Below are 57,671 nucleotides of genomic sequence, written 5' to 3'. Positions count from 1 at the left end.
GACAGGCGGGGCGCGTCGGGAACTGCGCGGTGCGGACGTCGCGTCGCGGATACGGTGGATGTGTGCCGTTGTGGACAACCGCGGCGGGCGCCGACGGATTCGGTGGGCGCTTGTGGCGTTGGACGAGGAGGAAGCATGGAATCGCGAGTTTTGGGTCGGACCGGGCGCGAGGTGTCCGTCATTGGGCAGGGGTGCTGGCAGCTTGGGGCGGATTGGGGAGACGTCGATGAGAAGGATGCACTCGGAGTGCTGCGGGCGGCTGCGGCTGGTGGCGTGACGTTCTTTGATACGGCGGATGTCTATGGCGATGGGCGTAGCGAGCAGCTCGTCGGGCGGTTCGTTCGCGAGGGGGCCGGTGCTGACGAGGGAGATCGTGCGGGTGAGGGCGACCAGCCTGGTGCGGGCTCGTCGGTGATGGTGGCTACGAAAATGGGCAGGCGGGCCGATCCGCATGAGGCGTCGGCCTATACGGCCGCGAATTTTGCGGCGTGGAATGATCGCTCGCGACGCAATCTTGGGACCGAGCGGCTGGATCTCGTTCAGCTGCACTGCCCGCCGAGCGAGGTCTACCGCGACGATGCGGTCTTCGATGCGCTCGATGACATGGTGGCGCAGGGGCGGATGGCGGCCTATGGCGTGAGTGTGGAAACCGTCGATGAGGCTCTTGCGGCGATTGCACGGCCGAATGTCGCGAGCGTCCAGATCATCATCAACGTCTTCCGGCGAAAGCCACTTGAGGAGGTGTTGCCGGCGGCGGCGGAGGCGGGCGTCGGGATCATTGCGCGCGTGCCGCTGGCCTCGGGACTGCTATCCGGCAAGTACACCGAATCGACGACGTTTGCCGCCAGCGATCACCGCAACTACAACCGGCGCGGTGAGGCGTTTGACGTCGGGGAAACCTTCGCGGGCGTGCCCTTTGAGGTGGGGTTGGCTGCTGCGCGGGAGTTTTCCGGGATCGTCGGCGAGCTGAAGTCGTCGTACTCGGACTTCGAGCCGGCAACTCCGGCGCAGGTTGCACTGCGATGGATCGTCGACCAGCACGGGGTTTCGACTGTTATTCCGGGGGCGCGGAGCGCGCAGCAGGCGCAGGCAAATGCCGCGGCCGGTGAGTTGCCGCGGCTGCCTGCGGGCGTGGATGAGGAGTTGGCGTCGCTATATGCCAAGCACGTCAAGTCGCATGTCCACGATCGGTGGTAGTGCCGGTTAGGGTTCATCGGGGCTGAAGATGTCCTCGATCTGGCACTCGAAGATGCTCGCGAGACGGAAGGCCAGTGGCAGTGATGGGTCGAAGTGGCCTTTTTCGACCGAGACGATCGTTTGGCGGGTGCCGCAGGCTCGTACGTCCTGGGTGTCAAGCGTCCTTGACATTTTGTTGCCGGGAGTTCGTCGGAGGCGGGTATAACCGTCGTTTCCCGGTTTGCGACAAAGAATCGGCAAATGCTTCGTTTGTGGGGCTTGGGTCTTCTTAGTTCGGCACGTGTCGGCTAGGTTGACGGGGTGATCAGCAAGAATTCCCGCACTTTAGGCGTGCCCGAAACCGATCCCGAGGACTATCGCGAGGGGACAGCGCCCAACAGTGCCGTGAACTGGCCCGTCTTTATTGCCTCGGGCGGTGGCATCCTCGCGATCGCATTGTGGGCGATTATCGAGCCCGGACAGGCCGAAACCGTTTTGACGTCGGCCGTCGGCTGGATCAGCGAGAACCTTGGCTGGTGGTACATCGGGCTTGCGACCGCCGTCGTCGCCTTCGTCGTCATCGTTGCGGCGAGCCGGTTTGGGCGGGTGCGGCTCGGGCCGGATCATTCGCGCCCGCAATACCCGTGGTACTCCTGGGCGTCGATGCTTTTTGCCGCGGGTATCGGCGTCGATCTGCTGTTTTTTGCCGTCGCCGAGCCGGTGACGCAGTACTTCACGCCGCCGGCGGGCGGGGCCGAGACCGTCGCCGCGGCGCGGCAGGCCGTCGTCCTGACGATCTTCCACTACGGGATTACCGGGTGGGCGATGTATGCGCTGATGGGGATGTGCTTTGGGTATTTCGCCTATCGCAAGGGGATGCCGCTGACGATTCGGGCGGTGCTGTACCCGATCATCGGCAAGCGGGTGAACGGCGTGGCCGGGCATGGCGTCGAGGTGGCGGCGATGCTCGGGACCGTCTTTGGGGTGGCGACCTCGCTCGGCATTGGTGTGGTGCAGCTGAACTACGGGCTGAGCCTGCTCTTTGGGGTGCGCGAGGGGCTCGCCGCGCAGATTGCGCTCATCGCCGTGGCCGTCGGGGTGGCGACGTGGTCGGCCGTCTCCGGAGTCGATAAGGGGATTAAGCGGCTGAGCGAGTTCAATGTCGGGCTCGCGATCGTGCTGCTCGGCTACATCCTCATTACCGGCCGGACGGCGTTTTTGATGGATGCGCTCATCATGAACGTCGGGGAGTACGCGACGAGCTTCCTTGGGCTGTCGATGGATACCTATGCGTTCGACGGCGCGACCGAGTGGCTCGGGCTGTGGACGCTGTTCTTCTGGGCCTGGTGGGTGGCGTGGGCGCCGTTCGTCGGGCTGTTCCTCGCGCGGATTTCGCGCGGGCGCTCCATTCGGCAGTTCGTGCTCGGCACGCTGACCGTGCCGTTTATGTTCGTGGCGCTGTGGATCTCGATCTTTGGCAACTCCGCGCTGGAGATCGTCATGGGCGGCGACGCGGCCTTTGGTGAGGCTGCGATGAACACGCCGGAGCGCGCCTTCTACCAGCTCATCGAGCTCTACCCGGCGGCGCCGCTCGTGGCCGGGGTGGCCTCCGTCGTCGGGCTGCTGCTGTACATCACGTCGGCCGATTCCTCGGCCCTCGTCATGTCGACGTTCACCTCGAAGGTCGATGCAGCGCACCGCGATGGGCCGGCCTGGTCGCGCGTCTTTTGGGCGCTGACGACCGGCATCCTGACGATCGCGATGCTCGTCGTCGGCGGGATTCCGACGCTGCAGATGGCGACGGTCATCATCGGGTTGCCGTTCTCCGTCGTGCTCGTGCTGGCGATGGTGGGACTGTGGCGCTCGCTGCAGGATGAGAAGGCGCGGGCCTCCGCGCGCGAGGCCGGAGCGTCGGCGCTCGGCATCGACCGATCCTTCGCGCAGCGACTCAGCTACGCCGTCACCTACGCCGACGACGATGACGTGCGCGATTTCGTGATCGAGGTGGTCCAGCCGACCCTCGCGGACGTCGGGCAGATGCTCCACACCATGTCCGGCAATGGGGAGGGTTCGGATGGAGTGCTGCTCGAGGTGCGCGACGTCGACGTCGTCGATGCCGTCGACGATCAGCTCGTGCACGAGCTGCCGGAAGTTGAGCTCGTCGTGCCGCTGGCCGGGGGCGATTTCATCTACGGCGTGCAGCCGATCTCGCGGCCGATGCCCTCGTATGCGTTCTCGATGGAGCCGCTCTCGCACGTCTACTACCGGCTCGAGGTTTTCGGTCCGACGGGTTCGCTCGGGTACGACGTGCTCGGCGCGACGCGCGAGCAGCTGACCGATGATGTGCTCGCGCGCTTTGAAGAACACCTCGAATACCTCGAGCTTTCCGGAATGCAAGACGGCGCTGCGCGCAGTGGCAAGCTGCGCGAGTTCTCCAAAAACGTGAAAAACCGGCTCGTCGACGTACGCTCCCGCTCGACCCGCTAGGCCCGCGCGCCCGCTCGTCCCGGACCGTTAACGGCGGCGCAACGCGGCGGCCCTACGATCGCGGCATGGCTCTTGTGCGCGGAATTCAGTCAGTCCTTGTGGCGGTCATCGCCTTCGTTGTTGCCCTCGCGGCGCTCGCGGTGCCCGCGGGAGCCGCGCCGGCGCGCTCCATCGACGTCCTCGGTTTCCAGGACGCCCACGAGTTCGAACCGCAAACGTGGAAGGACGGCCACGAGTACGGCGGCATCGCGCGGCTCGCCACCGTCCTTGCCGCGGCCCGCGCCGAGGATCCCCACGCGATCACGGCCTTCGGCGGCGATCAGGTCGGCGGAACGCTGTTCGGCGCGGTCTACCGCGGCGAACCCTTCGTCAAGGCGTTCAATGAGCTCGGTGTCGATGTCGCCGGGTTCGGCCAGCACGACTTCGATTTTGGGCTCGAACACACCCGCCACCTCATGGGTCTGGCGCAGTTCACGTGGATCAGCTCGAACCTGACCGTGGACTCCCAGCCCGTCAGCCCCGATGGCCGCACGGCCATCATCGAGCGCGGCGGGGTGAAGGTCGGATTCCTGTCGCTCTCGGGCGATATGGACACGACGATCGTCGGCGACGAGGTCGACCAGGGAGATTTCGTCGCCTCCGCTCGTAGCGCGGCCGAAGAACTTCAGGCCGGTGGCACTGAGGTCATCATCGCGCTCACCCAGATCATGAACGGTGAGGCGCGCGACGTTCTCAACGCGGTGCCCGCAATCGATGCCGCCATGACCGAGGAAGCGAGCGGGAGCTCCCCGGTGCGCATCGAATATGCCAGCGGCGAGCGGCCAGTCGTCTCGCCGGCCGCGGACTACGGCACCGTCGTGCGATTCCGCGCGAGCCTCGATGAGGCGGGCGCGGTCAGCGTCGTGCCGACGATCCTGCCTGTGAGCGAAAACGTCGCCGCCGGTCCGGCGTGGAACGAAGTGCAGGCACGTTACGCCGCCGAGATGGATACGAAGCTCAGTGAAGAAGTCGGGGCCGCCGCGCAGGACCTGTCGCGCCCCGAGCTCGGACGGATCGTCGCCCAGGCCTACCGCGAATACGCGGGAACCGACTTCGGGTGGCAAAACGGCGGCGGAATCCGCGTCGAACTGCCGGCCGGAACGCTCACCAAACGCAGCCTCCTGTCGGTGTTGCCCTTTGGCAACGGCCTCATCATCATCACGACGACGGGCGCCCATATGAAGGATGCGCTGGAGCAGGCGATCGAATCCGATCCGAACGGCAATCGCGGCTTCCCGCGCACCGCCGGACTCTTCTACGACGTCGACCTCGACAAGCCTGCCGGCGAGCGCGTGAGCAACCTGCGCGACGAGGCGGGACGCCCGCTCGATCCCGCGACGAGCTACACGCTCGCGCTCACGCAGTACGTCAAGCGCGGCGGCGACGGAGTCGTCGCGTTCAAGGACGACCCGCTCATCAAGGACCAGGCAACGATCGACGCGGACGCGTTCGCCGACTACATCACGCGGCACGGCACGATCGACGTCCTGCCTGAGACCTCCGGCAGCGAGCCGACCCCCACGCCCACCCCGAGCGCAGAGCCCACGGGCGAGCCCACCACCCCCGCGCCGTCGGCCTCGCCGACGCCCGCGCCGAGCAGTGCAGTGCCTACGCCGGCGCCGACGAGCCCTGGCGAGGGTGCGCCCTCGGGCGATCCCCGGCCCGCGCCCGGGCTACCGGTGACGGGCGGCCAGCTGCTCGGTCTGCTCGGCGTCGCAGCCCTGCTCATCCTCGGCGGCGCGGCGGCGATCATCCTCGCGCGTCGGCGCTCGGGCAGCATCGGGCACGACAACTAGCCAGACCACTCACGGTTTTGTCGACACTGTGGGTCAACTCACCATTGATCGGGCCTATGGAATTGGAGATCGACCGTAGTTGGCGGCTATAGTGAAAGTGTCGTCGACGCCGGAAGAAAACCGGCGGAATCTGAGCTTTTTAGGAGCACACATGAACCTCATGAACACCAAGATCAAGCCCTTCAGCGCGACCGCATTCAAGGAAGGCGAGTTTGTCGACATCACGGAGGCAGACGTCCTTGGTAAGTGGGGCATCTTCTTCTTCTACCCGGCCGACTTCACCTTCGTCTGCCCGACGGAGCTGGGCGATATCGCGGACCACTACGAGGAGCTCCAGCGCCTCGGCGTCGAGGTCTTCTCCGTCTCGACCGACACGCACTTCACGCACAAGGCCTGGCACGAAACCTCCGAGACGATCGGCAAGATCAAGTTCTACATGATCGGCGACCCGAACGGCGTCGTCACCAACAACTTCCAGAACATGCGCGAGGGCGCGGGCCTGGCCGACCGCGCCACCTTCCTCATCGACCCGGACGGCGTCATCCAGTTCATGGAGGTCACCGCCGAGGGCATCGGGCGCAACGCCTCCGAGCTCATGCGCAAGGTCAAGGCCGCGCAGTACGTCGCCGCCCACCCCGGTGAGGTCTGCCCGGCCAAGTGGGAAGAGGGCGAAGAGACCCTCGCCCCCTCGCTGGATCTCGTCGGCAAGATCTAACCAGCTCATGGCGTGGGCCCTCGAAGCATCGGGGGCCCACCGCCGTGCTGCCCGCGCGCTTCCGCCCGCGGTGCCCAGCCGCCCCAGCCGCCTGAACTTTTCGTCCTGATAGCACAAAGGATTTCTCGTGCCCGTCCTCAACGACGCTCTGACCGCCCAACTTAAGCAGCTGCTCACCAACGTCTCGCAGCCGATCGAGCTCCTCGCGAGCCTCGATAACTCCCCTAAATCCGCCCAAACGCGCGACCTGCTCACCGAGATCGCGGCGCTGTCGGACAAGGTCAGCGTCGGCGAGCTTGCCGATCCGCGCACCCCGAGCTTCCTCATCCGCCGCGTCGGCACCGACATCGGCGTGCGCTTTGCGGGCCTGCCGCTCGGCCACGAATTCACCTCGCTCGTGCTCGCGCTGCTGCAGGTCGGCGGGCATCCGCCGAAGCTCGATGACAAGCAGGTGGCCGCGATTCAGGCGATCACGCAGCCGCGCGAGTTCGTCACCTACATGTCGCTCACGTGCACGAACTGCCCCGACGTCGTCCAGGCGCTGAATGCGATCAGCGTGCTCAACCCGAAGATCCGGCACACGACGGTTGAGGGCGGCACCTTCCAGGACGAGATCGACGCGAAGGGCGTCATGGCCGTGCCCGCCACCTACGAGGGCGATGAGCTCATCTCCTCGGGCCGCGCGGGCGTCGATGAATTCATCGCGCTGCTCGATACGGGCGCCGAGGCGCGCGCCGCCGCCGAGATGAGCGAGGCCGAACCGTACGACGTCCTCATCGTCGGGGGCGGGCCGGCCGCCTCGGCCGCCGCGATCTACGCCGCGCGCAAGGGCATCCGCACCGGCATGGTCACGGACCGGCGCGGCGGGCAGGTGCTCGACACGATGTCGATCGAAAACCACGTGTCGGTCACCTACACCGAAGGCCCGCGGCTGGCCGAAGACCTCAAGGCGCACGTCGACCAGTACGGCGTCGACGTCTACACCCCGCAGCTGGCCGATGCGCTCATCCCGGCAAGCACGCCCGGAGAATTGCACGAGATCTCCACGACCTCGGGCGGCCGCCTGCGCGCCAAGGCCATCATCCTTGCGACGGGCGCGTCCTGGCGCCTCATGGGCGTGCCCGGCGAGAACGAATACCGCAACAAGGGCGTCTCCTTCTGCCCGCACTGCGACGGCCCGCTGTTCAAGGGCAAGCGCATCGCCGTCGTCGGCGGCGGCAACTCCGGCATCGAAGCGGCGATCGACCTCGCGGGCGTGACCGCGCACGTCACCGTGCTCGAGTTCATGGACGAGCTGAAGGCCGACCAGGTGCTCATCGACAAACTCCACTCGCTGCCCAACACCACCGTCATCACCGGCGCGCGCACCACCGAGGTGCTCGGCGACGGCGATAAGGTCACGGGCCTGAGCTATGAGGATCGCGCCTCGGGCGAGATCCGGGGCTTGGATGTCGACGGCGTCTTCGTGCAGATCGGGCTCATGCCCAACACCGCGTGGCTTACCGACACCGTAACGCTGTCCGATCGCGGCGAGATCGTCATCGACGAGCGCGGGCACACCAACGTGCCCGGCGTCTTCGCGGCGGGTGACTGCACGACGGTGCCCTACAAGCAGATCGTCATCGCCTACGGCGCCGGCTCGACGGCTGCGCTCGCGGCCTTCGATCACCTCATCCGCTCCTAGCGGGCGCATCGAGCACGGGAGTTTCGATGAAGCTGCGGGATCTGGAATACCTCGTCGCGCTGGCCGAGGAAGGCAATTTTTCGCGCGCCGCCGTGCGCGCCGGGGTGTCCCAGCCGACGCTGTCGACTCAGATCAAAAAGCTCGAAACCGAGCTCGGCGTCCCGCTCGTGGAGCGCACGCCCGCCGGGCTGCTGTTCACCGAGGCGGGGCGCCAGGTGCTCGCGCGGGCCCGGCACGTCATGAGCGACCTCGCCGAGATCCGCATGCTCGCGCAGCAGGCGGCCGATCCCGCGAGCGCCACGCTCACCCTCGGCATGTTCCCCACCCTCGGGCCCTACCTGCTGCCGCGCCTCATGCCGCACCTGGCCGAGCGCCTGCCCGAGCTCAAGGTGCGCCTCGTCGAGGATAAGTCCGAGGCGCTGCTAGCTCAGCTGCTCGCCGGTGAGATCGACGCCGTCACGCTCGCCGAGCCGCCGGCGGCCGACGGGCTCGCCGCCGAGGACCTCTTCCGCGAGGAGTTCCTGCTCGCAGCTCCCCGCGGGCACGCGCTCGTCGAAGGGGAGCTGGAGCCGCTGCGGCTGTCGGCGCTGCGCGACGTCGACGTCCTGCTGCTCGACGACGGGCACTGCCTGCGCGATCACGCCCTGAGCCTGTGCCAGTCCGTCGGCGCCCGGCAGGCGAACTTCCGCGCGACCTCGCTCGAATCGCTGCGCTACATGGTCGCCGGGGGAGCGGGCGTCACGCTCATGCCGCGCCTGGCCGTCACCCCGCCCGTTGCCGCCGTCGACACCCTCGAGCTACGCGAATTTGCCGCGCCCGCCCCCTACCGCGACATCAGCCTGATCTGGCGGGAAACCTCCGCGCTCGCCCCGCTCATGGGCGAGCTCGCGGCAGCGCTGCGTGAGGCAGGCAGCACCGATCTTGGATCGTGAAAAGGTGAGCGCTCTGCGAGCGTCTCGCCCCTAGACTGGCTCGACGTGACTCGCTCCTTTTCCCGCACCTACCTCGTGACGGGCCTCGCCCTTTTTGCCATGTACTTCGGTGCGGGCAACCTCATCTTCCCGGTCATGATTGGCGCCGAATCGGCGGGCGCCCGCCCCGCCGTGCTCGCCGGATTCCTCCTCACCGGCGTCGCGCTGCCCATCCTCGGGATGCTCGCCGTCGCGACGGAACGGCCCGGGGAGTCCGGCGGGATCGCGAGCCGCATCGGCGCCGTGCCGGGCCTCGTCTTCACGCTCGTCATTTTCCTGTCGACGGGCATGCTCTACGCGATCCCGCGGGTCATCACCATCAGCTATGAAATGTCAGTGCGGCCCTTTCTCGCCGGGTCTGCCGCGGCCGGGCCGCTGCCGCTCGCGCTGTACGCCGCCGCCTTCGTCGCGATCGCCATCGCGCTGACGATCAACCCGCGCCGGCTCATCGACCACGTCGGCGGCTGGCTCACCCCCGCCCTGCTGGCCCTGCTCGTCATCCTCATTACCGCGGCGGCGTGGCGGCTGTCGGCGACGGGCGGCGCCCCGAGCGGCGAGTACGCCACCCACCCGCTGCCCGCCGGCCTGCTGCAGGGCTATTTCACGATGGACGCGCTCGCCTCCTTCGTCTTCGGCGTCGTCATCATCGCCCAGCTGCGCGACCGCGGCTTTACCGGGCGGCGACGCCTGCTGCCGGCCATGGCGATCGTCGGCGCGATCACGGGCATCGGGCTCGCGGCCGTTTACGTCGGGCTCGCACTGCTCGGCAATCGCGTCGCGGACGCGGGAGTGGACAATGGCGCCCAGGCGCTCGCCTTCGCCGCCGAGACGCTCTTCGGGCGGCCGGGCGTCGCCCTGTTCGGGGCGATCGCGATCCTCGCGTGCCTTACGACGGCCGTCGGCCTGTTCGGCGCCGCCGGCCAGTACTTCGCGCGCCTCATCCCCGGCGCGCGCTACCGCGCCGTCCTCGCCGTGCACGCCGTCGTCGCCTTCGTGCTGGCAAACCTCGGGCTGGACGCGATCCTCGCCGTCGTCGCGCCCATTAACCAGCTCATTTACCCCGTCGCGATCTGCATTATCGCCGTCGCGCTGATCGAGGCCGCCCTCGCGATTGTTCGCCCCCGCCAGCTGCGCTGGACCTACCGACTCGCGGCGTGGGTCGCGGCCACCGTCGCGCTGCCCGAGGCTCTCGCGACGACGGGCATCGCGGCCTTCGCGCCGTTGCGCGAGGTGCTCGCGGGCGTGCCGGGCGGCGCCTTCCAGATGGCGTGGGTGCTGCCCGCGCTCGTCGGCGCCCTCATCGGCGCTGTAATCGATGCGCGCATTGTCGCGCGGGAGCCGGAGATAACTAGCTAAGCTAGGTATGTGTCTGGCGCGTCGCGACTGTCCAAAAATGTCCTCGCTACGACGGGCGGCGTCGTCGCCGCCGCCGCTATCGGCTTTGCTGGGACGGACTCTGCTCTACGCGACGATCGCCGGCACCACCGCGTTGACGATCCGTGATCTCGAGGAGGCCGAAAGCACCGACGAGGCGAACAGCGACGAGATGAGCGAGCGCGATCAGTACGTCGCGCTGCTCGCCACGAACCTCGCCCTGAACGCCACGTGGCCGTGGAGCTTCCACCGCGCGAAGGCGCTGCGCACCGCGACGGTCGTCTCAACCGCGCTGACCGCGACCGCCGCCGAGCTCACCCGCCGCACCTGGCGCATGAACAAGACGCGCGGGGCCCTGCTCGCCGCCTATCCCGCCTGGGGTACGCTCGCGACGGCGCTGAATGTGTGGATCATGCGCGAAAACCGCAGCGGGTAGCGCGCCTCAGGGCGCGGGCGCGGCTAGGAAATCGATCGGCGCTGCGAGCAGATTCGTGAACGCCGCATAGGCCGCACCGAGGACCGCGGCGTCCTCGCCTGCCTCGGTCGCCGTGAGCTCGATCGGTACGCGCCGCGCCGCCATCGCGCGGCGTCGCAGCACCTGTTCGATGCGCTCGCGCTTGCGCTCCAGTAGTTCCGCGAGCTGACCGCCGAGCACGATGACGGGCACGTCGAGCAGGTTGACGAGCGCGGCGAGCGAGACTCCCAGGGCCTGAGCGCTGACGTCGAGCACATCGCCGGTTTCCGCGTGGCGGCCGAGCGCCTCGGTGAGCGCCTCGCGGCCAACATAGCGTTCGAGACAGCCCGTGGAACCGCAGCGACAGTCGGGCCCATTCGGGTCGACGGTGAGATGGCCGATTTCGCCGGCCCAGCCATGCTCGCCGGTCATGACCGTACCGCCCTCGACGATCGCGGCGCCGACGCCGATCCCGCCGGAGAGGTAGGCAAAATGTTGCCGGGGCCGAGGTGCGCCCGGGGCGCGGAAGGCCGCGGTGAGTGCTGCGAGGTTCGCCTCGTTCATCACCTGCGGGCGGGGGAGGTGCCCCGCGGCGGGTGTATCCGCGAGTGCTGCGGCCACGTCGTCGGCGATGGGCACATCGTGCCAGCCAAGGTTGGGCGCATCCAGCAAAACGCCCGCGGCGGAATCGACGAGGCCGGGCACAGCGATCGTCACCCCGCACAGCCGCGCATCGGCCTGCAGCTGACCGAAGACATCGGCGATCATGACGGCGACTTCGGGCAGGACGTCTGCGGGTCGCGAGCCGACGAGGTCCCCGATGCGTACTCGGCGCGCGACTTCCACGCCGCGCAGGTTGATCGCAATGACGCGCAGCGCGTCCACCCCGATGTCGACGCCGATGCCGATGACGCGGGCCGAGCCCACGAGCCCCAGCGCGGGCCTGCCGGGCCCCGTCGCGGGCGGCGGCGGTAGCTCGTCGAGCAACCCGCCTGCAACGAGCTCGTCGCCGAGGCGCGAACTCGTCGCTCGCGTGAGCCCCGCGTCCGACGCGATCTGCGCCCGGGAGGGCGGTTCTTCGGATGCGAGCGCGTGCGCCAGGACGAGCTGCATGTTCATTGCGCGCAGGTTTTCCGCGCGAACGGAGTGCTTCGGCATTTTTTCAATCTACTCAACAAATCCCCTTGACACACGCGCAACGCGGTATTAGTTTGAGGAGTAAACAAAAGCGCGTGTGGATCTCAAAGGAGCGAGCAATGCGGCACCCAGCAAAGAGCGACAAGTTTTCCTTCGGCCTGTGGACCGTCGGCTGGCAGGCGGTCGATCCGTTCGGCGACGCGACCCGCCCAGCCCTGGACCCGTGGGAATACGCCACCAAACTCGCCGAGCTCGGCGCCTATGGCATTACCTTCCACGACAACGACGTCTTCCCCTTTGATGCGAGCGATTCCGAGCGCGACGAGATCGTCGGCAAGCTGAAGGATGCCACCGAAGCCGCGGGCCTCGTCATTCCCATGGTCACAACCAATACGTTCACCCACCCGATCTTCAAAGACGGCGGACTGACGAACAACGACCGCGCGATTCGCCGCTTCGGCCTGAAGAAGATCCTGCGCAACGTCGATCTCGCCGCCTCGCTCGGCGCGGAAGTCTTCGTCATGTGGGGCGGTCGCGAGGGCGCAGAATACGACTCCTCCAAGGACCTGAATGCCGCCTTCGAGCGCTACAAGGAGGGTCTGGACGCCGTCGCCGGCTACATCAAGGAGCAGGGCTACGATCTGCGCATCGGCCTGGAGCCGAAGCCGAACGAGCCCCGCGGCGACATCTTCCTGCCGACGGTTGGCCACGCCCTGGGCCTCATCGCTGAACTCGAACACGGCGATATCGTCGGCCTCAACCCGGAAACGGGCCACGAACAGATGGCGGGCCTGAACTACACGCACGGCATCGCCCAGGCGCTGAACGCCGGCAAGCTCTTCCACATCGACCTCAACGGCCAGTCGGGCATCAAGTACGACCAGGACAAGAGCTTCGGCCACGGCGACCTGTCCAGCGCATTCTTTACCGTCGACCTGCTGGAAAACGGCTTCCCGGGTGGCGGTCCGCGCTACACCGGACCGCGCCACTTCGACTTCAAGCCGACCCGCACCGAAGGCATGGAGGGCGTGTGGGAGGCCGCGGCGGCGAACATGGAAATGTACCTCATGCTCGCGGAGAAGGCGAAGGCCTTCCGCGCCGATCCCTACACCCAGGAGCTCATGGCAGCAGCCTCCATTCCCGAGCTCGCCGAGCCCACCATGGCCGAGGGCGAGAGCTACGCGGACCTGCTCGCCTCTGACGATATTGACCCCGAAGCCGCTGGCGAACGCGAGTACCACTACGTGGAGCTCTACCACAACGCCATGCGCCACCTCATCGGGTAGCTCGCCATGGCAAGGTTCGTCGCGGGCGTGGATTCCTCCACGCAGTCGTGCAAGGTTCTCATCGTTGATCCGGATTCGGGCGAGATCATCCGCTCCGGGGTAGCGCCCCACCCGGTCGGCACCGAGGTGAGCGCCGAGGCCTGGTGGCAGGCGTTTCGAGCCGCCGCGCGGGAAGCCGGCGGGCTCTCGGACGTTGCCGCGATCTCCGTAGGCGGCCAGCAACACGGACTCGTGACACTGGATGCCGACGGCGAGCTCGTGCGAGACGCCCTGCTGTGGAACGACACTCGATCCGCCAAGGCCGCGAGCGAGCTCACCGAGGAACTCGGTGCGCAGACGTGGGCCGAGGCGTGCGGGTCCGTGCCGGTTGCCTCACTCACGGTCTCCAAGGTGCGCTGGCTTGCCGAACACGAGCCGCAATCCCTGGAACGCACCGCCGCGATCTGCCTTCCGCACGACTACCTCAGCTGGCGCCTTGCCGGTACCGGCGAGATCGCCGACCTCACGACGGATCGCTCCGACGCCTCCGGAACTGGCTACCTCGATCTGCGCACCGCGGAGTATCGCCTCGATCTCCTCGCCCGCGCGCTGAAGGCCAGTGAATCGCGGGCCGCTGACATCCAGCTGCCGCGGGTCGTCGCGCCCTTTGACGTCGCGAGCGAGATCACGCGAGATGTCGAGGACATCGGCCTCGCAGCCGGCACCCTCATCGGCCCCGGCTGCGGCGACAATGCCGGAGCTGCCCTCGGACTCGGCCTGCAGCCAGGCGAAGCCTCGATCTCGATCGGAACCTCCGGCGTCGTCGCCGTCGTGAGCGATAAGCCCGTGTGGGACCCGAACGGTGTCATCACCGGCTTCATGGATGCCACTGGTAACTGGCTCCCGCTTGCCTGCACTCTGAACGGTGCGCGGATCCTCTCGTCCACCGCCGAGCTCCTCGGGGTCGACTTCGCGGCCTTCGACGAGCTCGCGCTGTCCGTCGCCGACGGCGCCGGCCTAGAGATGACGCCATATTTCGAAGGCGAGCGCACCCCGAACCTGCCGGACGCGACCGCCTCGCTTGCCGGCATGAACCTCGCGAACTGGGATCGTGCCCACCTCGCCCACGCCGCCGTGCGGGCACTTGCCACCTTGATGGCAAATGCCGCAGCCGCAGTGAGCGAGTGCGGGGTGCGCCTCAGCAAGGTCCGACTCATCGGCGGGGGAGCGCGGTCGGCTGCCGTGCAGCGCATCCTGCCCGAAGTCCTCGGAATCGACGTCGACGTCCCCGCCCCCGCGGAGTACGTCGCACTCGGCGCTGCCAAGCAGGCCGCCAACGTACTCAAGCGCGGATAACCCCCGCGGCCAGACCAATACCTAGAAAAAGTCCCGGCCATCGGGCAGAGCAAGGAGGCTCAAATGAGCAGCAAGGTGAAAAAAGTTCTAGGAACACTGTTAGGAATGCTGTTGTTCCTGACGCTAGGCGCATGTTCTAGCGAACGCGGCGGCGGATCAGGCGGAGAGGGTGGAACCGGTGAAACGGATGCTCTCATCGGAATCTCGATGCCGACGAAATCCCTCGAACGGTGGTCGCGTGACGGTGCGAACCTCGAGAAGAACCTCAAGGAGATGGGTTACCGCACCTCACTGCAGTACGCCGACAACAAGGTGGAGCAGCAGATCTCGCAAATCCAGAACATAGTTAATGAAGGACCCAAGGTTCTGGTGGTAGCTGCGATCGACGGCTCCGCTTTGGCTCCTGTTCTCGACCAAGCTGCCGGGAAAGGTGTGAAGGTCATTGCGTATGACCGCCTCATTCGAGACACCGAATCCGTTGATTACTACGCGACATTCGATAACTACCGTGTTGGTCAGCTCCAGGGCGAGTTCATCGTGAAGGCTCTCAAGCTAGAGAGCGAGGCTGGACCGTTCAATTTCGAGCCATTCTCCGGATCGCCAGATGACAACAACGCACGTTACTTCTTTGAAGGCGCATGGGATCAGCTCAAGCCATACCTCGATCAGAAGAAACTAGAGGTGCCCTCAGGCAAGGCTCCCGCGAGCGTCGACAACTGGCAGTCGATTGGAATCCAGGCGTGGATGGCTCCGGCCGCGCAGTCCGAAATGGAGAATCGACTGAATTCGTTCTACCAGGGCAAGAAGGTTCAGGCCGTTCTGGCACCTAATGATGCGCTAGCACTAGGGATCACCCAAGCGCTTGAGGCCAATGGCTACAGCGCCGGAGATGATTGGCCGATCATCACCGGTCAGGATGCTGACCAGGCTAACATTCGCAACATTCTTGACGGCAAGCAGGCTATGACCGTCTGGAAGGACACTCGCGAACTGGGAGACCAAGTAGCGAAGATGGTCGACCAGATTGTTAAGGGTGACGATGTCGAGGTCAATGACACGGAAACCTATGACAATGGCCGAAAAGTAGTCCCGTCCTTCCTCATTGACCCTCAGGTAATCACCAAGGACAACGTGCAGGAAAAGCTCGTTGACAGCGGTTACTACAGCGCATCGGATCTGGGACTTTAGGACAGACTTATGCAGACGAACGAGATCATCCTGACGATGTCCCACATCACTAAGGAGTTCTCAGGCGTTCGAGCACTGGACGATGTCAACCTCGAAGTTCGCCGAGGTGAAATCCACGCGATTTGCGGCGAGAACGGTGCTGGAAAGTCGACCCTTATGAATGTGCTGTCAGGAGTCTATCCAGCTGGCACTTACGAGGGGGACATCGAGTATTTGGGCGAGAGCTGCCAGTTCAAAACGATCAAAGACTCCGAACGAGTCGGGATCGTGATCATCCATCAGGAACTGGCGCTCTCTCCCTACTTATCGGTCGCGGAGAACATCTTTCTTGGCTCGGAGATTGCGCGAAACGGCGTGATCAACTGGAACGAAACTAACGATCGGGCTGCGTCACTCCTTGCCAAGGTAGGGCTAGATATTGACCCAGGTACGACGGTTGTGGATCTCGGCGTCGGGCGTCAGCAGCTTGTTGAAATCGCCAAAGCATTGTCGAAGGAGGTGAAACTCCTCATTCTCGACGAGCCAACTGCCGCTCTGAATGATGAAGATTCAGCTCACCTGCTCAATCTCATGCGACAGCTACGCGATGAAGGTGTCTCAATGATCGTTATTTCGCACAAATTGAATGAGATTGAGGCGATCGCTGATTCCGTAACCATCATTCGCGATGGAAAGACCATCGTTACCCGCGACATGAAGGGAGACGATCCAGTAACCGAGGACGAGATCATTCGGCTGATGGTTGGTCGGGATCTCACGAATCGGTACCCCGATCACGAGACCACAATTGGCGAAACTGTGCTCGAGATTGAGGATTGGACTGTCTATCACCCAATCGACACCACCCGCACAATGACCGATAACGCCAACTTGGTAGTGAATGCGGGGGAGATTGTCGGGTTGGCTGGCCTAATGGGAGCGGGGCGGACTGAGCTCGCAATGAGTGTCTTTGGGCATTCTTACGGCACAAAGATATCGGGCAAGGTCAGGATGCGGGGCAAGGAGGTTGATACTTCCACTGTCCCCAAAGCTATCGAAGCGGGTCTCGCGTACGTTCCCGAAGATCGGAAGTCCCTCGGGCTCAATCTCATCCAGGATATTCGGCGCAATGTCACCTCTGCTGCGTTACGAAAACTCGCGCGCGGGGGAGTAGTGGATGAGCACTCCGAAGCTGACGTTGTAGAGAAGTACCGAGAAGATCTTCGTATCAAGACGCCCGGAATTGGAAGCGTCGTCAGCTCGCTGTCCGGGGGTAATCAACAAAAGGTCGTGCTCGCAAAGTGGATGTACACCGATCCGGAGGTTCTGATCCTGGATGAACCAACGCGAGGAATCGATGTTGGCGCTAAGTACGAGATCTACCAAATCATCCATCGCCTGGCTGACGGTGGTCGCGGAATTCTTGTCATCTCCTCGGAGCTACCTGAACTCCTCGGAATCTGCGACCGAATTTACACCTTGAGCGAAGGGCGCATTACCGGATGTGTTCCGCGTGAGGAAGCTACCCAGGAGCGGCTCATGCAATTCATGACGATGGAAAAAGAAGGGGCTCACTGATGAGCAGGGCTACGAAATCTCTGAGTTTTAATATCCGTCAGTACGGAATTCTGGTCGCGTTGATCGCCATTGTGGTGCTCTTCCAGGTGCTCACCAAGGGGCTCCTGTTGGCGCCCAACAACGTTGCGAGCCTCATCCAGCAGAACGCCTACGTGATGGTCTTGGCCATCGGCATGACGATGGTCATCATTGCTCGACACATTGACCTGTCGGTGGGGTCTGTTGTCGCATTTGTGGGCGGTGTCGTCGCGATTCTGATGTTCGACTACCAGTGGGCCTGGCCGTTAGCGGTAGTCGTTGGCCTGGTGCTCGGCATCTTGATTGGCTGCTGGCAGGGTTTCTGGGTTGCCTATGTAGGGGTACCAGCCTTCATCGTCACCCTTGCCGGGATGCTCTTGTTCCGCGGTTTGGCGATCGTTCTCGTCGAACGAACTGTCTCGGGACTGCCCCACGGATTCGTCGCAATTGCCAATGGGTCAATTCCCAATTTCCTCGGCTTCGTCGACTACTACGATGTCGTCACCTTGGTCATTGGGGCGGTCGCCATTGCTGGAATCGTGTGGTCTGGTATCACCGCGCGGCGCAGGGCCGTAAAGGCTGGACGAGTCGTGGAGCCGCTCGTTGGCTTCATCATCAAGACAGCTGTGATTGCAGCTGTCGTCGGGCTCGTCACGGTCCTTCTGGCACTTTCTGCCGGCGGGACTCCTATTGTCCTTGTCATCATCGGTGCGCTCGTCCTGCTGTACACCTTCGTCATGAACAAGACCGTCTTTGGCCGCCATATCTACGCAGTCGGTGGCAACCTTGCCGCAGCACGCCTCTCAGGGATCAATACGAAACGGGTTGACTTCTTGGTCTTCGTCAATATGGGGATCCTTGCGGCACTGGCTGGGATAGTTACCACTTCGCGTGCAGGTGCCGCGGTGGCTACGGCCGGCAATATGTACGAGCTCGACGCGATTGCGGCGGCCTTCATCGGCGGAACGGCGGTTAGCGGTGGAAAGGGCAAGATTTCCGGAGCTATCGTCGGCGCACTCATCATGGGCGTTCTGAACATGGGCCTGTCCATCATGAGCGTGGACTCTGCCTGGCAGCAGTCGATCAAGGGGCTGGTGGTTCTCCTAGCAGTAGCTGTCGACCTGATTGGAAATCGCAAGAACAGCTAGAACAGGACAGCGAAAAGGGTCCGCAGGATTATTCTGCGGACCCTTTCTGCGCTTGCGACGAGCCGACTAGCGAGTGGCTTCCCGCTTGCGCGCTCCGCCCTTCTTGCGGCGGCGACGATGCTCTTCGAGCAAACGGCGTTCACGGGCGAGCTTCATGGCGAATTCTTGCTGCGACTTGTGGTCGATGTAGAGCGGATCGTTCGCGAGCCCCTTCACCAGCGCGACGGCGAGCGCCGCAATGATGATGAGGAACGGCGAAGCGACAATGATCGTCACCGACTGGAGATTATCCAGCGCGTCGTTGCCGCCCGAAACGAGCAGCGTCAGGCCAATCGCGGCGGTCAGGCTACCCCAGACGGCGGAGGCCCACGGGCTCGGGATGAGCCGACCGTTCTGGCTCATCGACGCCATCACCGTCGACGCGGAGTCCGCGGAGGTGATGAAGAAGGTCGCCAACAGAATCATCGCGACGACGGCCGCAATTGCGCCACCGGGGAGCTGGTAGAGCAGGTCGAAGAGCTGACGCTTGGAATCGCCGTCGCCCCAGATTGATTTGCCCGCCTGCTCGAAGTCGACGGCGGTGCCGCCAAAGATCGAGAACCAGATGGTCGTGACGGTGGCGGGCACGAGTGTCACGCCGACGATGAACTCGCGGATCGTGCGGCCGCGGGAAATGCGCGCGAGAAACATTCCGACGAAGGGGCTCCAGCTGATCCACCACGCCCAGTAGAAGATCGTCCAACCGGACAGCCATTCGCCCGCGGTGCCATCGGCGGAATCGGCGGTGCGGCCGGCCATCTCGAAGAACTGGCCGAGGTAGTTCGCGACCGAGGTCGGCAGCATGTTCAGGATGGAGATGCTCGGACCCAGGATGAACACGAAGATCGCGAGCAGGGACGCCAGGATCATGTTGACGTTCGACAGGATGCGAATGCCGCGGCCAACGCCCGACATCGCCGAAATGAGGAAGGCGAGTGTCAGCACCAGGATGATGCCGATGATCGTGCTCATCGACGCCCCAGGGATGAGGCCGGTCCGATCAAGGCCAGCGCTAATCTGCAGCGCGCCGATGCCGAGGGAAGCGGCGGTACCGAAGACCGTGACGACGATCGTCAGCACATCGATCGTTGCGCCGAGCGGTCCGTCAGCGCGCTTTTCACCGATGAGCGGGATGAATGCGCGCGAAAGCAGCTGCTTGCGACCCATCCGGAACGTCGAGTAGGCGATCGCAAGTCCCACCACCGCGTAGATCGACCACGGGTGCAGCGTCCAGTGGAAGAGCGTCGTCGCAAACGAGGCGCCGACATCATGCGGTTCGTGGTTTGGCACGCCCTCGCGATAGAACGTCAGAGGTTCCGTCGTGCCGTAGAACATCAGGCCGATGCCCATGCCCGCGGCGAACATCATCGCGATCCACGAGACGGTAGAAAACTCGGGAACGTCGGAGTCTCTGCCGAGCCGGATGCGGCCGAATTTCGACGCCGCGATCCAAATGATGAACGCGACGATGCCGGTGCCGAACAGGACGAAGGCCCACCCGAAGTCCTGCACCACGAAGGTGATGGCAGAGGCCGCGAAGTTCGCGAAGTTATCCGACGCGAGCAGGCCCCACAGGACCACTCCGACGACGAAAACCAGCGCGGGGATGATGACTCGCAGATCGAGTTCGCCCTGGTGGTACTCCGCCTTGTGGCGAAGGTCGTCGCCCGAGTCCACGTGCGTGAGCTCTTCGTGCGTCGCGATTAACTCGGCGAGAGTTTGCGTCGCGGTTGGCGGAACATCAGCTTGAGGGGAATGTTGGTCGTTGGTGTTCACTCATTCGACTATGGCACTCCTGATTGTCACGTCAACCGCATCGAACGAGCCGGTGGGCTTGCATGCGGCACGTCTTGAGCCGATTTTTCTCCTCGGCGAGCCACCGCCTGCGATCGGCGGTATCCGCGATGATCATGCGGCACAGAGCAATCGTCTGATTTTTGTCGACGTCCGTCGGAAAGAGGCGTAACCGGACGTCGTCGCCGGTGATCAAACTGTGCCAAAATCACACATTCCTTCACCGCTGTAGGAAGATGGGCACATGAGTGACGTCGTTGATCTAGGACCTGCGGCACCCCAATTCCCGACCGCTCCCGCCGTCGCGGAAGCGATCCTCAAAGCCGCGCATGCGTCATCGTTTCGATACACCCGGCCGGGCGCCCACTACGTCGAGGCCGCCGCCGCGTGGCAACGGGACCGGCATGGCTGGAATGTCGACGCCGCCGACGCGCTCTTTATCCCGAAGACGACACACCTCATGACGGCGCTCATCAATGCCGGCCCGACGTTCTACGAGCTCGCCGGCGGCTCCGAGGATCGATCGCCGATGTCGGCCGCGGCGGCTATGGAGATGGGCGCGCCGCGCGAGGTCGTGCTCGGCCGTGCCCAGCAGGAAGCGGACTCCCGCGTCGAAGCGACGGCCGACAACGGCGTGGAGCGCGCGCCCGTCATCGTGGCGCTCAGCCCCACCTACGGGCGGGTGGCGCAGATGCTGCAGCGTTCCGGCGCCGAGCTCAGGCTCGTGCGGATGGAAGACTTCGGCGGCCGCCTGCGAATCAACTGGCCCGCGCTCGAAAACGCGATGATCGGCGCCGACTACCTCTGGTGGATCAACCCGCACAACCCCACCGGGCGGATCTTCAGCGAAGACGAACTAAAGAAGGTTGGCTACCTCGCCGAGATCTACCGCGTCACCGTCATCAGCGATGATATCCACGCCGACTTTGCGAGGACCGAACGCCCCTATATACCGATGGCGAAGGCCTGCCCGTTCCTCTTCGAAGCAGGCCGACTCATCCACACCGCCTCGCCAACGATCACCTTTGCGATGTCCGGCATCGAAGCCGCCGTCGTCTTCGCGCGCGGCAAGGCTCGCGAAAACATCGAAGCCGCAAAGTCGCGCCTCAGTTTGTCGACGGCGAGCTACTTCGCACAGCCCGCAGCGATCGCCGCGTGGCGCGATGGCGGCGCATACGTCGACCAGATCGCCGCGACCGTCGCCCAAAACCAGCGGGACGTCGCCGCCTATCTGCGCGAGCACCTGCCGGTCACCGAGGTGGCCGACGCCGACGGCTCGATGCTGCTGTGGTTCAACGCGGGCCCGTACCTCGAGCCCGACGCAGATCTCTCGGCGCGCTGCGCGGCAGCCGGTGTCAGCGTGACGCCCGGTGGCCAGTTCGGCGAAACCTGGCAGAGCTGGATCCGACTGAGCCTGGCACTGCCGCACGAGGACGCCATGGAAGGCGCGAGGCGACTCGTCCTTGCGCTCACGAATCGCGCAGTGTGAGTCGACTTATCTAGCCCTTACGCCTGTGGAAACCAGGACGCACGACGTAGGAACGAGCCCTGTTTCGAAGCGTTGCAATAGGTTAAGGTTGATTGCTACGGAGTCAAATACTGGATAGTGGGCGCTTCACACCAGTCAAGTAACGAGCGCTCACCGAGTGAGTGGATGACGAGTTAGCTGTGGAACCAACCGAGCAACGGCCAGGGGATTGCCTGCGCCCCTATCTTCCCGTGACGCCGAGGTCAGCGTGAGAGTCGACAGCATTCGCTCCTACCGGATCGTTCTCCTTAGCGTCACGATCATTGACACGCTAGCTGTCATCTTTGCGGCCACCCTCGCCTGGAACCTGCCGGGCACCATTCCGTTCTTTCCTCCGGTGCCGTTCATCCCCTCCGCGGTGACGATTTTCGTCATCGCCGAATACATCGTCTTGCTGGCCGTGCTGAAATTCGTCGGGGGCTATGACCTCAGGGACATCGGAGCCGGCAGCGCGGAATACCGCGCGATCATTACCGCCCAGGCGCTGGCCTTCGGCGGCTGGGGCGTCATCGCCTACCTGTGGGACATCCCGCTCTCGCGAACCTACTTCCTCGTGCTCCTGGTCGTCCAGACGATCTTCTTGCTGCTCGGGCGCTTCATCTTTCGTCGCATCCTGCACCACTTCCGTGACGAGGGGCATTTCATGCGTCGCGCCCTCATCGCCGGCTCCCCGACGCGAACGAGGGCGATTGCAGAGGCGCTCGCGGGCCGCACCTGGCTCGGCCTGCTTCCCGTCGCATCCTTCCTATCCGCCGATCACCTGCCCACCACCGACAACGTCTCGAAGGATCCCGTCTTTCAAGACCTAGCGCGCGCGGTCAAGGAGTCTGACGTCGAGGTCCTCGTCATCGCGGACGGCTTCTTGAAAGACTCCGCCGAGTTTTCCTCCATCTCCTGGGCCCTGGAATCGCTGCACGTCTCGCTCATCGTGATGCCGGCACTCAGCAATATCGCGCAAGACCGAATCCACTCGCGCCCGGTCGCCGGACTGCCCTTCATGTGGGTGGAGCAACCTCGATCCGCCAAGGCCCTGTCGTGGGTTAAACGCCTCTTCGACCTCGTCGGCGCTGGACTCGGCACGCTGCTCATTTCGCCGTTCCTCTTGATTGTTGCCTTCCTCATCAAGGTCCACGACGGCGGGCCGGTGATCTTCTCCCAGACCCGCATTGGCGTCGACGGCGAGCCCTTCAAGCTGTTGAAATTCCGCTCGATGGTAGAAAACGCCGAGGAGCTTCGCGCCGAGCTCGTCGCAGAACATGCCGGCGAAGGCCTGTTCAAGATGGCGAAGGACCCCCGCGTCACGCCCATTGGGCGCTTCATCCGCCGCCACTCTATCGATGAGCTGCCGCAGCTCTTTAACGTCCTGCGAGGGGAGATGTCCTTGGTGGGGCCACGGCCGGCACTGCCGGAGGAAGTAGATACCTACTCCGAAAAGGCGTACCTGCGGCTACGTGTCCGGCCGGGCATGACCGGTCTTTGGCAGGTCTCGGGCCGCAGCGATTTGGACTGGGACGAAACCGTTCGCCTCGACCTGTACTACGTGGACAACTGGTCGATGCTCCGCGACATCATGATTTGCCTACGCACCATCGGGATCGTCGTCGGCGGACGGGGAGCCTACTAGGTCCGTCAGCTTTCCGACGAGCTCGTCGAGCAGTGGTGTGAGCTCATCGACCATCGCGCGGTAGGCGGGCATTCCTCGGCCGTAGGGGTCGGGGATATTGATCGCGCCGGCATCGTGCTGGCGGTGTCGTCTACGCCAGCGGTCAGCTTGGCGCGCCAGGTCTCGCACATTCTGCGCATCCTTGACGTGGCGGATGGAGGAAAGAAACTCGATCAGCGTAAAGGTCCGAGCGTGCACGGCCGGAACCTCAGTGACGATCTGATCGGCGTGACGGGTCGTTGCCGTCAAGACGACGTCCGAGGCGATGACCGCTGGTTCGTTCACGAGAGTGGGGCGGTGCTCTTTCAACGCGCCCTGGATGGGCCCCGGAGCCAGTTCGAGGATCTCCTCAGGCACCACTAGCTGCTGGTTCACTCCCATCCCGAGACTGGCGACCTCCAGATGGTGGAGCTGTCGATCAGCGAGCGCGCGGGCGACGTAGTGGTGTGCGAATGCGGAACGGCAGATATTGCCAGTGCACACGAACAGGATTCTTCCGCCCGAGGTCACTGCCGAGTTTTCGGCCGCGAAGCGTGCCGGCATTCGAAATCCTTTAGTCATGCTCGCCGCTCCTGCTCTCTCGAATCGACGTCTTGCCTGGCACGATCGAGTCTGCCAGACTCGCTCGATCAAAAGTGTGGGCTAAACATCATTTGTCTAAGTCAGAGCGCGTCTGTAGTCTTGACTCGGACTCGGTCCCCGCGGGCCGAGTCTGAAAATCCCCTCTGTTTCTCGCTTGAAGGACTGCCATGACTCAGCCGACTGCGTCTTCTGCTACGCCTACGCGCCGCCACGTTGTTAAAGGTGCGATGTGGGCCGTGCCCGCGATTGCCGTCGCTTCGCAGGTGCCCGCCTTCGCCGCCTCCCCCCTGATTCAGTTGACGCTCACCGCGAAGTGCCGCTACACCAGGAACAACTCGGGCAAGAAGGGCTCGGTCACGCTTTCTGCAACTTACGAGAATAAGACGAACCAGGAGATCACGGTAGCCCCCAAGGAGGGGACCCTCACTGCTGGCGGGACCACCAGGACAGGGGGCTTTACCTACGCGGGAAGCCCTGGCGGTGTCACGATTCCGGCCGGCGGGTCGACGACGATCGAGCTCATTTGGTCTGATCCCTTTAAGACAGACGTCCCGGTGGGTGATGCCACGATGTCCGTCCGCACGCAGGTGACCGGTGGGGGGCTGAATATCATCGATACGTCCAGCGTCGCGTTCAACGTACCCAATATTGAGTGCTAGGTCGCAATTTCTTCCTTCTTGCCTGACGGTTCGCGAAACAGATAATTATCTGTTCCTGTCAGTGAAACATGCTTGAGTGATGCGAAAGTGCGCGATACACTCAACTTGCCTTAGGGCATAGGTCCGCTCAATCTCGCCGAATCGGGAGTTCGGGTATGGGATGGGCGAAAAATTTTGTCGTCATCACCCCCCGTGATCGGACGTCACAGGAGGACTCAACATGTCAGTTCAGCGTTCTCAGGCCGGAGTGTCGCGCCGCACGGTGATCGCAGGTGCCGCGTGGGCCGTACCCGCAATTGCCGTCGTGTCCAATGCACCAGCGTTCGCCGCGTCGCCGATCGTAGAGCCCGAGCTTATTCCGGGGACCCTCTGCAAGTACCCGGGCGGTAGTGCTGGAAACGACCTCAAGCACGCCTACCGGTTCCGCGCGAACTTTACGAACAAGTCAACGCACACCGTCAACGTCGAGCCTCTTCCCGGCGCAAGTAGCATTACCTTTGACGGCGACGCGGGGCGGGTGGGGCGCCTCCGGTTCTTCGAGTCGGACCCGCTCACGGGTGGGGAACTCGGTTCCTTCACACTGGAAGGCGGCGAGACTAAGCCGTTCTACCTGGTGTTGGACAACTACGGCAATAGCCAGGATGCCAGCGGCACCATCACGATCGCCTTCAAGGTCACTGATAACGTCACCGGTGAGTCGATGACTCAGGTCTTCACGGTTCGGTTCCCCAAGGGCATCATCGGCTGCGACAAGCTCTAGCCACATACTTTTTTGGGGGCGATGCGCCAGTTGGCACATCGCCCCCAAAAGCGTGCTTTCATTCGCTAGTTGCGGTGGCGTACCGTCTTGCGTGCGCGTCGGCCGCTGCGCTTGTTGCTGCCGCGAGACCCGCGCGGCGCGGACTGGTAGGGAGCATAAGACTGGTCCGAAGCGCCATAACCGCCCCCGTAGTAGCTGCTTCCAACTCCCTTGGCGGGAACGCGGTTCAGCACGACACCGAGAACAGTGGCGTTGACGTTTGCCAGCATGTCCCGTGCGACCTCGACGTGATCCCGGCGAGTCTTGCCATGGCGAACGACGAGCACCGTCCCATCGACCGAAGTCGACAGCAACGTCGAGTCCGTCACGGGCAACACCGGGGGAGCGTCAATGAGGACGGTGCAGTGGCGTGACAGTTCCTCAAGCAGCAGCCTCATACGTTCGGAACCCAGCAGCTCCGATGGGTTAGGAGGCGTGCGGCCCGCGGGAAGGATGAGCAGGCCATAGGGCCCTACTTCCTGGATCGCGTCATCAAGTTCGACCTGACCGGCCAGGACCTCCGAGAGGCCAACCCGCCCTTCAATATTGAACAGTGAGGCCTGGCGAGGGCGGCGAAGATCCGCGTCAACGAGAATCACGCGGTCGCCCGAGGCAGCCAGGGCCGTGGCAAGCGCTGAAATGACCGTGGACTTTCCTTCGCCCGGATCGGCGCTCGTGATGGAAATAGTCTTCGGCGGGTTGTCGACACTCACGAACTTCAAGTTCGTGCGCAGCTGGCGAACGGCCTCCGATGCGCGCGGCGCAAGATGATCGACACCCTCGCCCGTCAGAGAGAACGTCTCATCGCTGGGTAGCGCACCCAGGATCCCGGCTCCGGCAGCGACACGGGCGTCGGTTGTGGTGCGGATGTTGACGTCGAACAAGCGACGCAAGAAGGCCACGGCAAGAGCGAGCGCCAATCCAATCGCGGCGCCGTAGGCAACGTTGAGTGGAATGTTCGGGCTCGATGGGGCAGTGGGAACAACGGCGTCCTCTAGAGCCTCGACACGAACCGCCGACTGGCTGCCTTCAATGCGGTTAGCGACCTCCGCGGTGGCCAGCAGCGCCGTGTTGGCAAGCTTTGCCGCAGCTTCTGGGTCACTGGAGCTCGCCGAAACCACGATGAGGTTGGACCCGGTGGCAACCTCCGCCGAGAGGCTGCCTGCGGGGGCATTGCCATCGTTCATCTGCGAGATCTGCTCTTGGACCGCGCGGCTGTTAATCAGTGGCAGGTAGGCGTTGGCGCGCTCTTGCGCGAGACTGCTGCCTGAGAGCACTGATCCGCCGGCCGAGTCGTTGACGACGACAAACCCCGTCGACTTCGAGGTATAGACCTTGGGCTGGAGCATGGAGTACCCGTACCCGGCGGCAGCGCCGAGGAGAACGCCCAGCAGCAAAATCACAATGTTTGCTTTGAGCATGCGGAAGAAGTCAACGACGGTCATGCCTTGTCCAACTTTCGGTGTGCTGCCGTGAGGCTGCCTAACAATAAATTCATGGGTGTTGCTACTGAGTAACTCTAGTTTGTTCTCGTGCCGTTTCGGATCCAGATGCCAAGGTGAGACCAACCTCTACTTTCCGCAACATTAGGGCACGTTGGCAAGAATTCCTTGGTGTACAAAATTCTGTAATACGGACGAGACAATTGCGGCCGCATCATCGTGTGCTCCATGTTCAGCCACGACGCGCGCCAGAACATCGTCAACAGTTGCGGGCTCAGCCGTAGCGTTCCAGATTGTTGTTCCGATTCCGGCCAAGACGAAGAACTCGCTGTGAATGAGGATCGCGAGAGCATCATCGAGCTGCACAGCGTCCAACGGGGCGCGGCGTTGAAACCTCGAACCTGATGGGGCGTCTAGGGGTGCCCCAGAGGTATCGGAGGGGGACCAAGTGAACGCCGGGGCGCGATCCGGCCTCTCCTCCTCGAGCCAATCGGCCAACAGTGCGGGAAGGGTGTCAGCTTCGGCGTACCGAATAACCAAGGGGCCGGCAGAATCGGCAAGATAGCGGCAAAGCAGCTGCAATGGTGTCGGCAGGAGATAGAGCGAAGAGATCTGCGAGATGAGGAGTTCCAGCGCCAGCGGCACATCGATGGGTTCGATGGTTGGCGCGAATGACTCGGCGGGATCGCGTTCGCGGTCCAAAATGAAAAGCTGGCGAAGACGCAGAGTTTGTGGGGGGTGAAGCAGCTTCAGATCGTCGGGACCGACGAGGTCCTTGCGACTGCCAGAGCCTGGCACGATGACCTGCAACGGCTTCGGGTAGGGCGATACCTCTCCCGACTCGGGATCAACGGCGATCATCTCGTCGCTGACGTAACCAAAGTGCTTCGCCAGCACCGCTGAGGCGGTGGTTTTGCCCGTACCCGGACCGGCACACAAGACTAGGACGTCGCCGTCCTTGGTGGCGACGCCGGCGGCGTGGAAGAGCAAGTACTCACCGACACCAACGCGCAGCACTTCGGTTGTGATGGCGGTAGCTACTCGGTCGCCCAAATTCTGCCAAGCGGATTCAGGAGAATCCGATGAAAAGCCGCGCGAGCAGTCGATTGCAATGGCGTCACGATCCACTGATTCGGTTGGAACACAGCGCTGCCAGGCCGAGTGGAGGTGGGCGCGGCGTGCGTCGTCAGAATCGTGAGGCAAGGCTACGGAAAAATCTCGACCGATGACTCGAACATTGAGCTGGTTATGCGTGGAGGTCGAGTGAGCCAATGGAACGCCTAAGGTGGTACTGGCCAAGTGGAATGGGCGCGTGCTGAGCTACGATCAGTATAGCCGAACCGCTTGTGATTCCGGCGGGAGGAGGTGTGAGCGGTCACCATGATAACTGGATCCGATACAGCCATGTCGCGCACGGTCAACGCCGAGGTTGTCGACCACGACAATCCGCTCATGCGGGGTAACCCGACGCTCCTGTTGCAAGCCGTGTTGGGATTCATCCTCGTGATGCAGGGAGTCATTGCTAAGGTCGGCGGACAGATCTTTCCGCTATCTGAGGCAGCCGCCGTCGCACTGTGTATTCTTGCGATCACCCAACGCCCGCAGCGCCAGCTTTCGCGATTTGGTGTCTTGGGGATCCTTGCTGTAGCGCTCATTGCCTTCCTCATTGGCGTCAGCCTCATCAACGACGTGGATTGGATGCGACGCGCTGGCAGGATCGCGATCCTCATGACCCTTGTTGGGTCCTTTGGCAGCGGTCGATTGCAGCTCAAAGCCGTACTGCAGGGAGTGACCGTAGCGCTCGGGTTGAATATTGCGTTGTTCTACCTCGGATTGCTGCCGGACACCTACGGTGGTGTGCTCACGGGCTTTCTCGGGGATAAGAACGTCGCCGGACTCTACTACGCCGTCGTGCCGCTGTTGCTGAGTGCCACCATCAAACGCCGGGACATCAAGACGCTTCTGATCGCCTTCGCTCTGCTTGGCACAGTCCTCACGGGATCTCGCGCCACTATGGCGGCGCTCGGTTGCGCCATCATTTGGTTGCTTATCACCAGTAAGCGTGGGATCGCCTTTCGAGTCGCGCTGCTCGGGGCCATGATCTATGGCGTTCACTATCTGGAAACAAACTTTCCGCGCGCTATCTTCTTTGAAGATCGGCTCGGATCGGACCATTTGCGGAGCCAGATTGACGTCGCTTCTTGGGTCAAGGTGACGCAGACTCCCTGGTACGGCAAGGGTCTGAACGAGGCTTACGTGTTCGTGGATACGAACCGGTGGTGGTACCACAATTCCTACTTTGCGGCGTGGACCGAAGGTGGCTGGATCTTCGCGGGAGTCGTCGTCGCGGCGGTCGTGCTGTTGGGATTGAGGCCATTCAGTAATTTGGAGCGGACCCCGTCGCGTATTGCTGTGGAGGCGAGCACTATCGTCTTGCTGGTTTGCGCCTCGAAACTCGGCGAGGTTTTCATCTCCATCCCATCGATGCTGTTGCTGTCTGCGGGATTCATACTCACGGCAGAGGAGTTAGAGCGGCATCGGCAACTGAAATACGAAGCGCGCGTCGCTCGGTTGGAAGAGCTGAGTGGCCGCCGTCCACGCTCAGAGATCAGTCTCTGAGGCCGCACGCATGCACTATCCTCATGACGAATGAGCAGACACGACGAACGTAGCGAGAGGGGGACGCTTATGGACAGCCAAGGCAAAGGCCGTTTCCGCGCTGCGCTACCGCCCACAGACGAGCGAGAGAACCCGCTCCTATCAAATCGATCACCCTCACTGCTTCAGGTCTGCTTGGGCTTCCTGCTTGTCATGCAAGGAGTGCCGATCCCGGCGGGCGGCGGAAGTGTCCCGCTGTCTGAACTGGCGGCACTCGCATTCCTCACCCTTGCATTGTTCCGGCGCCCCGAACGTCAGCTCTCGAGATTCGGCGTTGTAGGCGTACTCGCGGTGGCACTCATCCTCTACCTCATCGGCGTAACGATCATCAATGACGGTGATTGGCTACGGCGGGCTTTCCGCATCGCCATGCTCATGGGACTCATTGGGGTGTTCGCTAGTGGGCGCGTCGATATGAGGGCAGCACTGCGAGGGGCCGTCACTGCGCTCGCGATCAATATCCCGCTGTTCTATCTGGGGCTGGTGCCGGACACCTATGGTGGCGTCTTAACCGGGTTTATCGGTGACAAGAATGTTGCCGGGTTGTACTACGCCGTTGTGCCGTTGTTACTCGCGGCGACGAGCTCGAACAACAGGTATAAGGTAGCCCTCCTGATCTTCGGTGCCACGGGAACGGTCCTGACTGATTCCCGCACGAGCATGGCAGCCCTCGCGTGCGCGATTATCTGGGTCGTGGCCTCGCCGAAACTAGGCATGTTCTTTCGAATGGTTCTTTTCGGCGGCTTCGTCGTCGCTATCCAGTACATCGAAGAGAACTTCGCCCGCGCCTTGGTGTACGCCGAGCGCGTTGGATCGGACCGGCTCCGTGCACAGATCGATCGGCAATCATGGGAAAAGGTCGGCGATACCCCGTGGTACGGCAGTGGACTCAATCAGGCCTTTGTCATCATTGAGGACCGCCAGTGGTGGTTCCATAACTCCTATTGGGGGTTATGGGTTGAAGGTGGCGCAATTTTCTGTGTGGTTGTCGTCCTGGCATACATCATCTTGGGATTGCGGCCGTTTAGCGCGGTTTTTCGGTCACGTTCTCGCATTGCAGTCGAAGGCGCTGCAATTGTCTTGCTGGTGTGTGCTTCCCGCTTGGGAGAGACCTTCATTACCGTGCCAGGAGCGCTTCTCTTGGCCTGCGGGCTGATGCTCACCGCAGAAGAAATGAGGCTCCGAGACCAACGTGCCTACCAACTCAAAGTCGAACGAGTACAAGAGCTCAACCCGGGAATGCGGTTGTGACTGGCACCCAGCGTCGTCGATTGGGTCGCGGACTGCTTGCCGCATACCTCGCTTGTGCAACTTTCATCTTCTTCTGGCCCTACGGCAGCGTCATCCACCGCCTCAACCTCGATCTATGGCTGGCACTAAGAAAGGTAGGGCTGCCCCGCTGTATCACACCTGACCACACCGAGCAGATCTTCAACTTCCTCGCCTTCGCGATTCCAGTGGTCATCGCGCTCGTGGTGTTCCCCCAACTTCGTGCCTGGCACGTTGTGGTGGCAGGAGTCGGTACCAGCATGACCATTGAACTCGTCCAGGGTTATCTGCTCGATGCGAGAAACATGGACCGGCTAGATTTCGCCGCGAACTCGCTCGGAGTGGTGGCGGGGGCTGCAGCCGCGGTTTTCCTGCGGCGAGCGGAGGCGAGCCAACGAGTGCCGAAAGGTGAGCACGATCAAGACGAGTTAGTATAGTCGCTAGACTTTGCATGTATCACTTATCGGCCGAGATGTGGGAAGTTTATGAGCGAGCATCGCGCTGTTAGCGTTGTGATCCCGCACTATGGAGATCCAAGCGATACCCTCTCCCTCGTTGGGCAGTTGATTACGCAGGAGTCGTCCACGATCGCGCGGATCATCGTCGCCGATGACCACTCGCCGATCCCGTTCCCGGCAGACGAATTCACAGATCCTCGCCTCGTAGTTTCACGCAAGGCACACAATGGCGGGTTTGGCTCCGCCGTCAATCACGGACTGTCATTCGTAAAGACACCGTGGGCGCTGATCCTGAATTCCGACGCGCAGATGTCATCAAACCAAATCGAGGCCCTCGTGGATTCGGCGAACTCCTGGGCCCCCGCGGTGGTGTCACCTAAGGTCGTGGGATTCGATGGCGAACCTCAATGGACAGCGCGGTTGTTTCCGACCGTCTTTCACCAGGTCGTCGAGTGGCTGACGCCGCTCGCTCGTTTCCGCCATAAGCCGCGGCTTCACCGGTGGGTAGGGCACGACACGGATGCCGAGAGTGCGAGTGTCGCGACGCCCACGGAGTGGGTTTTCGGCGCTGTCATGCTTCTGCCCGTGGAAGCCGTCCGACGTGCCGGGGGCTTCGACGAGAGCTACTTCATGAACGCAGAAGAAGTCGACCTCCAGCGACGCCTGCGCGAGTCGTCAATCCCGTCCCTCATGATCCCGACCGTCGAAGTCTTGCACGAAGGAGGAGGCTCCTCGGACTCCCAGCTTCGGCGAACCTGGCTGGTCCAAGCACGCAATCATTACGCGAAAAAGTGGGGGCATCCGCGCCGTCTTCGCGCAGGGCTTTACCTCGCGTCTGCGGTGAATTTCGGTGTGAATGCAGTTCGAGAAGCCTTCGGACGAGATGTATCAGCGACCACAGTGTTCAACTATGAGCGTCGGCTAGTTCGAAACAGCGGGGTGAAATCGTGACGGCGGAACACATTCTCCTGGTGACCCCAGCATTCCACGGCTATTACCGGTCGATTGCGGATGGATTTAGACAGCTCGATTACACCGTCACGTCCTACTGCTACGACCTGTACTCCTCTGCCACGAGCAAGCTGCGAAACAAGATCATGCTCGAGCTTCCGCAGCGCGTTGGCATCTCCACCCACGATGCTCGAAGTAGGTGGGACACGCAGCGCGCGGTCGATGCCCTACGGTCAGTGCGTCCCGGCCGGGTTCTGGTGATCAAGGGCGACTCATTGGGGGAGGAGTTCTGGTCCGAGCTAGATTCTATGGGTGTACCGGTGACCCTCTGGTTGTACGACGACCTCGAACGTCATCGGTACTCCTTCGATTCCTTGTCACGCCTGCAGCCCGTCCTCACATACGCGCGCAGTGAGGCGGAACGCCTGAAGGAAGTCGGCATCGATGCTCGCTACGTCCCCAATGCGTTCGACCCGTCGCTAGCGCAGCTGCCAACCAGCTGGCGTAATGAACTCGTCTTTGTCGGGGCTAAGTACCCGAATCGGACCGAGATCTTGGAACGGCTCGTCAGGGACGGGTTCCCGGTGAGGGCCTACGGCCGGCAATGGAGTCGTCACCCCTATGACCGGCTGCGAACCTGGGAGCTCCGGCGGCCTAGTATCCCTGGGGAGCGAGACATTCCACTCGCCGAGGCATATCGGATCCAGGGTGAAGGTGCTGGTGCGATCAATATTCATGGGCTGCAGGCGGGACTTTCGATGCGGACATTCGAGATCCCCGGAATGGGAGGCGTCCAATTCATTGACCGCCCAGACGTTGCAGAGTTCTACGACCCAGGTACCGAGGTCCTCTTCTACGACAGCTACGACGAGCTCCGGGAACTGGCGCAGCGAGCGCTTACCGACGTCGACTGGACGCGCTCTATTAGACAACGTGCGCGAGAGCGGTCGTTAGCTCACCACACCTTCCGGCATCGCGCTGAACTCGTCGCAGGTATGTGGCGCCATGGATGACCAATTGTGGTTTGCTCGGGATCTCGAGCAGTGGCAGCGATGGCAGAAGCGACAAGGGCCCGCTCTGCGACGTGTTGTCCGGTGGGTGAAGGATCGACGCGGACGTGACCGATCGCCCGAGCAGTTCGAACTGATCGGAGATCCCGAGCGGGCCGCGGTCCTCGTTGCTATTGATTCGTTGGGCCCGACTCAAACTGCGGCGCTGCTTGCGCCCGCGAAACTCCTCTACGATGAGCTCCCCATCGCTATCATCGGTCCCGCCGGAACAGCTCGCTCCTTCGGATCCGATTCGCGAAGGAGGATCACCGCCGAGGACCTGCGGGCCGCGTCCTGGGCGTCGCTGCGTCACGTGCTGGGCGTCGGCCATTATCTGCCCCTGGGCGCCCTGGGCTATGAGATATCTCGGCGACACGGCATCACCTTCGTCGTCGTCCAGCACGGTCTCCTGGCACCCCAAGTTCCGCCGCTACCCGCCGACGCAACCCTACTTGCCTTCTCTGCAGTAGATGGTGATTACTGGAAGTCCGGGCGTGACGATATTGCTGTGCGAACCGTGGGTTCGCAGCTGCTTTGGGAAGCATCGAAGCAGCGCGCGGCACCACTCGACGGACCCGGAATATTCCTCGGTCAGCTGCATGGAGCGGAGCTCCCGCGCGCAGACTTCGCGGAAGCTGCCACGATGTACTGCCATTCAACGGGAGCCCACTATCGACCCCACCCATCAGAAATGGATCTGCTGTCCCGCCGGACGCACGCACGCTGGCGTCGTAACGGGATCGAGTTCGATCTTGAACGGCGACCCCTTGCGCAGGCTCGCGGTCCCATCGCATCCGTGTTTTCCACGGGCGTGTTGGAAGCCGCAGCGAGCGGGAAACCGAGTTGGGTGGTGCATCCTGACCCGCCGCGGTGGCTACGCTCGATGTGGGAGCGCTACGGCATGGCTCCCTGGCAGCCGCATGGTGATCGAGAGCCCACCCCATCGTTTCCGTTGCCATCCCAAGAACCAGCAGCGGCGATAGCCTCACTTATTACAAAGGGAGATCTCTCAGCGACATGAACGTGTTGTGTGTCATCCCGGTCCGAAGCGGATCCAAGGGCGTGCCAGGAAAGAACATCAAGGACCTCGGCGGCCGCCCCCTCGTGGAATGGACCATCAGCCAAGCGTTGGCGGCGAAGGCCAATATCGACGTCGTTGTTTCGACGGATTCACCAGAAACAGCCGAGATCGCGGAGCGGGCGGGCGCCAATGTACCCTTCCTACGGCCGCTCGAACTCGCCCAAGATACGACCCCCACCGAACCGGTCGTAGAACATGCGCTGAACTTCCGTCGCGCCGAAGGACGGACGTACGACGCCGTGATGCTCCTGCAAGCAACGAGTCCGCTGCGGCAACCCGACACGATCGATCGTGCAATCGAGCAGTTCGAAACCACGGGCGTCGATTCGCTCGTGGGGGTCGTTCCGATCGCCCCGTTCATCTGGCGGTTTGGCCCCGATGAAGGCGCACCCCCGGCGGCTGACTACGATGTCGAGCACCGCAAACGGCGCCAAGATATGACGTTAACTGACCTGCGATTTCGGGAAAACGGCTCGCTGTACGTTACGCGGCCGGAGATCTACGATCGGTTCCACAATCGTATAGGTGGCACGATCGGGCTGTTCGTCTTGAGCGAGCTGGAGGGCGTCGATATTGATACCGATATCGACTTCCGGTTGGCCGAACTGCAAATGGATGACTATTCACAATCGATCGGTGGATGGGGAGCATAGCGCATGATCATCGATAGAAACCTCACGCCATACATGGTCTTCGCCGAAGACCCCATCATCGTCGCGTTGCGCAAAATGACGGCAAACAAAGAGCGCATTGTCTTTGTCGTCGACGCGAGCGGGGTCCTGCTCGGAGTCCTCACCGACGGCGACTTCCGGCGCTGGGTGATCAACGCGCCTGACATCGACTTCGATGTCCCCGTACTGGACGTCGCGAACCGGAACCCTGCCACGTCTCGCATCGGAGTGGACGAGAAAACGATGCGAGAGGCATTGCCCAACGGCGCAATGCACCTGCCATTGCTGGATGATCGCGGACACGTCATGGCGATCGCTATCGATCGCTCCGACGAACTGCGTATTGGTGAGCGGCGCATCGGTCCGGGCTTCCCGGCATACGTCATCGCTGAGATCGGAAATAACCACAATGGCGATGTTGATCTCGCAAAGCGTCTGGTTGACTTGGCCGCCGATCTCGGCGCCGACGCCGTGAAGTTTCAGCTACGCGATATGGATTCGCTGTATCGCCAGTCTGGCGGTGCCACCGAGGGCGAAGACTTAGCGGCTCAATACACACTCGACTTGCTAAGAAAGTTTTCGCTGCCCGCTGAGGAGCTATTCGCAGTCTTCGATCATTGCCGGGATAGGGGTATCGAAGTCTTCTGCACGCCTTGGGATCACACATCAGTTGAAGATCTAGCGGCCTACGGTGTTCCCGCCTTCAAAATTGCCTCCGCTGACCTAACGAATCACGAACTACTCAAAGATGTAGGTTCCCGCTCGATTCCCACGATCGTGTCAACAGGCATGAGTTCCGAAACCGAGATCCGGGAGAGCATTGAGGTTCTCAAGAATCTCGGCACACCCTTCGCACTGCTCCACTGCCAGTCGATGTACCCAGCGCCCTTCAAGGATGTCAACCTCGCCTACATGGACAAGCTGGCCGAGATTGGTGAATGTCCCGTCGGCTATTCCGGCCATGAACGCGGCATCCATGTCCCGATCGCCGCGGTTGCTCGTGGAGCATCGATCATCGAAAAGCACTTCACCATCGATAAGACGATGGAAGGCAATGACCACCAGGTCTCCCTCCTGCCCGAAGAATTCGAACAGATGGTTCGACAGATCCGGGAAGTTGAAGAAGCGATCGGCAAACGCGACACCCGTGAAGTCACCCATGGGGAGAAGATCAACCGCATCAATCTAGCGAAATCGCTCGTAGCGGCTCGGCCGATCACCACCGGGCAGCGAATCTCTGCCGAGGATGTCACGATCAAGAGCCCAGGTCGCGGCCTCCAGCCCAACCGCCTCACCGACCTCGTGGGGCGCCGAGCGCACCGAGACCTGCAAGCGGGAGACTTCTTTTTCGCCGGCGATCTAGACGATGCGATGCCGACCGGGCGTGACTTTACCTTCCGGCGCCCGTGGGGATTGCCCGTGCGGTACCACGACGCATTGCAGCTCCTGCAGCACAGTTCGCCAGACTTCCTGGAGTTCCACTTCTCCTACAAGGATCTCGACATCGATCCCGCGGACGTCTTCGACAAGCCGCTCGACATCGGATTCACCACCCACCTTCCCGACCTCTTCGCCGGTGACTTTCTCGTCGACCTCGCCTCGAGGGACGAGGCTCACTGGCGGCGCTCGATAGATGAAGTGCAACGAACGATCGATGTCACGCGCGAGCTGAAGAAGTACTTCCCGAAGGAAGAGCGTCCCATCATGGTGGTCACGATGGGTGGCTTCACGATGGACGGACACATACCGCCCAGTGAACGGATCGGGAAATACGACCGCATCACCGAGGCCGTGGGACACCTCGACACCGACGGCATCAGGATGCTGGCTCAGACATTGCCGCCCTATCCGTGGCTCCTTGGCGGCCAGCAGTACCACAACCTCTTCATGGATCCTGACGACACGATTCGCTTCTGCGAAGACTCTGGAGTGCGACTCTGCCTCGACATTTCACACTCGAAGCTCTCAGCAAACTGGTTGGGGATTCCGTTTTCCGAGATGGTCGAAAAGCTCGCGCCGTACTCAGATCACCTTCACATCGTCGATGCCTCCGGGGTCGACGGTGAAGGCGACCAGGTGGGGGAAGGCGAAGTTGATTGGCCCGTCCTGGCTGAACAGCTCGATCGATTGGCTCCCGATGCCCCGTTCATTCCGGAAATCTGGCAGGGGCACGTCAATAACGGCGAAGGATTCTGGGTCGCCCTCGACCGTCTCGAAGAGTGGTTCTGATTCCATGACCGACGTGCCGCCGCTTGCCTTATGGGTGGTCCCCGTAGCCAATCTCGGGGGCGTAGCTCGTCATGTCTTGGATGTGGTGGCGCACGGGATTCCGGGCTTTAGGATCGTCGTCCTCTCGCCTCCCGGAGACTTGCCGGCAAGGATTCGAGCTCTCGGTGGTGCGGTGGTCGAGGGAGACTTCGGTCCGGAAGCAGGACTGTGGCACTCTAGGCGGACTCTCGCCCGGGTGGTCGAGCTATTGCGCCCTGCCGTCATCCACACGCACTTGGCCTACGCAGATATCGTGGCAGCTACCTTGACCCACACTTTCGGTGCCATCACAGCAACAACAGAGCATGGGATCGCCGCCGATGACACCCTCTACGCATCGTCGAAGAACGTCGCACGGGTCAAGCAGAACGTGCACCGATACCGATTGAAGCGGACCGATCACGTAATCGCGGTATCCCAATCGACTGCCCACCTCATGAAAGAAAAATGGGGTGCCGGTGATGTCACTGTCATCGCGAATGGCGTGGCGAAAACCAGCGATCCGGGATTGAAGCGTCACACGTTAGGACAGGGAATCCGCATCCTCAGCCTTGCGAGGTTAGCTCCCGAAAAGAACATTCAGTACCTTCTTCGCGCGATGCCCGAGATCTTGCGGCGGGACCCGCGAGCACATCTCACGATCGCTGGCGAAGGCCCCGAACGTGACAACCTCGATGCGATTGTGGATGAGCTATCGCTCCAGCAGTCCGTCACCTTTCCGGGTCATGTCGAGGCCCAGGAAGCGATGAGGAGACATGACATGCTCGTGCAGCTCTCCGCGTGGGAGAACCTGTCGTATGCACTGCTCGATGCCCGTGCGTGTGACGTGCCGGTCGTCGCAAGCCGAGTGGGAGGAAACGGTGAGATCTTCGACGAAGCGGACCTTCTCGATGATTTGAGCCCAACAGCGATCGTCTCCGCGGTCGCGCGGGGTGGCGCACGACCGGCAGCAAACCCATTGGCGTCGGTTGAAAGCCTGACAGCGGCAATAGGACGCGTATATCGAGGGGATTCTGTATGACGCTAACCATTGATCTGCTCGCAAACCAGGGCGAGATCGGCGGTGGTGAGGTCATGCTGCTCAACATTGCCGAGGCACTCCGAGCGCTCGACGTACCTGTACGGGTGGTTGCTCCTGCCTGCCCGGATGAGGTTGTTCGGACAGCTGCGGACCGCGGCTTCAAAGTGCAACCAGTTCCCGGCAGCGGACGCGCGGCATACGCGCGAAACCTGCGGCAGGAGGTAGCCCGCCGCCGCTCTCGGATCCTTTGGGCCAATGGACTCCTGCCTGCGCTCGCAACGGCGGGGCTCCCACGCCGAATCGTCCACTACCACCAAGAAGCATCGGGCGCCCAATCAGTCGCCTTTGCTCTCAGCAAGCTTGGCGCTATGCGAGTCTTTGTTCCATCCGCTGCTATGCAGGAACGAATGCCCGGAACTGAAGTGCTCCATAACTGGGTCGACCAGGTCAAAGTCAAGAACAATCCAGCAATCGGTGCCCGTACACGAATCGGATTCCTTGGCCGCATCTCCAAGGACAAAGGCATCCTCACCCTCCTCGACGCGATGGAGGAACTGCAGGCTGAGAACCCGGACCAGTTCGAACTCGTGATCGCGGGGGATTCTCGGTTCGTCGACAAAGCAGAGGCAGCCGAGATTGGTGCGGCGCTCGCGGCCACACCAGTAGCAGTCGAGCAGCTAGGGTGGGTGTCCCGAGAAGTCTTCTTCGAATCCATTGATTGCCTCGTCGTCCCCTCTCTCGTGAGCGAGTCCTTCGGCCTGGTCATAGCTGAAGCAATGTCTGCCGGCATTCCAGTCATCACCAGTGATCGAGGAGCTCTGCCGGAAGTGGCCGGGAGCGCAGCTGCCGCGATCGTTCCCGCCGCTGACAGCCACGCCCTCGCCGGCGCAATCGCACACGTCACTGCAACTTCGAGCGAGAGCATGAGCTCTGAGGGTATTCGTCGCTGGTCGGAGTACTTCTCCCCAGACGCTGGCCGGCGCCGAATCGCTAACGTGGTGGCCAGCCTCGAGGCTGAATCCGGGCCTAAGCCAGTAGCGATCGCGCACGACTACCTCACCCAAAGGGGCGGGGCAGAACGCGTTGTCTTGGCTTTTCATCGGATGTACCCGGATGCGACGATCTACACGACGCTTTACAACCCGGAGACAACGTTCCCGGAATTTCGACAAGCCACGATCGTGACCTCGCCGCTGAACCGCATTGGGCTATTCCGGCGTGATCATCGACTGGCACTGCCATTCTTGGCTTTTGCGGCCTCGGCGATGCGAGTGCGGGAAGCTCACGCAGTTGTATCGTCCTCTGGCTGGGCGCACGGCTTCCGATATGACGGCAAAGCTCTCATCTATTGCCACACACCGGCCAGATGGCTGTACCTACCGCAGGATTATCTGGGTGATGAACGCGGACTAAAAGCAACAATCCTCAGATTCCTCACGCCCGCGCTGACCTGGTGGGATCAGCGAGCTGCAGCCAAGCACGGGAGCTACGTCGGTAATTCGACTGTTGTGCGCGAGAGAATCGCGCAGGTCTATGACAAAGAAGATGTTGGACTGATTTTCCCGCCGCATTCGGTTGATACATCGGGCACCCAGGATCCCATTCCCGGCGTCAGCGAACACGTCGCCGACGGCTATCTTTTGGTGGTCTCCCGCCTCATGCCATACAAGAACGTCGACAAGGTTGTCACGGCAGCGAAGCTTGCAGGCAAGCAGATTGTGGTGGTGGGATCAGGCCCCGAAGAGTCGCGAATTCGGAGCATGGTGGACGGAGTCGGGTTCCTGGCGAAGGATCTCACCGACGCTCAACTGCGGTGGGCATACGCGCACTGTGGAGCGCTCGTTACCGTATCTCACGAAGATTTCGGTATCACTCCTTTGGAAGCTTCAGCCTGGGGCAAGCCCACTATTGCGCTGCGAGAGGGAGGCTTCCTGGATTCCATTGCTGAGGGGGTCAATGGTGTCTACTGTGAGAGCCCAGATCCACATGACATCGTGCGGGCCATCGAACGAGCTGAGCAGGTGACGTGGAATGCGGAGGCCATTCGAGAGCATGCCGCGCACTTCTCGGAAGAGCGTTTCGCGCAAGAAATTCATCAGGCGGTGCGCGAACTTGACTAGGAATCGTATGAGAATCGGTGTCGTTTCCGGCTGGGATGTCAATGACCCGGCAGCGTGGTCTGGGGTCGTCCAGCCCATCATGCGTGAACTCCAAAGCCTCGGCGAAGTCGTGCTCATCGACCCACAGGACCCTGGAGTCTCGATTCTCGATCGGGCCGCCGCAAAGCTTTCCGGAGCGTTCGGTAAGACCTACCTAGTCCGACACGCTCTGTCGACGTCGCTTAGACGAAGCAGCGCAGTTGCTAACGAACTCCGCCGACTCGCGAGGACGGAAGATCGGCTTGATGTGATCGTCGCGATCGCAGCCTCGACAGATATCCTTCGGCTGCCCGAGAGCATTCCGGTCATCCAAATAACGGATGCGTCTTTTGCTTCGATGCAAACGTCGTATTTTCAGAACGGTGATATTGCAGCAATAAGCGCGGTCCAGGGCCGACTTGTCGACAAGCTCAGTTCACGCCGTACTGACTCGTACGTCGTCGCGTCGCAATGGTCGAAAGAAGCACTCATCAACGACGCAGGTGTTATCCCAGATACCATCACAGTCGCGCCGTTTGGTCCAGGAATCTCCCCATCGCGTAGCAAGGGCGACGCCAAGAATGAACACGGAGAGGATCTCAAAGCCCTGGTCGTCGCCCGCGATTGGCGGCGTAAGGGTGTCCCGGATGTGATTGCGGCAGTCGAGCAAGCTCGAAAGAGTCGGAAGATCTCCCTCACGCTAGTTGGCGATGCCCCACCTGAACTACCGGCGTCGGTCCGACACCTGGGAACCCTCAGTTCAGAGGGACTATCAGCCGAGTATCTACCCCACGATCTCCTCATCGAATTCACCCGGGGTAGTGGTGGTGGCGTCGTTGTCACGGACGCGCTCGCACACGGATTACCGGTGTTGGCGACGCGCATCGGCGGCCTCGAGACCGTGCTCGGACAAAGTGGCTGGCTACTCGACCTCGATGACGACCTGATCGCCAATGCGGCCGAATTCCTCGTCCAGTTGTCGCAAGCCGAGCTCGCTTCGGCCTCCGAGGACATCCAAACGAAGCTCAGCAGCCACCCGAACTGGGATTCCTGGCGCGAATCGATGGCCGCGGGGCTGGACAGCGCCACCGCGCGAGAAGCTCCAGTCGCACGTGACGGGAAACTGAAAGCCGTCATGATCACCCCCATGATTCCCTCGACCAATGGGCGTGAGTCCGCAGGCGAGACCTTAGTCTTCGATATCGCCTCGGCAATATCCGAGCGCTACGATCTCACGATGCTCAGCGCATTTGGGCCAGCTAATGAGAGATCCCTTGCTCGCGGAACCCGTGGTCGTAACGTTCTCGTGAGACGGAAGGAATCGGCAGTCCTGCAGCTGCTTGGGAAGATGATTGGTTGGCGGCCGGGGCTTGCGCCCAAGGACCTTGCCAAATTGCGTACCCATATTGCTGCAGCAACCGTCATCGACATCCAGTGGCAGGAGCAGGCAGCCCTGATCCCGTGGCTGCGGCGTATTAACCCAGCCGCGCCAATCACGGTCACCCTCCACGACGTCTTGTCACAGCGCTTCATCCGCCAGGCCAAGGAGGCTAAGGATGCTCTCACTTCGCTAGTGTGGAAGATTCGCGCCCGGCTCACTCAGGCCAGCGAGTATCTGGTGATGAAGTGGGCAGATCACGTCATTGTGTTGAGTGAGAAGGATCGTGATCTCTTACCTCGCGTTGCACAGGGTGCGGAGGTTTCTATTGTTCCGCCACTGATCCGTGGCGAGCTCCTCGATCGGAGAGAGAAGATCGCCCACCGAGTGACCTTTGTGGGGTTCATGGCTAGGTGGGCGAACGAGGAGGCAATGTATTGGTTCGCCGACGAAGTCCTCCCACTGGTTCGTCGGGAATTGCCAGATATCGAGGTAGTTGTCGCAGGCGGGGGTCTTCGCGACGACTTCGTAGACCGGATGGACGCTGCAGGAATCGAACTGCTCGGTTTCCGTGAAAACCTCGATGATCTCTATCGAGAAACCGCGATTGTGATTGTGCCGCTTCGGACCGGAGCCGGCGTGAAGTACAAGACAATCGAAGCACTCGTTCGCGGTGTCCCTGTGGTCAGTACAACGGTCGGATCCGAGGGAATCCCTGGTGACAACTGGTTCTGGGGCGTTACCGACAACGCACCTGAATTTGCCAAGTTGGTAGTGAGCGGCATTCGCGCAAGCCAGGAAGCAGAACTCCGCGCAGCTAAGGCCGCCGCCGAAGCATCGCAAACGTTCGGTTTCGCTAGCTTCCGCAGGGGCCTACCAGCGCCATATCAGCCGACAGAGGTGCCTAATAATGAGTGAAAACACGGCAGTCTCCATAGTCATCCCCACCTACAATGGTGCCGCCACCATCGCAACGCAGCTAGGAAGATTGATCCCTCAGCTTCTCGATGGTGACGAGATCATTGTGGCAAATAATCGGTCCACTGATGACACAGTGCATGTCGTAGAGGAACTCGCGAAAAAGGACCCGAGAATCCGTACGGTGCCAGCTGTTGCCAGGCAAGGAATCAACCACGCACGAAATACGGGGATCAAGCATTCGCGTAATCAACTCATCCTTTTCTGCGACGATGACGACGCAGTGGCCGATACCTGGGTGGCGGACATGCGTGATGCTCTCTGCGAATGGCCGGTTGTAGGAGCTAGCCGACGTTATCTGGCCTCCGGTGTCGGTATCGAAACATCCAGCGAAACTGCACAGATCTTTGGCTTCTTCTACGCTCCAGGCAACACGCTGGGGGCCAAACGGTGGGTGTTCGAAGCCATAGGTGGGTTCGACGAGTCTTTCTTTCGTGGACACGATGAAGCGGAGTTATGTATCCGTGCACAGCTTGCAGGCATACCGCTAGGCAATGCTGCTACCTGGGTCGATTACGTCCAACGGCCCGATGCTCACTCGTCCTTGCTGCAGTACTTTCACTACGGACGAACCTCCATCCAGCTGTGGTGTCGTTACCGAAACTCGATTGCTCCCGGGTTCGTGTCTTTCCGACATAGTCTCCTTGCCGCACTGGCTTCGCTACCGACTGCGCTTATCAGCTGGACGAACATGGGCAGTAAGGCCACGGCCCGCAGCGTAGGGTGGAGGCTCGGCGTTGCGTGGGGCCACCTGAGATATCGGATAATGGGACGGCCCCCAAAACCGCTAATTGCACGCATTGATCCACTCCGCACGAGTTAGGACGCCATGAATCCCATCGCACTGAAGAGAGTGTGGGCAGAAGTTGTCCCCATGCTTTCCAAGCGGGCCCGCCGTGGTGTGATGCTCGCGATCGCAGGGTCCGTCGGCGTGGCAATGCTGGATATCGTTGCCGTCCTTGCGATGTATCCCCTCATGCTTCTCATCTCCGGTTCCGATATCTCTCTTGGGATCCTTGGAAGCCTCAGCGATATCTTCTCCACTACGAGTCGAGAGCGTCTCCTCGTCGCGCTTCTTGGCTCACTCATCGGTATCTACATCATCAGAGCGGTGGCCACCATTGCTTTCCGCTGGTGGGTTATCGGTATGGTTAATTCTTCGCAGGCGGAACTCTCAAGTGATATGTATGTTCGCTATCTTGGGGCGGAGTATTCGCAGCACAAGAGACGCAGCCTGCCAGAAATCTCGAGAGCGGTTTCACTCTTCCCGCAACAGGTCTTCGGCCTGGTTGTTCTAGGCGGAATCTCGGTCGTTACCGAGGTGATTTCGATGGCGTTCATCATGATTGCGCTGCTGGTTCTCATGCCCATACCGGCACTCTTTGCGATGGTTTATTTTGGTGGCGCAGCCTGGCTCATGCTGCGGGCGACCCAACGAGGCCCACGCCAGGTTTCGCTCCGGTTAGCCGAACTCGACCTGATCATCGCGGGTTATACGTATAAGGGATTCCAAGGATTTCGCGATGTTCGGATGAATCTTCTCCTGGGGTCTTTCGTTGCCGACAACCGCACGGCAATGTTTGAACAAGCGGGACTGAGGCGCCGCGGGAGCATGTATGCCGAAGTGCCGAAGTATCTCTTGGATGTCGTGTTCATTGTCGGTGCTACCGCAGTTGCGCTAATTTCGGTTGCCAGTTCAGGGATTGAACCAGCGATCGCACTTCTCGGAACATTCGTCGCAGCAGGCACGCGAGTGCTTCCTGGAATCAATCGACTCGTGGCGTCTCTGAACTCGATTCGACTCGGGCGTGAGCCTTTGAGAATCCTGTCGAAGGCCTACGCAGATCTTGCAGATGAAACATGGGTTGAGCAGCCAAGTTCCCTGACCACGCTAGAGCCGGGCGATATCGAAATCTCTCATGTTTCATACCGATACCCGGACACTGATCGACCCATACTGGACGATGTCAACTTCACTATCCCGTTTGGCTCGTCGGTAGCGGTCGTGGGCACTTCCGGAGCTGGCAAGACCACACTGATAGACGTATTGACAGGATTGCTGAAACCCGCGCATGGGGACGTTCTCGTTGAAGGCCAGCGTATCCACGACAACCCGTTTGGATGGTTTTCGCAAATCAGTTTGGTGCCACAGGACGTCATGATCTTTGAAGGGACCCTTAGAGAGAACATCTGTTTGGGAGTGCCCTACGACGAATCTCGGTTCGCTCAGGTGATTGAATCCGCTGCCTTACAGTCGCTTATCGCGGAGCTTCCGCACGGAGAGGAGACCGAGGTTGGGGAGCGTGGACAGCTCCTGTCGGGCGGCCAGCGGCAACGCGTTGGTATCGCACGGGCGCTATATCGAAATCCAAAGTACCTTTTCCTCGACGAGGCAACATCTGCCCTCGATAACCAGATCGAGCACGACATCACACAAGCGCTGGAGACGGTTCGGGGAGACGTTACGACAATTGTCGTGGCTCATCGTCTGTCCACAGTCAGATCATGTGATGAGATTGTTCTCCTCGACGCCGGCAAGGTCGTGGCTAAAGGAAGTTTCGAGTCGCTCCGCGAGAACAATCCGATATTCCGTCGACTGGTTGAGCTCGGCGAATTGACCTAGGACTCCTCGAAGTCCTTAGTTTTGGAGTCCGTGGCCTAGGAGTTCCTCTAAATAGGCGCCATAGCCGCTCTTAGCTAGTTCGCCCGCGCGTATGCGAAGCTGGTCATCATCAATGAGCCCCAAGCGCCATGCAACTTCCTCGGGACATCCGATCTTCTGGCCCTGGCGTTTCTCGATCGTGCGGATGTAATTGGAGGCGTCGTTCAAATCGTCAAACGTACCTGTGTCGAGCCATGCGGTGCCCCGCGGCAGCTTTTCGACGCGCAGTTCGCCGAGCTCTAGATAGGTCTGATTCACATCCGTGATTTCGAGTTCTCCCCGGGGCGACGGCTTCAGATTTCGCGCGATTTCAACGACCCTGTTGTCGTAGAAGTACAGGCCCGGCACTGCCCAGTTTGATTTCGGATGCTGGGGTTTCTCTTCGATGGATAGAGCCCGCCCTTCCGAATCGAATTCGACGACACCATAGGATCGGGGGTCGGAAACCCAGTATCCAAAAATGGTTGCGCCAGGTTTGTCGGCGTGCTCCCTGAGCCGGGTACCGACTCCGGGGCCGTAGAAGAGGTTGTCACCCAGGATCAACGCGACGGCCTCATTGCCAATGTGATCGGCCCCGAGGATAAAAGCCTGCGCAAGGCCGTCAGGTGAGGGCTGCGTTGTGTAGGAGAGTGTGATCCCGAACTGGCTGCCATCTCCCAGCAGTCGTTCGAACTGTTCCGCGTCTTCGGGGGTCGTGATGATGAGGATGTCGTCGATGCCAGCAAGGATAAGTGTCGACAGTGGGTAGTAGATCATCGGTTTGTCGTACACCGGCATCAACTGCTTGGAGACTCCAAGAGTAAGTGGGTGAAGTCTGGACCCGGTCCCGCCAGCTAGGATGATGCCCTTCACTGCTGTCCTCTCCATGGAATGGGTTAGTTCCAATTAAGCAGAAAAATCAACGCTACGCTAGGGACATGACTCGGATTCTGGTGACCGGCGGCGCGGGTTTTATTGGATCGAATTTTGTTCACTACCTCGTGGATCAAACAGACCACCAGGTTCTCGTCCTCGACAAACTAACCTACGCAGGGCATCGAGAGTCGCTCGACGGGCTAGACCCCGAGCGAGTTGAGCTCGTAGTCGGGGACGTGTGCGACAAAGACTTAGTTTTGGAATTGGTCGACGCCAGCGACGCTGTCGTCCACTACGCAGCAGAATCCCATAACGACAACTCGCTGTCGGACCCGATGCCCTTTGTCCACACCAATGTCGTGGGAACGGCAGTTCTTCTTGAAGCTGTTCGACAGTTCGCCAAGCGCTTCCATCACGTGTCAACCGACGAGGTATACGGGGACCTACCGCTGAACACTCCGGAGAAATTCCACGAGCACACTGCGTACAAGCCCTCGAGTCCGTACTCGGCGTCCAAAGCCGCATCCGATCACCTCGTGCGAGCTTGGAGTCGTTCATTCGGACTGGAGGTCACACTGTCGAACTGCTCCAATAACTACGGCCCCTACCAGCACGTCGAAAAGTTCATTCCGCGACAGATCACGAACCTCCTAGACGGCGGTGTGGCGAAACTGTATGGCGCCGGTACGAATGTTCGCGATTGGATCCACACCGAGGACCACTCTTCTGCTGTCTACCGAATCCTGGAAAGCGGGCGATCCGGCGAGACCTATCTGATCGGTGCCGATGGTGAACTCAATAATCGTGACGTCATCTCGATGATTCTCGAGCTCATGGGCAAATCTCCAGACGAATTTGAGCACGTTGCGGACAGACCCGGCCACGACCTTCGATACGCGATCGATGCCACCAAATTGCGAGAAGAGCTCGGGTGGGAGCCGAAGTTCACGAGTTTCCGTGAAGGCCTGGCCGACACGATCGCGTGGTACAGAGGCAACGAGCAGTGGTGGCGCCCCCAAAAAGCTGCGACGGAGGCCCGGTACGCAAAGGCAGGACAGTGAGCAGCAACTTTTCGGTGTCCCCCACCGAGATTCCCGGCCTACTCCTGATTGACGTCCCGGTCTATGGGGACAATCGAGGATGGTTTAAGGAGAACTGGCAAAACGCGAAACTCGCCGCTGCAGGACTACCTGTCCTCGGGCCGGTTCAGAACAATATTTCGTTCAACGCGGCTGTTGGCGTCACCCGGGGAATCCACGCCGAGCCGTGGGATAAGTACATCTCGGTGGCCAACGGCAAGGTCTTTGGAGCCTGGGTAGATCTTCGTCCTGGCAGTGGATTCGGTCGCGTTGTAACTGCCGAGATCGGTCCAGACCGAGCAGTTTTCGTTCCTAGAGGAGTCGGAAACGCGTTCCAGACTCTTCAGCCAGGAACGTCGTACACCTATCTGGTGAATGCTCACTGGAGCGCCGATGCGCAGGATGACTATACGTTCGTGAATCTGGCTGATCCGGAGTTGGCCGTCCCGTGGCCCATTCCGTTAGCTGAAGCCGAGGTCTCAGACAAGGATCGCCATCATCCGATGCTCACCGACGTCGAACCCGTCAGCGAGCCGCCGGTCCTCATCCTTGGTAGTAGCGGCCAATTGGGTAGAGCCTTGGTGAAGACGTGCGAGGAACAGGGCCAGGCGTTCACTACCCTCGATCGGCCGGGATTCGACCTGTCAAACATCGATGCTGACCACCTCGGGAGCTTACGACGCTTCAAAGCGGTTATTAACGCCGCAGCTTTTACCGATGTCGACGGAGCAGAATCGCCTGAGGGATCGCAGCAGGCATGGGCAATCAACGCCACGGGTGTCGCTGATCTCGCCCGGCACTGCGAAGCAGCAGGCGTGCCATTACTGCATGTTTCCACTGACTACGTCTTCGACGGCTCACGGCCCCTAGGACAGTCCTACTCACCGCAAGACCCCATCGTGCCCCTCAATGTCTATGGGGCATCAAAGGCCGCTGGCGAACTCGCCGTCACCACCACAGCTCGTCACTGGGTTGTAAGGACGAGTTGGCTAATCGGCGACGGGCCGAATTTTGTTCGCACAATGCTTGGTCTAGCTGACCGAGGGATTGACCCGAAGGTCGTCGATGACCAGTGGGGGCGACTGACATTCACGACGGATCTGGCGAATGCGATCCTGCACTTGATTAGGTCCTCAGCTCCCTACGGGACGTACCATGTGACGGGAAGCGGGGAAGCCGCAAGCTGGTTCGCTATTGCTCGACACGTATTTGAGCTCGCGGGAGCTGACCCACATCGTGTCTCTCCGGTGACGGCAGAGGAGTATTACAGAGATAAGCCGCTGGCTGCGCGACGCCCCACCAATTCAGTCATGGATCTCGCCGCACTTCGGGACGCGGGGTTTGATCCGCCGGACCATTTCGAGTCCCTCGAAAAGTACATACGGGATGAGAAAGAGCGGGCAGAATCATGAAAAGCGTCAGTGTCATCGTGCCCTCACGAGGGGGAGCCGGCCGACTACCCACCTTGCTCCAGGCATTTGGAAATCAACAGACTGCCGCACGCTTCGACGTCCACGTCATCGTTGATGGCGACATCGATAAATCAGAAGACGTCCTGAAGGGCCTTAAGCAAGAATTCCCCACGGTCGATCTTAGCTGGACAGTTTTTCCGGAAAATCGCGGACGAGTCGCGGCGCTCAATCGTGGTATCGAGGCTACTTCCGGCGAGGTTATCGCCAGGTGCGATGACGACCTCGTGCCAGCTGCGGATTACATCGACATCATCGCGACGTCTCATGGAGAGGTCGTCAAGGGGCTGGTAGGCCTGTGTCTCAACCGATACCCGGAAACTCCCTATTCGCGAGCATACGGAAAGCCGCGGGATCAGATGTTCCGTGAGGAGGCTTACCATGCGCCGCCGTCGGAGCGTTGGATCTACTGGCATGGCAATAGCTCGGCCCGACGTGAGGTCATGGCGGAGGTTGGTCTCTATGACCCGAGATTCCGGAAGTACGGTTGGGAAGACGTCGATTACGGCTACCGACTGTTCCGTGCTGGAGTGCCGATTGAGCTTGAACCAGCGCTAGAAACGGAACACCGCGTCGCTGCTACAACGACCGAAATACGTGCGTTGCGGGCTCTTCATGCGGGCACCGCGAAGCGCGCGTTCTTAGAGAAGCACGGCTTAGCTGAACCACCGGCTCTTCGGGGCATATGGGGAAGAGCCGTCGCGATGGCAAGTACTCTCCAGTCGGAGAGGATTCTTGGACACTCAGCTCGCCTCGTTGATCGAATTCTTCCTGCTGTCCCGAGCGTCGTGGGGGAGAAGGCAGTAGCTTTTCTTGTCGAAAGCGGCGGGTATGCGGGATTCAAGTATCCAGATCGAGCGCGGTCACTCTTCTGAGCTCTACGTACTGTCGAGATCTTCCCAAAAACGGAAGGAGGCCCGGACAAGCAGATGATCTGCAGCCCGGGCCTCCGCCACAAGTGGTAATTCGGGAGTAACTTGTGGTCGTCACGCGTAACGCGTAACTTCCTACAGTATACATAGCCGCGAGTCCGCATAGCGACCTTCTCCCGCCATGTTGTCTCGGATGCTGAGCCACTGCCGACAGTCAAGTCGCTTTCCTGGCGTTGCTTAAAAAGCGGAGAGTTGAGCTATTAAGCGACGAGACGTTGAGAGGGGTGACAGAAATCAACGGTGTCACTGCGACAGAATTAGGCGCTGGCCAACGTGAAGTGTCCGGGCTTGGCCGATGATTGATCGTCGTAATTTAGTGTGTGCTGCATATCATATTCAGCGCGAGCTACAGCTCAGCGCGGATGTATTGGGGCGGCCAAAACGGAGTATCAGAACGCAGCGGCCCTTTGGCAGCCATCGGCCAGTTGGGCTCTCGTAGCCCGGCCCTTCCGAGCAGTACGACGTCCGCATCTCCCGCGGCCAGAATCTTCTCCGCTTGCGTCCCGTCCGTGATGAGACCAACCGTGCCGACATAGGTGTCCAGTGCTCTTTCACGTAGCTCCGCTGAGATAGTCGCTGCTAGCGGCACTTGGTAACCAGGCCCAAGCGGGATCTCGGCCGGCACGTTTCCTCCCGACGACACATCAATGAGGTCGCACCCGGCGTCGGAAAGGAGGGGCGCAAGATGGGTCGAGTCCTCAATGCTCCAACCTCGCTCAGCCCAGTCTGTGGCGGAGACTCTGACGAAGATCGGGAACTCGTCGCCGACAGTAGAGCGGACCGCCTTCACGGTCTCAAGTAAGAACCTCGTCCGATTCTCGAAGCTGTCGCCCCACTGGTCCTCCCGGTGGTTTGACAGAGGAGAGAGGAAGGAATGCAGGAGGTAGCCGTGGGCCGCATGGATTTCTACGGCGTCAAAACCAGCCGCGATCGCGCGCTCGGCAGCCGACGCAAAATCAGCGATTACTCGCTCGATATCGTCGGTCGTCATGACCGTTGGATTTTTCAGCCCGGGATACCTCTCAGCAGAAGGCCCGATAACATCCCAGCCGCCGTTGGCAGCGGTGACGATCCCCGAAATCTCTCCTGGAAATGGCCGGTGGGTGGAGGCTTTGCGTCCGGCGTGGGCGAGTTGGATCCCGATCGCGGCGCCTTGGGAGTGGACGAACTCTACGATGGGCTTCCAAGCGGCGGCTTGGTCGTCATTCCATATGCCGGCATCGTGTGGGCTAATGCGTCCTTCAGGGGAAACGGCACTGGCCTCGGTCATGATCAGCCCGAAACCACCAGCCGCCCTCGCGCCCAGGTGGACGGAATGCCAGTCGCCTACGATCCCGTCCTCGTTCTCGCACGAGTACATACACATGGGAGAAAGCCAGATCCGGTTTCGGACCAGAAGCTTCCGGATCCGGAGCGGGGTGAAGATGCGAGCCATATCCCCAAGTATCTCAAGGGCGCAGACGTTGCACGGGAGTTTAGCCCGTAATGACGCGCAACTGCACGCTGTCCACATTCTCGTCGAAGGGAACCATCGGGCGGTCAATCTTCATATGGCCGAGACGGATGAGGTCCTGGTCCACGCCGCCGGGCGTCAACGCCATCTTCCAATCCCGCTGGAGTTCGTAAAGGTCCGGTTCAAGATAGCCGATTTTCACCACCACGATGTCGGTAGCGGTTGGATCCAGTTCCAACCGTGTGAAGCTCTCCAAATCGGAATACTGCTTGCGCCGTTCGGTGACGATGACCGTCAGACCAGTGTCGTGGCCATCGCGCAGGACTTTCAGGACAGCGGTGCTTCCCCCAAGCGGGTCGGTTCCGATGTGCTGGACTCTCGCAGTGATGGGCAGAGGGCCGGGGTCGCGGCGATCGATCTTTCCACCTACGACAAAGTCGGCGACCGCTCCGGTTCCTGCATCGATCGCTGCGCGTACCGATTCCGCATCGTGCAAGGACGCGACGATCGCGGTGAGGTCACCGCTCATGACGGGTTCGAAGTCGAGGAGTTCCCCGAGCGCGCAGGTGGTGTCGTTCGCGCCACCAGCCCCGGGATTATCTCCTGTGTCAGAGATCAGGGTGGGCCGATGTGCCGTGCGCGCCCATTCCAAGCAGCCAGACATGGTGTCCACGGGAGCGACGAACTCAAATTCGTCACGAGCCTCCCAGATTTCTTTGGCCCAAGACATGGCGAGGCGCTCGATGACATCAGCGTCATCGCCGGTGAGGACGACGGCAGCTTTGCATCGGGGCTGATCCGCCCATGCGAAGCCGATCCAAAACGCTGCATCGATCACGCCTGGTTGGGCCTCAAGCTGCGGGATCCTCGCGTAGAGGCGTTTCGCGGTTTCGATCCGAGTGGAGGTCATTTCGCCCGGAAGCAGGATGGGGATGTGAACGAGTACTTTGGCTGGCTTTCCAAGGCCTGACAGCGTTCTGAGGGCAAGGGTTCGCATCGCGCGCCGGCGGGATTCGAGGGCGTCCTCATGCGGAGCCATGCGGTAGCAGGTCAGTAGATCGCAGCCCTCGAAAAGCTCATGGGATACGTTGCCGTGTAGGTCCATTGAGGTGCCAACTAGTGGCTCGGTCCCGATGACACTCCGGATCCCGGTGATGAGATCACCTTCGGCGTCGTCGAGTCCGACGACGGACATCGCCCCATGGATGTCGAAGAAAAACCCATCAAGCTTCCCCAGTGCGCGAAGGCCTTCTAGAATCTCGGACTTCCAGGTCTCATAGGTTTCGCGTTCCAACACGCCTCCCGGCAGTGCCCGAGCGTGGAAGATAGGCAGCCACTCGATTGCTTGGGACCACGTCTCATCGATCCACGAATACCGGGAGAAGAGCTCATCTCCTCGCGTGATCTCGAAGTCTTCGGCCACAGCAAGCTGGGGAGAAAATGTCGATGATTCGATGTGAATCCCGGCGATCGCGATGCGTGGACGGGTCGGTGGGGGAAGAAGGGCGCTCATGGCAGTCTTTCTATTTGATGACGAGAGCTATCGGGGTGTCGGATGAAGCGGCAGGTATATCAACAGTTCGCTCACTGCTAATGGCTGTGTCTTGGTGATTGCCATCCACCAGCCATTGCGCCCTCGTGCCCGTTGCCCAGGAGGGAAGGGCAACGACGGAGGCACTGCGGTCACGCACGTAGCAGATCAGATCCTGACCTTTGGTGACGAACCGGAGATCTCCGGGTGATTCGGCGGTGAAAGCCGGGGCTGGGCGAGTCCCGTACAACAGGGCGCCGAACTGGGACATCCACTCACCGAGATCATCGACCGTTTTCGACTGGTACGTATCGAGCTGTCCGTCTGCGTCGGGGCCGACATTGATGAGGAGGTTTCCGCCTTTAGCCGAGACGTCGAGCAACAGGTGGATGAGCTCGAGGCTGGATAGTCGGTCAGCAGGATCCTCGTTCGTGTTGATTCCGAATGAACGCCCAAGTCCGCGCGTTGCTTCCCACGGACGATCCATGATGTCGGGGACGTGGCTGTACTCGCGCGTCAGGAATCCATGGTGGGGGATGCCCCAACGGTCGTTGACGACACCTTCCGGGAAGTGCTCGTAGTATTGCGTCAGAATGCTTGCGAGAGCGAAGTCGGCTGTCCCCTTACCTCCGTCGGGCCAGTCGATGTCGTTCCACAGGAGATCAGGTTTGAACCGGTCGATGAGTTCGAGCAGCTGAGTTGCCCCGTACTGAGCGTAGTTCTCGTCATTGCGGCGGAACGCAAAGAGGTCAGTATCGGAGTTGATCGGGGGAAAGTCGGAGACATGCCAATCGAGCGCGCCTGAATAGTACAGGCCAAGCCGCGCATCGCTATCGGAGACGACCGAGGCGACAGCGTCGATTACGTCAATTCCGGGTCCTCGCTTTACCGAGTTGAAGTTGGTGGTCTCGGTGTCCCACAGGCAGTAACCATCGTGATGCTTCGTTGTGGGAACGATGTATCGCCCGCCGGCCCCGATCAGGCGGGAAGTCAGCTCTGCGAGGTTCTCACTATGCGGGGTGAATCGGTCCGCGAAGTCCTCATAGCTCGTTCCGACCCCAAAAGAGTCCTCGTGGAATCTTCGGCAGGGCGAGTCCGGCAGGCGCCATGTGTTGCCGTACTAGCTCACCGTTACCAGGCGCTAGAGAAATTCCGTACTTCGTCTGCTGGGAGTGCGGTTGTCTCCGCTGCGAAGGGGGCTCGAAATGCCATCCGGCGCTTCAAGGCGAAGGTTGCTCGTTCCTAGTCGCAGCCGTCCGGACCGCAGGCCTGTCCGGAGGGGTCATCGTTTAGCAGCGTGATGGGGCTGGGATTCGATTCCTCCCAGACTCGGGTGAGAACCTCAACGAACGTCTCCGTTGGCTGCGCTCCGGCGAGACCGTATTTCTGGCCGAGAACGAAAAATGGCACGCCACTGACCTGAAGCTGTTGAGCCGTCTTGATGTCATCTCGCACGTCGGCGGCAAATGCAGACTTGTCACGGAGGACGGATTCTGTTAGGTCGCTCGGCAAGCCCGCTCGATCCGCCATGACTCGAAGGTCGTCGTCGGTACCGATGTCGAGTCCGTCGCAAAAATGCCCTGCGAGTAGTGATTCCTTCATCTCTCCGCTCTTGCCGACCGTGGCTGCTGCGTGGAGGAGTCGGTGAGAGTGGAAGGAGTTGGCGACCTTCAGTCGATCAAAGTCATAGGTGAGTCCCACCTCGGCGGCGTGTTCTGTCACCTGAGCAAGCATGTGGTCAATGCTGTTATCGTCGAGTCCCTTCGACTCCATCAGATAGTCCTTCTCCGTGCCGGGGTACGTGGCGGGAAGCTGCGGATCTAGCTGATAGCTGTGCCACCGAACATTGATGTGCTCGGCGAAGGAGAGCTGCTCTAATGCCGCCTCGAATCGCCGCTTGCCGATGTAACACCACGGGCATGCAATGTCGGAAAAGATGTCGACGTCCAGGGTCTGTGTCATGACGTCAGTCAATCACGAGAAGGACGCAGTGACTCGAAACGGCCTTGACATGTCGTAGCTCACGTAATTAGATAAGGCTATTACGTAAACCTCTTACGTAAATGGCGATGCCGGAGCACGACGCAGGAGCACCCAATGACGAGTAGCCAACAACGCGCACGAAACGTTGCGGCGTGCTTCGAGGAGCTCCGAGATCTGGGTAGCGCGACAGCGTCTGACATCGCCAAGGCGACGGGGCTTTCTCGCCCGACCTCGCAGACAATCCTTCGCGAACTTGTGGAGAAGGGCCTCGCTACTGAGGGTGAGGAGAAACCACTCGCTGGACCGGGACGGCCGGGAGCTCGTTATCGGTTCGAACCTCGCTCCAAGGTTGCGTGTTTCGACATCACGGAGCTTTCGGTTCGAGTCGGAATTGCCGATCTCACGGGAGCGTACCGACTGTATGAGCGGCATGAGTTTTCATCGGGAGTGCAAACGAGGGAGGCGCTCGCCGAGATCGTTGAGGAATTCTTGAAAACGAGTCCCCATACCGAGGATCTGATCTCGATTGTCGTCTCAACGCCGGGCGTCGTCGATCCGGCAGGCTCCTTTCTGCGGGTGAACGCTTTTCCGGAGTTCAATGGCTACGGTGTTCGGGATGTCTTGCCATTGCCAGACTGCGATGTGGTGCTGGAGAACACCGTCAATATGGCGACCTTGGCTGAGGCGCGCATGGGGGTGGCTCAGGGGTATGACAATGTCGTATTGGCTCACATGTCTGGGGGGATTAAGGCGGGCCTGCTGCTGGGCGGACGGCTGCATCGTGGTACGACCTTTGCCGCCGGAGAAAGCTCCTACTTATCTTTGCCGGGGGTCTTTGCCAGGGCTTCCGTTATGTCTCGGCTCAATGAGCTCCTGGACTCCACGATCGATGGGGCTACTCGATCTCGGACCCTAGAGGAAATTGCTGCGACCGTTGCGCCGCTCCTTGCACTGACAGTAGCCACAGTCGACCCAGCGCTGGTCGTACTAACCGGACCAGATGCACGCGCGGGACACGAACTACTTCAGCCGCTGCAGGTCGAGTTAACTCAGCTCTTCACTTCTGCATCACCTCCGCCGTTAACGTTGACCGAGCTCGGCAGCGACGGCCCGATGTTCGGGGGCCTGATTGCGGCAATTGAGAATGCCACCTCGGCTCTTCTATCCGGACATATTCCTCCGGCACCTCCTCTCCATAAACTCACGAAAGACTGGGAGAAATACGCATGACGATTCGCATCGGGGTCATTGGCGCCGGAGCACGATGCCGGTTGGCGAGGCACGCGGAACAGGTGGGTGGCGAAATTGTTGTGGCCGCCGATCCCTCACCGCATGGTGCCCGCCGAGTCAAAGATCGCCTCGGGCCGGATGTCGCGCACGTCAACTCTACGGCCGAGGTGATTTCGGCCGGAGTGGACGCCGCGTTCGTGACGTCGCCAGACGACACCCACGCTGACATCACCTGCGAGCTGCTTCGTGCCGGGGTGCCGGTTTACCTTGAAAAACCAATCGCCATCACGATCGCCGATGCGGACCGAGTCTTGCAGACGGCGTATGAAACCGGGACGAAACTCTACGTCGGGCACAACATGCGGCACATGCATGTGGTGCGGTTGATGCACGACATCATCCAGCGGGGTGAGATCGGCGAGGTCAAGGCGATCTGGACTCGCCACTTCGTGGGCCACGGAGGTGATTACTACTTCAAGGACTGGCATGCCACCCGGGAACACGGCACCGGCCTGTTGCTACAAAAGGGCGCCCACGACATTGACGTTATGCATCTCCTGGCGGGCTCGGCGACCCGCGAAGTAACCGCAATGGGCGACCTCATGGTCTACGGCAACGTCACCGATAGGCGCGACAACTCGGCCGAGCTCATGGGTGAGTGGTTCGACTACGAAACGTACCCGCCGGCTAAACAGCACAGCCTCAACCCTGTCATAGACGTCGAGGACATTTCGATGATGTTGATGCGGATGGACTCTGGCGTTCTCGCAAGTTACGAACAATGCCACTTCAGTCCCGATTACTGGCGGAACTACACCGTCATTGGCGACGAAGGGCGAATTGAGAACTTCGGTGACTCCGAGGGCGGAGTCGTCCGGCTGTGGAACAAGCGCAGCGAATACCGCGAACGCGGTGACAAGGAGTACGCCATTCGTGGCGATGCCGAAGGGCACGGTGATGCCGACGTGCTTACAGTTGCCGAATTCATCCGGTTCATCACTGACGGTGGTCCAACTGATACTTCGCCGTTGAGCGCACGGGATGCCGTCGCGGCGGGTATTGCGGCTACAGAGTCGCTTCGGTCAGGTTCGGTGCCAATGGCGGTACCCCAAATTTCCAAGGAGGTTGCCGAGTATTTCGCGTCCCACCAACAGCGTTCCTAACGTTTCCCCCTACTACTTGGAAGGATCACTATGATCTCTCGACGCAAATACGGAATCGCAGCACTGCTTGCGGGCGCCTTGGCGCTTGCCGGCTGTGGCTCTTCCGATGGCTCAACGAATGGTTCTGGCGATCAAGCTGCGGACAAGGATACAGCCGCCGAAATCAGGCTCATCACATTTGAGGGTGTAGAGGCGGGGTGATCACGGCGGCGCGTCGGTCCGCGGATGAGGGTCGAGGCCTCCCGAAGATGGAAGTTCTCACACTCATCATCCGGAAGACCTCGACGTGCCTCACGCTACCTTCACGCGCCCCAACCTGACCACGTTCACCCGCCTCGACGAGCTCGGCCTGGAGGTCGTCGGCCAACAGATCGAGCCGAAGCGGGCCGTGTTGGCCTGCCGGGTCGTTGAGCCGGACCAGTGGTGCCGGCGGTGCGGCTGCGAGGGAACGCCACGTGGCACCGTGGTGCGTCGTCTGGCGCACGAGCCGTTCGGCTGGCGACCCACCATCTTGCTCGTCACC

At 61.3% G+C, this 57,671-nt stretch carries 46 protein-coding genes and 2 pseudogenes; 37 read left to right on the top strand and 11 right to left on the bottom strand.

Features of this window, described 5'->3' with window-relative positions; translation table 11 throughout:
- Window positions 1-135 precede the first annotated feature (135 nt).
- Window positions 136-1,197: an aldo/keto reductase gene (locus tag BLU67_RS08385; RefSeq protein WP_092564903.1), complete on the top strand. Its 1,062-nt coding sequence runs from the start codon at window positions 136-138 to the stop codon at window positions 1,195-1,197.
- 6 nt (window positions 1,198-1,203) lie between these two features.
- Here BLU67_RS08385 and BLU67_RS12270 read toward each other — a convergent pair whose 3' ends face one another.
- On the bottom strand, window positions 1,204-1,368 hold the full coding sequence (locus BLU67_RS12270) for a helix-turn-helix transcriptional regulator (protein WP_176780754.1): 165 nt from the start codon (window positions 1,366-1,368) through the stop codon (window positions 1,204-1,206).
- 129 nt (window positions 1,369-1,497) lie between these two features.
- Here BLU67_RS12270 and betT point away from each other — a divergent pair, with 129 nt between their 5' ends.
- The 7 genes from betT to BLU67_RS08350 all read left to right on the top strand — a co-directional run bounded on the left by betT (window position 1,498) and on the right by BLU67_RS08350 (window position 10,678).
- Window positions 1,498-3,663: a choline BCCT transporter BetT gene (gene betT, locus BLU67_RS08380; protein ID WP_092564901.1), complete on the top strand. Its 2,166-nt coding sequence runs from the start codon at window positions 1,498-1,500 to the stop codon at window positions 3,661-3,663.
- Between the two features lie 65 nt (window positions 3,664-3,728).
- Window positions 3,729-5,498, top strand: coding sequence for a bifunctional metallophosphatase/5'-nucleotidase (locus BLU67_RS08375; protein WP_092564899.1), 1,770 nt, complete (start codon window positions 3,729-3,731; stop codon window positions 5,496-5,498).
- Between the two features lie 151 nt (window positions 5,499-5,649).
- The gene (ahpC, locus tag BLU67_RS08370) at window positions 5,650-6,213 is read left to right on the top strand and encodes an alkyl hydroperoxide reductase subunit C (protein WP_073716032.1); all 564 of its coding nucleotides are present in this window, start codon (window positions 5,650-5,652) and stop codon (window positions 6,211-6,213) included.
- Window positions 6,214-6,340: 127 nt separating this feature from the next.
- Complete coding sequence (gene ahpF / locus BLU67_RS08365) at window positions 6,341-7,897, top strand: alkyl hydroperoxide reductase subunit F (protein ID WP_092564897.1); 1,557 nt, start codon at window positions 6,341-6,343, stop codon at window positions 7,895-7,897.
- A gap of 26 nt (window positions 7,898-7,923) precedes the next feature.
- A complete protein-coding gene (locus BLU67_RS08360) occupies window positions 7,924-8,829 on the top strand; it encodes a LysR substrate-binding domain-containing protein (RefSeq protein ID WP_092564895.1) in 906 nt (301 codons plus the stop codon).
- Window positions 8,830-8,874: 45 nt separating this feature from the next.
- Complete coding sequence (gene brnQ / locus BLU67_RS08355; protein WP_261977076.1) at window positions 8,875-10,224, top strand: branched-chain amino acid transport system II carrier protein; 1,350 nt, start codon at window positions 8,875-8,877, stop codon at window positions 10,222-10,224.
- Between the two features lie 37 nt (window positions 10,225-10,261).
- On the top strand, window positions 10,262-10,678 hold the full coding sequence (locus BLU67_RS08350) for a TspO/MBR family protein (RefSeq protein WP_176780753.1): 417 nt from the start codon (window positions 10,262-10,264) through the stop codon (window positions 10,676-10,678).
- A 6-nt stretch (window positions 10,679-10,684) separates the two neighbouring features.
- Here BLU67_RS08350 and BLU67_RS08345 read toward each other — a convergent pair whose 3' ends face one another.
- Window positions 10,685-11,854: an ROK family protein gene (locus BLU67_RS08345; RefSeq protein WP_092564891.1), complete on the bottom strand. Its 1,170-nt coding sequence runs from the start codon at window positions 11,852-11,854 to the stop codon at window positions 10,685-10,687.
- 98 nt (window positions 11,855-11,952) lie between these two features.
- On the opposite strand from BLU67_RS08345, the gene xylA reads away from it, so the two are divergent.
- The 5 genes from xylA (at window position 11,953) to mmsB (ending at window position 18,365) form a co-directional block, all read left to right on the top strand.
- Window positions 11,953-13,119 (top strand): xylose isomerase, encoded by a 1,167-nt coding sequence (gene xylA / locus BLU67_RS08340; protein ID WP_092564889.1) that lies wholly within the window; start codon window positions 11,953-11,955, stop codon window positions 13,117-13,119.
- A gap of 6 nt (window positions 13,120-13,125) precedes the next feature.
- Complete coding sequence (gene xylB / locus BLU67_RS08335) at window positions 13,126-14,454, top strand: xylulokinase (protein WP_092564887.1); 1,329 nt, start codon at window positions 13,126-13,128, stop codon at window positions 14,452-14,454.
- A gap of 63 nt (window positions 14,455-14,517) precedes the next feature.
- On the top strand, window positions 14,518-15,642 hold the full coding sequence (chvE, locus tag BLU67_RS08330) for a multiple monosaccharide ABC transporter substrate-binding protein (RefSeq protein ID WP_092564885.1): 1,125 nt from the start codon (window positions 14,518-14,520) through the stop codon (window positions 15,640-15,642).
- Between the two features lie 9 nt (window positions 15,643-15,651).
- Window positions 15,652-17,199 (top strand): multiple monosaccharide ABC transporter ATP-binding protein, encoded by a 1,548-nt coding sequence (mmsA, locus tag BLU67_RS08325; RefSeq protein WP_092564883.1) that lies wholly within the window; start codon window positions 15,652-15,654, stop codon window positions 17,197-17,199.
- Window positions 17,199-18,365, top strand: a complete 1,167-nt coding sequence (gene mmsB / locus BLU67_RS08320; protein WP_092564881.1) for a multiple monosaccharide ABC transporter permease — start codon at window positions 17,199-17,201, stop codon at window positions 18,363-18,365. Before mmsA ends, mmsB begins: the two co-directional genes overlap by 1 nt.
- A gap of 66 nt (window positions 18,366-18,431) precedes the next feature.
- On the opposite strand, the gene BLU67_RS08315 is transcribed toward mmsB, so the two are convergent.
- Complete coding sequence (locus tag BLU67_RS08315; protein WP_092564879.1) at window positions 18,432-20,180, bottom strand: BCCT family transporter; 1,749 nt, start codon at window positions 20,178-20,180, stop codon at window positions 18,432-18,434.
- Window positions 20,181-20,190: 10 nt separating this feature from the next.
- Here BLU67_RS08315 and BLU67_RS12115 point away from each other — a divergent pair, with 10 nt between their 5' ends.
- From BLU67_RS12115 to BLU67_RS08300, 3 genes are all read left to right on the top strand, one after another.
- On the top strand, window positions 20,191-20,370 hold the full coding sequence (locus BLU67_RS12115) for a hypothetical protein (protein ID WP_143027383.1): 180 nt from the start codon (window positions 20,191-20,193) through the stop codon (window positions 20,368-20,370).
- Window positions 20,371-20,442: 72 nt separating this feature from the next.
- A complete protein-coding gene (locus BLU67_RS08305) occupies window positions 20,443-21,687 on the top strand; it encodes an aminotransferase class I/II-fold pyridoxal phosphate-dependent enzyme (protein WP_092564875.1) in 1,245 nt (414 codons plus the stop codon).
- A gap of 247 nt (window positions 21,688-21,934) precedes the next feature.
- On the top strand, window positions 21,935-23,350 hold the full coding sequence (locus tag BLU67_RS08300; protein ID WP_176780752.1) for a sugar transferase: 1,416 nt from the start codon (window positions 21,935-21,937) through the stop codon (window positions 23,348-23,350).
- Here BLU67_RS08300 and BLU67_RS08295 read toward each other — a convergent pair.
- Complete coding sequence (locus tag BLU67_RS08295; protein WP_092564871.1) at window positions 23,306-23,950, bottom strand: arsenate reductase/protein-tyrosine-phosphatase family protein; 645 nt, start codon at window positions 23,948-23,950, stop codon at window positions 23,306-23,308. The two genes, BLU67_RS08300 and BLU67_RS08295, sit on opposite strands and share 45 nt — an antisense overlap.
- Before the next feature lie 188 nt (window positions 23,951-24,138).
- Between BLU67_RS08295 and BLU67_RS08290 the strand changes: the two genes are divergently transcribed.
- Both BLU67_RS08290 and BLU67_RS08285 read left to right on the top strand, forming a co-directional pair.
- Window positions 24,139-24,630, top strand: coding sequence for a hypothetical protein (locus tag BLU67_RS08290; RefSeq protein WP_143027382.1), 492 nt, complete (start codon window positions 24,139-24,141; stop codon window positions 24,628-24,630).
- A 220-nt stretch (window positions 24,631-24,850) separates the two neighbouring features.
- Complete coding sequence (locus BLU67_RS08285; RefSeq protein WP_143027381.1) at window positions 24,851-25,390, top strand: hypothetical protein; 540 nt, start codon at window positions 24,851-24,853, stop codon at window positions 25,388-25,390.
- Window positions 25,391-25,455: 65 nt separating this feature from the next.
- Here BLU67_RS08285 and BLU67_RS08280 read toward each other — a convergent pair whose 3' ends face one another.
- Window positions 25,456-26,874 (bottom strand): tyrosine-protein kinase domain-containing protein, encoded by a 1,419-nt coding sequence (locus BLU67_RS08280; RefSeq protein WP_092564865.1) that lies wholly within the window; start codon window positions 26,872-26,874, stop codon window positions 25,456-25,458.
- Window positions 26,875-27,015: 141 nt separating this feature from the next.
- Window positions 27,016-27,999 carry a hypothetical protein gene (locus BLU67_RS08275; RefSeq protein WP_143027380.1) on the bottom strand — a complete coding sequence of 328 codons (984 nt, stop codon included), beginning with the start codon at window positions 27,997-27,999 and terminating at the stop codon, window positions 27,016-27,018.
- A 276-nt stretch (window positions 28,000-28,275) separates the two neighbouring features.
- Here BLU67_RS08275 and BLU67_RS08270 point away from each other — a divergent pair, with 276 nt between their 5' ends.
- From BLU67_RS08270 to BLU67_RS08210, 13 genes are all read left to right on the top strand, one after another.
- Window positions 28,276-29,490: a hypothetical protein gene (locus BLU67_RS08270; protein ID WP_092564861.1), complete on the top strand. Its 1,215-nt coding sequence runs from the start codon at window positions 28,276-28,278 to the stop codon at window positions 29,488-29,490.
- Window positions 29,491-29,520: 30 nt separating this feature from the next.
- On the top strand, window positions 29,521-30,780 hold the full coding sequence (locus BLU67_RS12265) for an O-antigen ligase family protein (RefSeq protein WP_176780751.1): 1,260 nt from the start codon (window positions 29,521-29,523) through the stop codon (window positions 30,778-30,780).
- Complete coding sequence (locus BLU67_RS08260; RefSeq protein WP_092564857.1) at window positions 30,777-31,235, top strand: VanZ family protein; 459 nt, start codon at window positions 30,777-30,779, stop codon at window positions 31,233-31,235. Before BLU67_RS12265 ends, BLU67_RS08260 begins: the two co-directional genes overlap by 4 nt.
- A 48-nt stretch (window positions 31,236-31,283) precedes the next feature.
- On the top strand, window positions 31,284-32,207 hold the full coding sequence (locus tag BLU67_RS08255) for a glycosyltransferase family 2 protein (RefSeq protein WP_092564855.1): 924 nt from the start codon (window positions 31,284-31,286) through the stop codon (window positions 32,205-32,207).
- Window positions 32,208-32,227: 20 nt separating this feature from the next.
- Window positions 32,228-33,220: a CgeB family protein gene (locus tag BLU67_RS08250; protein ID WP_222842437.1), complete on the top strand. Its 993-nt coding sequence runs from the start codon at window positions 32,228-32,230 to the stop codon at window positions 33,218-33,220.
- Window positions 33,221-33,305: 85 nt separating this feature from the next.
- Window positions 33,306-34,277, top strand: coding sequence for a hypothetical protein (locus BLU67_RS08245; RefSeq protein ID WP_092564851.1), 972 nt, complete (start codon window positions 33,306-33,308; stop codon window positions 34,275-34,277).
- Window positions 34,274-34,990 (top strand): acylneuraminate cytidylyltransferase family protein, encoded by a 717-nt coding sequence (locus BLU67_RS08240; RefSeq protein ID WP_092564849.1) that lies wholly within the window; start codon window positions 34,274-34,276, stop codon window positions 34,988-34,990. The genes BLU67_RS08245 and BLU67_RS08240 overlap by 4 nt, the downstream gene beginning before the upstream one ends.
- Window positions 34,991-34,993: 3 nt before the next feature.
- Window positions 34,994-37,237 carry an N-acetylneuraminate synthase family protein gene (locus BLU67_RS08235; protein ID WP_092564847.1) on the top strand — a complete coding sequence of 748 codons (2,244 nt, stop codon included), beginning with the start codon at window positions 34,994-34,996 and terminating at the stop codon, window positions 37,235-37,237.
- Window positions 37,146-38,297 (top strand): glycosyltransferase family 4 protein, encoded by a 1,152-nt coding sequence (locus tag BLU67_RS08230; protein WP_092564845.1) that lies wholly within the window; start codon window positions 37,146-37,148, stop codon window positions 38,295-38,297. Before BLU67_RS08235 ends, BLU67_RS08230 begins: the two co-directional genes overlap by 92 nt.
- Entirely contained in the window at window positions 38,294-40,417 is a 2,124-nt protein-coding gene (locus BLU67_RS08225; protein WP_092564843.1) for a glycosyltransferase family 4 protein, read from the top strand. The genes BLU67_RS08230 and BLU67_RS08225 overlap by 4 nt, the downstream gene beginning before the upstream one ends.
- A gap of 7 nt (window positions 40,418-40,424) precedes the next feature.
- Entirely contained in the window at window positions 40,425-42,731 is a 2,307-nt protein-coding gene (locus BLU67_RS08220; protein WP_176780749.1) for a glycosyltransferase, read from the top strand.
- Entirely contained in the window at window positions 42,724-43,614 is an 891-nt protein-coding gene (locus BLU67_RS08215; protein WP_092564839.1) for a glycosyltransferase family 2 protein, read from the top strand. Before BLU67_RS08220 ends, BLU67_RS08215 begins: the two co-directional genes overlap by 8 nt.
- A 6-nt stretch (window positions 43,615-43,620) precedes the next feature.
- Window positions 43,621-45,414 (top strand): ABC transporter ATP-binding protein, encoded by a 1,794-nt coding sequence (locus BLU67_RS08210; protein ID WP_092564837.1) that lies wholly within the window; start codon window positions 43,621-43,623, stop codon window positions 45,412-45,414.
- A gap of 15 nt (window positions 45,415-45,429) precedes the next feature.
- Here the strand turns inward: BLU67_RS08210 and rfbA are convergent, their stop codons facing one another.
- Window positions 45,430-46,305, bottom strand: a complete 876-nt coding sequence (rfbA, locus tag BLU67_RS08205; RefSeq protein ID WP_092564835.1) for a glucose-1-phosphate thymidylyltransferase RfbA — start codon at window positions 46,303-46,305, stop codon at window positions 45,430-45,432.
- Window positions 46,306-46,370: 65 nt separating this feature from the next.
- Here rfbA and rfbB point away from each other — a divergent pair, with 65 nt between their 5' ends.
- The 3 genes from rfbB to BLU67_RS08190 are packed head-to-tail and all read left to right on the top strand — an operon-like array spanning window position 46,371 to window position 49,731.
- Window positions 46,371-47,369: a dTDP-glucose 4,6-dehydratase gene (rfbB, locus tag BLU67_RS08200; protein WP_092564833.1), complete on the top strand. Its 999-nt coding sequence runs from the start codon at window positions 46,371-46,373 to the stop codon at window positions 47,367-47,369.
- A complete protein-coding gene (gene rfbD, locus BLU67_RS08195; protein ID WP_092564831.1) occupies window positions 47,366-48,799 on the top strand; it encodes a dTDP-4-dehydrorhamnose reductase in 1,434 nt (477 codons plus the stop codon). The genes rfbB and rfbD overlap by 4 nt, the downstream gene beginning before the upstream one ends.
- Window positions 48,796-49,731, top strand: a complete 936-nt coding sequence (locus BLU67_RS08190; RefSeq protein WP_092564829.1) for a glycosyltransferase family 2 protein — start codon at window positions 48,796-48,798, stop codon at window positions 49,729-49,731. The genes rfbD and BLU67_RS08190 overlap by 4 nt, the downstream gene beginning before the upstream one ends.
- Before the next feature lie 403 nt (window positions 49,732-50,134).
- On the opposite strand, the gene BLU67_RS08185 is transcribed toward BLU67_RS08190, so the two are convergent.
- From BLU67_RS08185 to BLU67_RS08170, 4 genes and pseudogenes are all read right to left on the bottom strand, one after another.
- Window positions 50,135-51,223, bottom strand: coding sequence for an NADH:flavin oxidoreductase/NADH oxidase (locus BLU67_RS08185; protein ID WP_092564827.1), 1,089 nt, complete (start codon window positions 51,221-51,223; stop codon window positions 50,135-50,137).
- A 40-nt stretch (window positions 51,224-51,263) separates the two neighbouring features.
- Window positions 51,264-52,754: a M81 family metallopeptidase gene (locus tag BLU67_RS08180; protein WP_092564825.1), complete on the bottom strand. Its 1,491-nt coding sequence runs from the start codon at window positions 52,752-52,754 to the stop codon at window positions 51,264-51,266.
- 10 nt (window positions 52,755-52,764) lie between these two features.
- Window positions 52,765-53,877, bottom strand: a pseudogene (locus tag BLU67_RS08175) (alpha-L-fucosidase); the annotation flags it as partial.
- Between the two features lie 137 nt (window positions 53,878-54,014).
- The gene (locus BLU67_RS08170) at window positions 54,015-54,734 is read right to left on the bottom strand and encodes a DsbA family oxidoreductase (RefSeq protein WP_222842436.1); all 720 of its coding nucleotides are present in this window, start codon (window positions 54,732-54,734) and stop codon (window positions 54,015-54,017) included.
- A gap of 135 nt (window positions 54,735-54,869) precedes the next feature.
- Here BLU67_RS08170 and BLU67_RS08165 point away from each other — a divergent pair, with 135 nt between their 5' ends.
- The 3 genes and pseudogenes from BLU67_RS08165 to BLU67_RS08155 all read left to right on the top strand — a co-directional run.
- Entirely contained in the window at window positions 54,870-55,985 is a 1,116-nt protein-coding gene (locus BLU67_RS08165; RefSeq protein ID WP_092564821.1) for an ROK family transcriptional regulator, read from the top strand.
- Complete coding sequence (locus tag BLU67_RS08160) at window positions 55,982-57,148, top strand: Gfo/Idh/MocA family protein (protein ID WP_092564819.1); 1,167 nt, start codon at window positions 55,982-55,984, stop codon at window positions 57,146-57,148. Before BLU67_RS08165 ends, BLU67_RS08160 begins: the two co-directional genes overlap by 4 nt.
- A gap of 286 nt (window positions 57,149-57,434) precedes the next feature.
- Window positions 57,435-57,671, top strand: a pseudogene (locus BLU67_RS08155) (ISL3 family transposase); the annotation flags it as partial.

The organism is Bowdeniella nasicola, from assembly GCF_900107735.1.
Taxonomy (GTDB): Bacteria; Actinomycetota; Actinomycetes; order Actinomycetales; family Actinomycetaceae; genus Bowdeniella; species Bowdeniella massiliensis.
This window is presented reverse-complemented; position numbering and strand designations above follow the sequence as displayed.

What these genes read in the sequence shown, in the direction of transcription:
- rfbB (WP_092564833.1), top strand. Translation starts at nt 46,371, where the DNA reads ATGACTCGGATTCTGGTGACCGGCGGCGCGGGTTTTATTGGATCGAAT.
- BLU67_RS08190 (WP_092564829.1), top strand. Translation starts at nt 48,796, where the DNA reads ATGAAAAGCGTCAGTGTCATCGTGCCCTCACGAGGGGGAGCCGGCCGA.
- BLU67_RS08270 (WP_092564861.1), top strand. Translation starts at nt 28,276, where the DNA reads ATGTCGCGCACGGTCAACGCCGAGGTTGTCGACCACGACAATCCGCTC.
- BLU67_RS08220 (WP_176780749.1), top strand. Translation starts at nt 40,425, where the DNA reads ATGAGAATCGGTGTCGTTTCCGGCTGGGATGTCAATGACCCGGCAGCG.
- BLU67_RS08170 (WP_222842436.1), bottom strand. Translation starts at nt 54,734, where the DNA reads ATGACACAGACCCTGGACGTCGACATCTTTTCCGACATTGCATGCCCG.
- BLU67_RS08375 (WP_092564899.1), top strand. Translation starts at nt 3,729, where the DNA reads ATGGCTCTTGTGCGCGGAATTCAGTCAGTCCTTGTGGCGGTCATCGCC.
- BLU67_RS08345 (WP_092564891.1), bottom strand. Translation starts at nt 11,854, where the DNA reads ATGCCGAAGCACTCCGTTCGCGCGGAAAACCTGCGCGCAATGAACATG.
- BLU67_RS08305 (WP_092564875.1), top strand. Translation starts at nt 20,443, where the DNA reads ATGAGTGACGTCGTTGATCTAGGACCTGCGGCACCCCAATTCCCGACC.
- BLU67_RS08240 (WP_092564849.1), top strand. Translation starts at nt 34,274, where the DNA reads ATGAACGTGTTGTGTGTCATCCCGGTCCGAAGCGGATCCAAGGGCGTG.
- BLU67_RS08255 (WP_092564855.1), top strand. Translation starts at nt 31,284, where the DNA reads ATGAGCGAGCATCGCGCTGTTAGCGTTGTGATCCCGCACTATGGAGAT.
- xylB (WP_092564887.1), top strand. Translation starts at nt 13,126, where the DNA reads ATGGCAAGGTTCGTCGCGGGCGTGGATTCCTCCACGCAGTCGTGCAAG.
- BLU67_RS08285 (WP_143027381.1), top strand. Translation starts at nt 24,851, where the DNA reads ATGTCAGTTCAGCGTTCTCAGGCCGGAGTGTCGCGCCGCACGGTGATC.
- BLU67_RS08185 (WP_092564827.1), bottom strand. Translation starts at nt 51,223, where the DNA reads ATGGCTCGCATCTTCACCCCGCTCCGGATCCGGAAGCTTCTGGTCCGA.
- mmsA (WP_092564883.1), top strand. Translation starts at nt 15,652, where the DNA reads ATGCAGACGAACGAGATCATCCTGACGATGTCCCACATCACTAAGGAG.
- BLU67_RS08385 (WP_092564903.1), top strand. Translation starts at nt 136, where the DNA reads ATGGAATCGCGAGTTTTGGGTCGGACCGGGCGCGAGGTGTCCGTCATT.
- BLU67_RS08235 (WP_092564847.1), top strand. Translation starts at nt 34,994, where the DNA reads ATGATCATCGATAGAAACCTCACGCCATACATGGTCTTCGCCGAAGAC.
- ahpC (WP_073716032.1), top strand. Translation starts at nt 5,650, where the DNA reads ATGAACCTCATGAACACCAAGATCAAGCCCTTCAGCGCGACCGCATTC.
- chvE (WP_092564885.1), top strand. Translation starts at nt 14,518, where the DNA reads ATGAGCAGCAAGGTGAAAAAAGTTCTAGGAACACTGTTAGGAATGCTG.
- BLU67_RS08180 (WP_092564825.1), bottom strand. Translation starts at nt 52,754, where the DNA reads ATGAGCGCCCTTCTTCCCCCACCGACCCGTCCACGCATCGCGATCGCC.
- BLU67_RS08225 (WP_092564843.1), top strand. Translation starts at nt 38,294, where the DNA reads ATGACGCTAACCATTGATCTGCTCGCAAACCAGGGCGAGATCGGCGGT.
- BLU67_RS08165 (WP_092564821.1), top strand. Translation starts at nt 54,870, where the DNA reads ATGACGAGTAGCCAACAACGCGCACGAAACGTTGCGGCGTGCTTCGAG.
- mmsB (WP_092564881.1), top strand. Translation starts at nt 17,199, where the DNA reads ATGAGCAGGGCTACGAAATCTCTGAGTTTTAATATCCGTCAGTACGGA.
- BLU67_RS08280 (WP_092564865.1), bottom strand. Translation starts at nt 26,874, where the DNA reads ATGACCGTCGTTGACTTCTTCCGCATGCTCAAAGCAAACATTGTGATT.
- BLU67_RS12265 (WP_176780751.1), top strand. Translation starts at nt 29,521, where the DNA reads ATGAGCAGACACGACGAACGTAGCGAGAGGGGGACGCTTATGGACAGC.
- BLU67_RS08215 (WP_092564839.1), top strand. Translation starts at nt 42,724, where the DNA reads ATGAGTGAAAACACGGCAGTCTCCATAGTCATCCCCACCTACAATGGT.
- xylA (WP_092564889.1), top strand. Translation starts at nt 11,953, where the DNA reads ATGCGGCACCCAGCAAAGAGCGACAAGTTTTCCTTCGGCCTGTGGACC.
- BLU67_RS08210 (WP_092564837.1), top strand. Translation starts at nt 43,621, where the DNA reads ATGAATCCCATCGCACTGAAGAGAGTGTGGGCAGAAGTTGTCCCCATG.
- BLU67_RS08290 (WP_143027382.1), top strand. Translation starts at nt 24,139, where the DNA reads ATGACTCAGCCGACTGCGTCTTCTGCTACGCCTACGCGCCGCCACGTT.
- BLU67_RS08350 (WP_176780753.1), top strand. Translation starts at nt 10,262, where the DNA reads ATGTCCTCGCTACGACGGGCGGCGTCGTCGCCGCCGCCGCTATCGGCT.
- BLU67_RS12270 (WP_176780754.1), bottom strand. Translation starts at nt 1,368, where the DNA reads ATGTCAAGGACGCTTGACACCCAGGACGTACGAGCCTGCGGCACCCGC.
- BLU67_RS08295 (WP_092564871.1), bottom strand. Translation starts at nt 23,950, where the DNA reads ATGACTAAAGGATTTCGAATGCCGGCACGCTTCGCGGCCGAAAACTCG.
- BLU67_RS08160 (WP_092564819.1), top strand. Translation starts at nt 55,982, where the DNA reads ATGACGATTCGCATCGGGGTCATTGGCGCCGGAGCACGATGCCGGTTG.
- BLU67_RS12115 (WP_143027383.1), top strand. Translation starts at nt 20,191, where the DNA reads ATGGCACTCCTGATTGTCACGTCAACCGCATCGAACGAGCCGGTGGGC.
- BLU67_RS08230 (WP_092564845.1), top strand. Translation starts at nt 37,146, where the DNA reads ATGCCCCGTTCATTCCGGAAATCTGGCAGGGGCACGTCAATAACGGCG.
- BLU67_RS08360 (WP_092564895.1), top strand. Translation starts at nt 7,924, where the DNA reads ATGAAGCTGCGGGATCTGGAATACCTCGTCGCGCTGGCCGAGGAAGGC.